41 protein-coding genes, 1 tRNA gene and 2 pseudogenes (1 of these 44 only partly in view) are annotated in these 57,671 nt (G+C 45.1%); 18 read left to right on the top strand and 26 right to left on the bottom strand.

Features of this window, described 5'->3' with window-relative positions; genetic code table 11:
- Nucleotides 1-1,556, top strand: partial view of an ATP-dependent Clp protease ATP-binding subunit gene (locus tag QUB24_RS04740; protein WP_333151153.1) — the 3' portion only. The gene continues 913 nt to the left of window position 1, outside the view; 1,556 of the gene's 2,469 nt are visible here — the last part of the coding sequence; its start codon lies off the left edge, out of view; its stop codon occupies nucleotides 1,554-1,556.
- Nucleotides 1,557-1,856: 300 nt separating this feature from the next.
- Here the strand turns inward: QUB24_RS04740 and QUB24_RS04735 are convergent, their stop codons facing one another.
- The 9 genes from QUB24_RS04735 to QUB24_RS04695 form a co-directional block, all read right to left on the bottom strand.
- The gene (locus QUB24_RS04735; protein WP_333151151.1) at nucleotides 1,857-2,417 is read right to left on the bottom strand and encodes a Uma2 family endonuclease; all 561 of its coding nucleotides are present in this window, start codon (nucleotides 2,415-2,417) and stop codon (nucleotides 1,857-1,859) included.
- Nucleotides 2,418-2,752: 335 nt separating this feature from the next.
- Nucleotides 2,753-6,802, bottom strand: coding sequence for a hypothetical protein (locus QUB24_RS04730; RefSeq protein WP_333151149.1), 4,050 nt, complete (start codon nucleotides 6,800-6,802; stop codon nucleotides 2,753-2,755).
- A 359-nt stretch (nucleotides 6,803-7,161) separates the two neighbouring features.
- Entirely contained in the window at nucleotides 7,162-7,704 is a 543-nt protein-coding gene (locus QUB24_RS04725) for a redoxin domain-containing protein (RefSeq protein WP_333151147.1), read from the bottom strand.
- 303 nt (nucleotides 7,705-8,007) lie between these two features.
- Nucleotides 8,008-8,607 (bottom strand): peroxiredoxin, encoded by a 600-nt coding sequence (locus tag QUB24_RS04720; protein WP_015178160.1) that lies wholly within the window; start codon nucleotides 8,605-8,607, stop codon nucleotides 8,008-8,010.
- Between the two features lie 126 nt (nucleotides 8,608-8,733).
- Nucleotides 8,734-8,806, bottom strand: a tRNA-Met gene (locus QUB24_RS04715).
- A gap of 138 nt (nucleotides 8,807-8,944) precedes the next feature.
- The gene (locus QUB24_RS04710; RefSeq protein WP_333151145.1) at nucleotides 8,945-11,419 is read right to left on the bottom strand and encodes a peptidoglycan DD-metalloendopeptidase family protein; all 2,475 of its coding nucleotides are present in this window, start codon (nucleotides 11,417-11,419) and stop codon (nucleotides 8,945-8,947) included.
- A gap of 582 nt (nucleotides 11,420-12,001) precedes the next feature.
- Nucleotides 12,002-12,463 (bottom strand): tRNA (cytidine(34)-2'-O)-methyltransferase, encoded by a 462-nt coding sequence (locus QUB24_RS04705; RefSeq protein ID WP_332983637.1) that lies wholly within the window; start codon nucleotides 12,461-12,463, stop codon nucleotides 12,002-12,004.
- A 397-nt stretch (nucleotides 12,464-12,860) separates the two neighbouring features.
- Nucleotides 12,861-14,012, bottom strand: coding sequence for a glutamate--cysteine ligase (gene gshA, locus QUB24_RS04700; protein WP_333151143.1), 1,152 nt, complete (start codon nucleotides 14,010-14,012; stop codon nucleotides 12,861-12,863).
- A gap of 9 nt (nucleotides 14,013-14,021) precedes the next feature.
- Nucleotides 14,022-14,303, bottom strand: coding sequence for a hypothetical protein (locus tag QUB24_RS04695; protein ID WP_333151141.1), 282 nt, complete (start codon nucleotides 14,301-14,303; stop codon nucleotides 14,022-14,024).
- 123 nt (nucleotides 14,304-14,426) lie between these two features.
- Between QUB24_RS04695 and QUB24_RS04690 the strand changes: the two genes are divergently transcribed.
- A complete protein-coding gene (locus QUB24_RS04690) occupies nucleotides 14,427-15,470 on the top strand; it encodes an AI-2E family transporter (protein ID WP_333151139.1) in 1,044 nt (347 codons plus the stop codon).
- A 156-nt stretch (nucleotides 15,471-15,626) separates the two neighbouring features.
- On the opposite strand, the gene QUB24_RS04685 is transcribed toward QUB24_RS04690, so the two are convergent.
- Nucleotides 15,627-16,442, bottom strand: coding sequence for a cobyrinic acid a,c-diamide synthase (locus QUB24_RS04685; RefSeq protein ID WP_333151137.1), 816 nt, complete (start codon nucleotides 16,440-16,442; stop codon nucleotides 15,627-15,629).
- A 452-nt stretch (nucleotides 16,443-16,894) separates the two neighbouring features.
- Here QUB24_RS04685 and QUB24_RS04680 point away from each other — a divergent pair, with 452 nt between their 5' ends.
- A complete protein-coding gene (locus QUB24_RS04680) occupies nucleotides 16,895-17,104 on the top strand; it encodes a Mo-dependent nitrogenase C-terminal domain-containing protein (protein WP_333151135.1) in 210 nt (69 codons plus the stop codon).
- Nucleotides 17,105-17,434: 330 nt separating this feature from the next.
- Entirely contained in the window at nucleotides 17,435-18,298 is an 864-nt protein-coding gene (locus tag QUB24_RS04675) for an Npun_R2479 family HD domain-containing metalloprotein (protein ID WP_333151133.1), read from the top strand.
- Between the two features lie 136 nt (nucleotides 18,299-18,434).
- On the opposite strand, the gene QUB24_RS04670 is transcribed toward QUB24_RS04675, so the two are convergent.
- Nucleotides 18,435-19,439, bottom strand: a complete 1,005-nt coding sequence (locus QUB24_RS04670) for an MvdC/MvdD family ATP grasp protein (protein ID WP_333151131.1) — start codon at nucleotides 19,437-19,439, stop codon at nucleotides 18,435-18,437.
- A gap of 112 nt (nucleotides 19,440-19,551) precedes the next feature.
- A complete protein-coding gene (locus QUB24_RS04665) occupies nucleotides 19,552-19,773 on the bottom strand; it encodes a hypothetical protein (RefSeq protein ID WP_333054024.1) in 222 nt (73 codons plus the stop codon).
- A 199-nt stretch (nucleotides 19,774-19,972) separates the two neighbouring features.
- Between QUB24_RS04665 and QUB24_RS04660 the strand changes: the two genes are divergently transcribed.
- The 3 genes from QUB24_RS04660 to QUB24_RS04650 all read left to right on the top strand — a co-directional run bounded on the left by QUB24_RS04660 (nucleotide 19,973) and on the right by QUB24_RS04650 (nucleotide 23,736).
- Nucleotides 19,973-20,467 carry a hypothetical protein gene (locus QUB24_RS04660; protein ID WP_333151129.1) on the top strand — a complete coding sequence of 165 codons (495 nt, stop codon included), beginning with the start codon at nucleotides 19,973-19,975 and terminating at the stop codon, nucleotides 20,465-20,467.
- Nucleotides 20,468-20,617: 150 nt separating this feature from the next.
- Nucleotides 20,618-21,523, top strand: a complete 906-nt coding sequence (locus tag QUB24_RS04655) for an Rpn family recombination-promoting nuclease/putative transposase (protein ID WP_333151126.1) — start codon at nucleotides 20,618-20,620, stop codon at nucleotides 21,521-21,523.
- A 287-nt stretch (nucleotides 21,524-21,810) separates the two neighbouring features.
- The gene (locus QUB24_RS04650; RefSeq protein WP_333151124.1) at nucleotides 21,811-23,736 is read left to right on the top strand and encodes an alpha-amylase family glycosyl hydrolase; all 1,926 of its coding nucleotides are present in this window, start codon (nucleotides 21,811-21,813) and stop codon (nucleotides 23,734-23,736) included.
- Between the two features lie 301 nt (nucleotides 23,737-24,037).
- Here the strand turns inward: QUB24_RS04650 and QUB24_RS04645 are convergent, their stop codons facing one another.
- From QUB24_RS04645 to QUB24_RS04625, 6 genes and pseudogenes are all read right to left on the bottom strand, one after another.
- A complete protein-coding gene (locus tag QUB24_RS04645) occupies nucleotides 24,038-24,370 on the bottom strand; it encodes a transposase (RefSeq protein ID WP_333151122.1) in 333 nt (110 codons plus the stop codon).
- 94 nt (nucleotides 24,371-24,464) lie between these two features.
- Nucleotides 24,465-24,620: pseudogene (locus QUB24_RS33545) on the bottom strand (helix-turn-helix domain-containing protein); the annotation flags it as partial.
- A 115-nt stretch (nucleotides 24,621-24,735) separates the two neighbouring features.
- Complete coding sequence (locus tag QUB24_RS04640) at nucleotides 24,736-24,966, bottom strand: helix-turn-helix domain-containing protein (RefSeq protein ID WP_333151120.1); 231 nt, start codon at nucleotides 24,964-24,966, stop codon at nucleotides 24,736-24,738.
- Between the two features lie 275 nt (nucleotides 24,967-25,241).
- A complete protein-coding gene (gene aspS, locus QUB24_RS04635; protein WP_333151118.1) occupies nucleotides 25,242-27,035 on the bottom strand; it encodes an aspartate--tRNA ligase in 1,794 nt (597 codons plus the stop codon).
- A gap of 154 nt (nucleotides 27,036-27,189) precedes the next feature.
- Nucleotides 27,190-27,777 carry a hypothetical protein gene (locus QUB24_RS04630; RefSeq protein WP_333151116.1) on the bottom strand — a complete coding sequence of 196 codons (588 nt, stop codon included), beginning with the start codon at nucleotides 27,775-27,777 and terminating at the stop codon, nucleotides 27,190-27,192.
- 381 nt (nucleotides 27,778-28,158) lie between these two features.
- Complete coding sequence (locus QUB24_RS04625; protein WP_333151114.1) at nucleotides 28,159-28,788, bottom strand: macro domain-containing protein; 630 nt, start codon at nucleotides 28,786-28,788, stop codon at nucleotides 28,159-28,161.
- Between the two features lie 273 nt (nucleotides 28,789-29,061).
- Between QUB24_RS04625 and crcB the strand changes: the two genes are divergently transcribed.
- Nucleotides 29,062-29,460 (top strand): fluoride efflux transporter CrcB, encoded by a 399-nt coding sequence (gene crcB, locus QUB24_RS04620; RefSeq protein WP_333151111.1) that lies wholly within the window; start codon nucleotides 29,062-29,064, stop codon nucleotides 29,458-29,460.
- A 335-nt stretch (nucleotides 29,461-29,795) separates the two neighbouring features.
- On the opposite strand, the gene QUB24_RS04615 is transcribed toward crcB, so the two are convergent.
- From QUB24_RS04615 to QUB24_RS04605, 3 genes are all read right to left on the bottom strand, one after another.
- On the bottom strand, nucleotides 29,796-30,770 hold the full coding sequence (locus QUB24_RS04615; RefSeq protein ID WP_333151109.1) for a diguanylate cyclase: 975 nt from the start codon (nucleotides 30,768-30,770) through the stop codon (nucleotides 29,796-29,798).
- Between the two features lie 10 nt (nucleotides 30,771-30,780).
- Complete coding sequence (locus QUB24_RS04610; RefSeq protein ID WP_333151107.1) at nucleotides 30,781-33,876, bottom strand: response regulator; 3,096 nt, start codon at nucleotides 33,874-33,876, stop codon at nucleotides 30,781-30,783.
- 229 nt (nucleotides 33,877-34,105) lie between these two features.
- Entirely contained in the window at nucleotides 34,106-39,595 is a 5,490-nt protein-coding gene (locus tag QUB24_RS04605) for a PAS domain S-box protein (protein ID WP_333151105.1), read from the bottom strand.
- Between the two features lie 672 nt (nucleotides 39,596-40,267).
- Here QUB24_RS04605 and QUB24_RS04600 point away from each other — a divergent pair.
- The 5 genes and pseudogenes from QUB24_RS04600 (at nucleotide 40,268) to QUB24_RS04580 (ending at nucleotide 44,830) form a co-directional block, all read left to right on the top strand.
- The gene (locus QUB24_RS04600) at nucleotides 40,268-40,495 is read left to right on the top strand and encodes a hypothetical protein (protein ID WP_333151103.1); all 228 of its coding nucleotides are present in this window, start codon (nucleotides 40,268-40,270) and stop codon (nucleotides 40,493-40,495) included.
- A gap of 98 nt (nucleotides 40,496-40,593) precedes the next feature.
- Complete coding sequence (locus QUB24_RS04595) at nucleotides 40,594-40,731, top strand: hypothetical protein (protein ID WP_333151101.1); 138 nt, start codon at nucleotides 40,594-40,596, stop codon at nucleotides 40,729-40,731.
- 153 nt (nucleotides 40,732-40,884) lie between these two features.
- Nucleotides 40,885-42,282, top strand: a complete 1,398-nt coding sequence (gene mgtE, locus QUB24_RS04590) for a magnesium transporter (RefSeq protein WP_333151099.1) — start codon at nucleotides 40,885-40,887, stop codon at nucleotides 42,280-42,282.
- A gap of 239 nt (nucleotides 42,283-42,521) precedes the next feature.
- Entirely contained in the window at nucleotides 42,522-43,445 is a 924-nt protein-coding gene (locus QUB24_RS04585) for a hypothetical protein (protein WP_333151097.1), read from the top strand.
- 115 nt (nucleotides 43,446-43,560) lie between these two features.
- A pseudogene (locus tag QUB24_RS04580) lies at nucleotides 43,561-44,830 on the top strand (RNA-guided endonuclease InsQ/TnpB family protein).
- A gap of 188 nt (nucleotides 44,831-45,018) precedes the next feature.
- Here QUB24_RS04580 and QUB24_RS04575 read toward each other — a convergent pair.
- Together QUB24_RS04575 and QUB24_RS04570 are read right to left on the bottom strand one after the other, a co-directional pair.
- A complete protein-coding gene (locus QUB24_RS04575; RefSeq protein WP_333151095.1) occupies nucleotides 45,019-45,537 on the bottom strand; it encodes a hypothetical protein in 519 nt (172 codons plus the stop codon).
- A gap of 20 nt (nucleotides 45,538-45,557) precedes the next feature.
- On the bottom strand, nucleotides 45,558-46,643 hold the full coding sequence (locus QUB24_RS04570) for a ParM/StbA family protein (protein WP_333151093.1): 1,086 nt from the start codon (nucleotides 46,641-46,643) through the stop codon (nucleotides 45,558-45,560).
- Nucleotides 46,644-46,965: 322 nt separating this feature from the next.
- Here QUB24_RS04570 and ftsH2 point away from each other — a divergent pair, with 322 nt between their 5' ends.
- The 5 genes from ftsH2 (at nucleotide 46,966) to QUB24_RS04545 (ending at nucleotide 54,994) form a co-directional block, all read left to right on the top strand.
- Nucleotides 46,966-48,852 (top strand): ATP-dependent zinc metalloprotease FtsH2, encoded by a 1,887-nt coding sequence (gene ftsH2 / locus QUB24_RS04565; protein WP_333149854.1) that lies wholly within the window; start codon nucleotides 46,966-46,968, stop codon nucleotides 48,850-48,852.
- Nucleotides 48,853-49,112: 260 nt separating this feature from the next.
- The gene (locus QUB24_RS04560) at nucleotides 49,113-49,523 is read left to right on the top strand and encodes a hypothetical protein (protein WP_333151091.1); all 411 of its coding nucleotides are present in this window, start codon (nucleotides 49,113-49,115) and stop codon (nucleotides 49,521-49,523) included.
- A 142-nt stretch (nucleotides 49,524-49,665) separates the two neighbouring features.
- Nucleotides 49,666-50,955: an aminopeptidase P N-terminal domain-containing protein gene (locus QUB24_RS04555; protein WP_333151088.1), complete on the top strand. Its 1,290-nt coding sequence runs from the start codon at nucleotides 49,666-49,668 to the stop codon at nucleotides 50,953-50,955.
- A gap of 256 nt (nucleotides 50,956-51,211) precedes the next feature.
- Complete coding sequence (locus QUB24_RS04550; protein WP_333151086.1) at nucleotides 51,212-53,758, top strand: PAS domain S-box protein; 2,547 nt, start codon at nucleotides 51,212-51,214, stop codon at nucleotides 53,756-53,758.
- Between the two features lie 6 nt (nucleotides 53,759-53,764).
- Nucleotides 53,765-54,994: an ATP-binding protein gene (locus QUB24_RS04545; RefSeq protein ID WP_333151084.1), complete on the top strand. Its 1,230-nt coding sequence runs from the start codon at nucleotides 53,765-53,767 to the stop codon at nucleotides 54,992-54,994.
- Between the two features lie 15 nt (nucleotides 54,995-55,009).
- Here QUB24_RS04545 and QUB24_RS04540 read toward each other — a convergent pair whose 3' ends face one another.
- The 3 genes from QUB24_RS04540 to QUB24_RS04530 all read right to left on the bottom strand — a co-directional run.
- On the bottom strand, nucleotides 55,010-55,591 hold the full coding sequence (locus QUB24_RS04540; protein WP_333151082.1) for an HAD family hydrolase: 582 nt from the start codon (nucleotides 55,589-55,591) through the stop codon (nucleotides 55,010-55,012).
- Nucleotides 55,592-55,947: 356 nt separating this feature from the next.
- Nucleotides 55,948-57,075, bottom strand: coding sequence for an ATP-binding protein (locus QUB24_RS04535; protein ID WP_333151080.1), 1,128 nt, complete (start codon nucleotides 57,073-57,075; stop codon nucleotides 55,948-55,950).
- On the bottom strand, nucleotides 57,072-57,671 hold a 600-nt coding region (locus tag QUB24_RS04530), incomplete at its 5' end, for a WD40 repeat domain-containing protein (RefSeq protein ID WP_333151078.1). The genes QUB24_RS04530 and QUB24_RS04535, both read right to left, overlap by 4 nt.

Below are 57,671 nucleotides of genomic sequence, written 5' to 3'. Positions count from 1 at the left end.
CTAGAGGCGAATTGCAGTGTGTCGGCGCCACTACCTTGGACGAATATCGCAAGCACATCGAGCGCGACGCTGCCTTAGAACGCCGCTTCCAACCGATCAAAGTCGGTGAACCGAGCGTGGCTGAAACAATAGAAATATTGTACGGGTTGCGATCGGCCTACGAACAGCACCACAGACTGACGATTTCCGATGCAGCTATAGAAGCAGCGGCTACACTGTCAGACAGGTACATTAACGATCGATTTTTGCCAGACAAGGCGATCGACTTAATTGACGAAGCAGGTTCCCGCGTCCACGTCTTGAACTCGCAAACCCCGCCCGAAGTTAAAGAACTCAAAAAACAACTTCCGGCTGTTAGCAAAGAAAAAGATGCTGCGGTACGGGAGCAAGACTTTGACAAAGCTGGCAAATTGCGCGATCGCGAATTAGAAATCGAAGCCGAAATCGCCGCAGCTACTATCAACAAAAGCCAGATCAGAATCTCTCCCATCGTCACCGAAGAAGACATCGCCCACATCGTGGCTAATTGGACGGGAGTACCAGTCAGCAAGCTGACAGAATCCGAATCGGAATTGCTGCTGCACATGGAAGATACTTTGCACCAGCGCTTGATCGGTCAAGAAGAAGCTGTCAGCGCAGTTTCTAGGGCTATCCGTCGCGCACGGGTAGGCTTGAAAAATCCCAATCGCCCGATCGCCAGTTTCATCTTTTCCGGCCCCACAGGCGTCGGCAAAACCGAACTTACAAAAGCCCTGGCCACTTATTTCTTCGGTTCCGAAGAAGCCATGATTCGGTTAGATATGTCCGAATTCATGGAACGCCACACGGTTTCCAAACTCATCGGTTCGCCTCCCGGTTACGTTGGCTACGACGAAGGTGGCCAACTAACAGAAGCAGTCCGGCGCCGTCCTTACACGGTCATCTTGTTCGACGAAATCGAAAAAGCTCACCCGGATGTCTTCAACATGATGCTGCAAATCTTGGAAGACGGCCGCTTAACTGATGCTAAAGGTCGGACAGTAGACTTTAAGAATACACTGCTGATCATGACCTCAAACATCGGTTCGCGAGTGATTGAAAAAGGCGGCGGCGGTCTCGGTTTCGAGTTTGCTGAAAGTGCCGCAGACGGTCAGTACAACCGCGTTCGCAGCTTGGTAAACGAAGAACTGAAACAGTTTTTCCGTCCCGAATTTATCAACCGCTTGGATGAGATTATCGTCTTCCGCCAGTTGAACAGGGAAGAAGTCAAGCAGATTGCGGACATCATGTTGCAGCAAGTCTTCAGCCGTTTAACCGAACAGGGTATTACTTTGTCGGTGACGGACCGATTCAAGGACTTGTTAGTTACAGAAGGCTACAATCCCAGCTACGGTGCCCGACCTTTACGCCGCGCAATCATGCGGTTGTTGGAAGATGTACTGGCTGAGGAAATGCTGTCTGGGAAGCTGAAAGACGGCCAAAAGGCGATCGTTGATGTGGATGAAAACGGTCAGGTTAAGGTAGTGCCCGATGGTTCATCTGAGCCGAAATTGCCCGAATTCGCATTAAGCCATTAATGCGCTCTAAAAACGAATAAATACTGTTGATTAAAAACCCGGTTTCTCGGAGAAACCGGGTTTTTAATTAAATAATACCCGTTAAAAAAAAGCAAGTTTAGGCACGCTCCAAATCCTTATATAATCAGTCATATCAAATTCGGTAGCATCGGAATTATTCCTCTCTGTATTCTCTCCCTCTGCGTTCTCTGCGCCCTCTGCGGTTAAATCATTCCGATACAACCGGAAACGATATCATTCCCAATTCTAAAATCTAAAATCTAAAATCTAAAATCTAAAATGGTATGAGTTATGACTCTATTATCCCAACACATTATCTACAGCAATTTCTACATCTGGAAAAGCAAGAATTGATAAAACCTGACCCCGCTGAAATCTTTGAATATTTTGGTATCCCGAAGGAGAAGGTTCGCGATAAACTACTACACATTGCTCGTTAATATCTACCTGCCAAACTTCTACAATATTGTCTTCGGCATAAAGAGGAATTTTGATATTTCTGTCAGTTTCAGCGGTTGCATCCGCCACTTCCACAATTAGTAAAATATCCTCAGACTGAGGATGTCCCGATTCGTAAAAATCATCGCGCCGTCGCAGTAAGGAAATATCCGGTTCAGGTTCCGAGCGATCGTCCAATTCTACCGGATCTTGAACTCCAATGGTTACTCTCGATAATAAGCGGATATAGAATAACTCTGTCAGACGCTTGACATGAGATGTATGCCTTCTACCGACGGCGGCCATTTGAACGATTTCTCCTCGAATCAATTCAACTTTATCATCTTTTGTCAAGATGCCAGATTCAATCATCTGATGATATTCTTTTACTGTGAACAGGCGCTTCATAAACTGAGTTGTCATAATTTATTTATTTGGCGCTCCTTTTAGTTGCCCTTTTTCTGTTTCATCGCCTTTGCTGCTTTCACAATCTCAAATCGCGGCGCAAAAAAAGGAATTTTTACCTATTGATCTTAGTTTGCTTTTAAGGTATATTTTAGATAATGGGAGTAGTAACTTAATTTTTAAAATTGCCACTATTCCCATTATTAAATAATACATTGTCAAGCTAACAGTGTCAAGCTTTTTACCCAAAAAAAAAAGGGCGATTTTTCAAAACTTCATCAACAAATAATCATAGGGTTAGGGTTTTGGTAAACCCACCCTAACCACCCAACAAAAGTTGATTAAGGGAAAATTTAATCCCACGATTGCAATTGTACAACCCAATGCTGCACGACAGCAGAAATGCGATCGCGCCGCGTTTCAAAAGTAGCAGCAATCCAGATAAACGCAATGCCAAAAGCCAAACCAATTGCCCATTTAATCAGCGGATAATCGAAGATTAGAACCACCAACTGATAGAAAACATTGATAAAAAAAATTCCCGTTCCCACAAACAAAAACGCCCGAACTCGCAGCGCCAAACCCGCTGCAATCGCCACCAAACTAAAAGCTGCCGCAACTAAACCGTGGCTTTGCTGAGTCAAAAGAGGCATCCCGCAAATCAGCGCCGTTGCGAGCATTCGTAGAGTGTGGCGTAGCGGTTTTTGTGCGGGTAATTTGAGAGTGCGATCGAACTGAGTAATATAAAGGAAAGAAAGCCCCAAAGGAGTAAAAAACCACTCCGGCTGAGTCAATCCTATTTCCCCAAACCACCGCAGCAATATCCAGTCAATTATCGCCACACTCACATAGGTACAACGGACTTCCTGCCTTTCCCAAGCTAGGAAAACATAGAAGGCGGCAGCTATCAGCAAGCTAATCGGATAAAACTTAGCCGGACTTTCCAAAATAGTAACTATTGGAATCAGCGAAGCAATTACCTGCCAAGGTTTTTTTGACCAACCCCAGTTGTCCCAAGGCAAAATGTAAATGAAATAGGCAAATAGAGAAGCGAGGGCAACTTTCCAAGGCCCCAGCGGCCCGGAAATATACTTAACTAAAGGCGTATTGATCCAATAAAGCCGGATGCCAAAGGCTTCTAGCCAGCCCAAGTAAATCCAAATTTCTGCCCATTGGCGATCGAGATTATTTCGCCCTTGCAAGAAAGCATATTGAACTAATAAAGCACCAGTGACTAATCCTAAACTTATACCGGATTTAATATCATTGGCAGAAGCCCAAATCAGCAGCAAACTGCTCAAAGCCCAGTGCAGGTGAGCAAATATTTTTAACTCTGCATTAGTTAAATGTAAATAATTGCTGAGCCAAGGAGATAAAATGCGATAGATATATGTTAATGTTGTGCCGAGAGTAGCCAGGACAATTAAGCCATCTCCAAAATCTCCTCCTGGTGTTTGAAAAAGTTGATAGAGTAGCGATTCGTAAGCAGCAGCGGACACGCCAATTAATCCTAAATAAACCAAAGGTTTGAATTCTGGCTCCCGCCTACCAATACCGATCGCAATTAAAGACGCACCCAACACAGTTAAACCAGTCCAATTCGTCAAAGTGTGCGATCGGAAAGTTAAACCCAATACCCCGTAAACCAAAGGTATAAAATGAATGCTAGGTAAAATTGTTGGATCGCGGTGGCGGCGCCGCCACACATCGCCCAATAATTGCGTAGACAACCCGAGAGCGATATTAGCAACTGCTAAATTAATCGTAGTGCGATCGACAAAACTCAAACCGACTGCTGTCAACAACTCCAAACTCCAAGCCAAGGCATAAATTGCCAGAGGGGAAAGTTGGCGTAAACTTCGGAAAATAATCGCAGCCATTATCACCAAAATAGCAGCCAAAACTTTAGCCGAGGGCGGGAAACTCAAGCTACTGCCTGCGTAGAGTTCATAGGAATAAAAAGTAATAGTTGTTAACAGTAAGCCGGCGAGTAAGATTGCCCACCCATCTAAAGCTCGATCGTAAATTTCAGCTAATTGAGAAGACTCAGGTAAACGGCTGGAAAAACGAACAATCATGCTGCGAAGCAACCACAGACACAAAAGAGCGATCGCCCCGGCAATTCCCCAATCCCAACCCGACACAAAACCTAATTGATCAATCACCGCAGCTACGAAACTCAAGCCCAACCCCACTCCAATCGCAGCCGCTGGTATCTCGACTAAATAGTAAGTATTGACCAACATTAATCCGGTGGCAACCCCCAAACCAATTAACCGATATCCCGGAAAAATAAAAATTAGAACTTGGGCAACTATTAAAGCGATCGTACTAAAGGTACTGGCAACTTGTTTGTGAGGAACCTCAGTATATTTAGCAACAGCAGTCAAAGCCAAAGGAGTCGCCAGCCAGAGCAACCTCCACTGAGGGCGATAAGTGGCAGTACCCGCAATCACATAATTTTGCAACAAGACAAAGCTAAATCCTGCTAATACTAAGCCCAGATACCAGGAACTTTGGAACCATGCAGGATGCCAGCGTAAAAAGGCAGAGTTTTCTTGGGAATTTGCCGCTTTCATCCAGACAAAAAATACCCATTCACTCGCCATAAAAATTAATAAGATTGCCGACCAAATATTGGGTGTCTGGTTTGGGAAAAATAAGTCAATTGCCGAAGCGATCGCGCCTAAACCCATAATGTGAGTTATGGGAACCAAAATTGCCGGATTTCCCTGTTGTTCAGTCGCAGAAGCCGGGCTCGAAACTCGCCGGGAATTGTCGGGAATTATGTATTTCCAAGTGATCCAACCTAAAATTAAAGTAGAGACTAATAAATTGAGAGATCGCCAAAACGGATTGACAAAACTAATAACAGTTAAAACACTCCCCAAACCGAGAGCAAGGTTTTCGCCAAAACTGGCAAGTTGAAACTTTCGCTTGCGGTAGAGCAACTGCGCCGCACTTACCATTAACATTAAATAAGGCAACAGCAGAACACCCCAAAAAGCCCAAGGAGTTTCCTGGGAGTTTGTAAGCTGAGTTAAAAATGCCACAAATTGTGTTTTAATCCCTAAAGGAAGCAGTCGCCAAAACAGCCAAATACTCTGAAGTGCCACCGCCTCCAGCATTACCAAATCAAACTCTTGCCAAAACCGCACTAAACGGTTATAAAAAAACCAAACAGCCAATCCGCTAACTGCGATCGCCTGTAGCGGAATGTCCCGAAAACAAACCAGCCACCCCAAACCCAACAAACCCATTCCCGCTAATTGCCATTTAAAAAAATTGCTGGGATTTGGCCGGTCGGATATATTGTTTTCAATAGTCCCAGATGTGAGGGGGTGCTGCCAATCTAGCCATCCTAAAAGCACGCCACAAATCGCCAAAGCTAAACCCATTTCAGCGATATTTACATCCTTGACAAATATCGCTCTACCCAGTAAAATTCCTAACGAATAAGCTACTAAAGCTGCTTTTTTGTAAGTCAGAAAATCTCTGCTCAAACTGAAAGCAGCGGGGAATGTTTCAGTATTTCCCCCACGTTGGATAGATTGCAATCGTTGTTGCTGAATTTGATAAACTGTAGTAGCAGCAGTTCCCACTGTACCCACATAAACCGCAGTAAGGGCAAAGCCTGCCAAGGCCCACCAAGAGTGCAAATAACTCAATCCCAAGTGATTTAGGGCGATTGATCGAGTGATGTTTTTTCCTGAACAGCTTTGATATTGATATTTGATAATCCGGGCAGTTATCCAAGTCAAAATAAGTGCCGCTGCGATTGCTACCGCCCAATCCCAAGGATACCGCCACAATCCAAAAGTATCCATTGCCCAAAAATTGATCGGCACTAGCAACAGCGTCACTTCTTGCAAAGTTTGAGCAGTCAAGTGCAAATTCTGCTGTCTGTTTGCCCAACTGCTAATCGCCCAAAAAGTTAAAGTATAAGCTAACAAAACTCCATATTGTCCGGCGGCAGGAAATCTTTCCCACTGACTGGCAGCTAAGACTCCAGAGGAGACAACTACCATGAACACTCCTAAAAACAACAGCCACACCACGCTAATTTCTGCCATTAGCGAGTGCAAAATTTGAGCGATAAAATTAGGGGTTTGAGTAGTTTCTGTGGGCCTAGCAACGCTTTCTCGGCTGCTAGGTACTGCTTTTTGCGTTGATAAGGCAGGTACTTTTGGCTCGGCAATAGGATCTCGCGGGTTTTCAATTTCAGAAAAATCTACAGCGGGCTCTCTGATTGGGCAGACTAAATACTGTCGGCACAATTCCTCAACCTCAGCGGGCGAAAGTAAACCTAGCCGCAGCCACGCATCTAAACCTGTCAACAACTCAGGATGCGAGGCTAAGACGCTCAATTCAATTTTGCTTGATCGATCTTTGGGAGACGACATTGGCTTAAACTTGTACTAAGTACCTTCAAGCTATAGCCTAGATTAATGTCGAGCGAACATGGCAACATTCCGCCATCGAAATTGGCACAATAAGTATTTATGACTAAATAGCTGTCGCAGCCAGTGTCAATCGGTGAAAAAATTCCGCTGATGGGCCTAAACCAGCGTACATCAGCGGTGAAAAACTCCCAATTAGGAATGAGAATTAAATAACTTGCATTTTTTGTAGGTTGTGCCCGTGGCACGAAACCCAACCCCACGCTTGATTGTTGGGCAGAGTGAAACGGAGGGTTCGTGCCACGGGCACAACCTACGGAAGTTATTTAATCCACGATCATTAGGACACAGCAGCGGTTTTTTTACCGATGATCGACATATTTCAACAAAGTGTCCACACTAGCATTGTGATCTATGAAAGAAAACAAATGTTTGAAGAGGAGTTTTCCATCTGCATCCAAAACAAACTGAGCAGGCAAAGGAGCACCCAAAGCCTGACCGACTTGATAAGCCCGAAAAACTTGACAGCCTGGATCAGAAAGCAGAGGCATTTTCAAGCCTAAATCTCTAACCACTATTTGGCTTTGGCGATCGTCGGTACTGGCAACCATCAATAATTCTATATTGCGATCGGCAAATTTTTCCCAGTTTTCATTCAAAGCTTTAATGTGAGGAAAACAGAAAGGGCAATATTGCTTTTCTGTAAAAATCCGCGTAAAAGCCAGAATTACCGGTTTATCGCCCCGATAATTCGACAGCCGCACCAATTTGCCATTATTAATATCCGGCAATTCAAAATCTGGCGTCCTCTGTCCCAGGTTCAGAACATTAGTCGCCGGAACAGGCAATAAATTTTGGAAAAACCGCTGATTTAACAAGCCGCTAAAATTAGTAGAAGTCAGCATATTTCCTACTTGGGTAATTGCTAATTGCTAATTAAAAATCCGGTTAAACGAATGCCCCAGCAGGTAGGGACACTCCAAGATCCCAAGGCGTGTCAACAAACACGTTAAACCCATAGTCCGGCAGGGGTTTCAACAAGAGCCTCAAAGCTCAAGTCCTCGCTATGAGGACTAAAGAAATGGGTAACACCTCATCAGTCCTCTTGAGAGGACTTTAGCTATTAGACAGGGACTTCAGTCCCTGGCGGGCTTTCGGCTTAAGTTGACACTAATGGGCATTGGCGTGTCCCTACACATATAATCTGCTTAAACCGCAGCAAAGAATACCTTAGACTTGACCGGATCGGGAGTCATGGTCTTGTCACCGGGCTGCCAGCCGGCGGGACAAACTTCATCGGGATGAGACTGGACGTGTTGGATAGCTTGCAGAGTACGGAGAGTTTCGTCCACGTTGCGGCCGAAGGCAAGATTGTTGATAGTAGAGTGTTGGATGATGCCTTCTTTGTCGATGATGAACAGACCTCTGAGGGCAATGCCTGCTTCTGGGTCGAGGACGTTGTAGGCCGAACTAATTGTTTTTTTGAGGTCAGCAACTAAGGGATAGTTGAGGTCGCCAACACCGCCAGATTTGCGGTCTGTTTGTATCCAAGCGAGGTGAGAGAATTCACTGTCCACGGATACGCCGAGGATTTCGGTATCGATTTTCTTGAAGTCCTCGAAGCGATCGCTAAATGCTGTAATCTCAGTCGGGCACACAAAGGTGAAGTCCAAGGGGTAGAAGAACAGGACTACATACTTTTTGCCTTTATAGTCGGACAGTTTAACTGTCTTGAATTCCTGATCCACTACGGCTGTTGCTGCGAAATCGGGTGCAGCTTGACCAACCCGGAGGCATTCACTGGTCATAGATTTTGTTTCCTTTTTTACGAACTGTTACAAATATATCATACTCATAACGACTACAAGTATGTTCTAGAGAAATCAAAAAAAAACGCTCTCAAATTTGAGAGCGCAATTTTTTGGATTAAATAATGGCTCAGGCGGGATTTGAACCTGCGACCTTGGGCTTATGAGTCCCCTGCGCTAACCACTGCGCCACTGAGCCAAATCTACTTCACGATTTACTATCGTAGCACGGTAGGGCTAGCTATGTCTTCTTTTCAAGCAACACTATTTCTAATGACTTCCAGTAAAAGTTATGAGTTTTGGTAATCATTCAAAACCCATAACTTTCGACCATTCGTTACCGAGAAGCGCTGGACGCATCGTCGGGCAGTAAAGCCATTGGGTTGATAGCACCCTGTCCGGCGGGATGAATTTCAAAGTGCAAGTGCGGCCCGGTACTAAAGCCGGTGCTGCCCATTTCTGAAATCTGTTCCCCTTGAGCGACTCTCTGACCCTTTTGCACCAAAATCCGGCTGTTGTGGGCATAGACAGTCTCAGTGCCGTCAGGATGGGTAATTTCCACCAGATACCCGTAGCCGCCGTCGTTCCACTGAGCATAGGTAACCACCCCGTCTGATGCTGCCACAATTGGCGTGCCGATCGGCCCTGCAATATCAATTCCTTTGTGCATCCGTCCCCACCGCCAGCCGTAGCCGGAAGTAAGAACGCCCTTAGACGGCCAAATAAACCCGTTAGCCGACTGTTGTTTGCCGTTAGGCAGATAGGTATCAGGGCTCGAAAGAGGAGGCAGTTCTGGAGAAACCATGCGTCCCAAAGACGGGTTGCTTAGGGGATCGTAACCGTCGGCTCCCAAAGGAGCAGTTGCTACCACAGGCCCCTGCCCAGCAGAGGTCGGCGTCAGGTTGATCGGTTGCAGTTCCGCTGCGCGAGCCGGGTCTAAACGCTCTTGCTGCTGCTTCTGAACCTGCTCAGACCAGGCTCTCGATGGCGGTCTGCTGATTTCATTCTGCACCGCCTCAGTATAGTCGGGGGTGTAGAGATATGGATTGACACTTGGCATATCCTCAGACGGGTTGACCGAGGGCCCGTCATTGGGAGCCAGGGACACCGCATTGGCGCCGATCGAATTGCGCGAGGCACGATATTCCTCTCGCAGCCTGACAACTTCTGCCCTCAAGCGTTCGGAATAAGGGTTGAGAGCTTGTGCGGTGGGGAGAGCCTCCGAATTCGACTCTGGTACAGCGCTAGTTGGATCGGCATTTGAACCCTGGGCGCTAGTATTTCCCACGAAGCTGATCGGCTGCGGGTATTCTCCCGTAGCGATGGCGGTAGCAGTTGCACTGGCTGGCGAGGGCAGGGCACTGGTGTCAACTGCACCTGTAAATGTTGGTTCGCCTTGAAGATCCAGCTTCCGTGGATCGCTAATGGTTTGGGAAACTTGAGTCAGCGGAATGCTGTTAATTTGGGGAACCATCGGCGCTGAAATATTGTTCAGACCTTCCAGGTTCTCCAGGGGAGAGACAACAGGCACTTTGGGCACGGGTGCTGCAACGCCAGCACCGGCTATTTCCGAGGTAGACGAGCTGGGGTTCAAAGATGCGGGAACCGAACTCGCCGCCCAGACAGATGTAGAGTTGGAGGCAGAATAAGATGCTGCAGCCTCCACCCCTGGATTTTTAAACCCAACTTGGGGAATTTTGAGCCGTTGATTGACATTCAGCAAGTTGGGGTTGCCGAGCTTGTTGACGGAGATCAGATCTTTGGGCGATACGCCGTGACCTTTGGCGATCGCATCTACCGTATCTCCCGGACGCACGCTGTAGAGAACCTCAGCCGGCGCGGCGGTACTTCCCGCAGGGGGGACTAGCACAGCCGAGGGCAAACTGGGTGTTGCCAAAGACTGTTCAATTGACTCGAATGCTTGATCGGGCGATGCTGCTTGACCTCCCCCGGAATTGGGAATTACAGGTGTGGCATCGAGGTCAGGAATAGTTGTCCCACTTGCATATCCGGGGGAGGTCAGCGTCGGTGCTGACTCCGGCAAAAATGCCGCCGATGTAGATGAATTTGCTCCCCCCTCCGACCCGAACATAGTTCGACCCGATTCTGTGGTGCGGTTTTCCTGTTTTTTCAAACTGTCGATCGCCCCGTCTGCATTCGGGATGTCGATCGAACTTTGTTCCGGTACCGTCGTGACCAGCGGGGTCGCTGCGGTTGATGGCAGCGCTGTCATTGCTGCACTATCCAATGGCTCGGAGCCAGTCAGATTTAACTCTTGTTCGGGATTGACCGTCGCTGCGCGATCTAGCGAAGCCGATGTGCTATAGCCGGCGTTCTGTTGTGGTGTGGCTTCCGTCGCAGTCGGAATTCTAAGCTGTTGGCCAACTTGGAGTATGGTATCGGGTTGGATGTCGTTGGCAGTTGCTAGTACCAACGGTTCTACTTCATAATCCCGAGAAAGCTCCCAAAGGCTTTGCCCCTCCTGCACCTTAACCGTCGCCGGCTCAGAAGGTGCTCCTGGCTGTTGGGCCCTGGAACCGTCAACTTGTGCGGACGTAGCGGGCCCGTTGGCCGATACTGGCTGTACTTCAGCGGTGGATTCTGATGTCGGTGCGAGTTCAGACGCGCGAGCGCTGTCTCCATTTCTCGGTAGCAGGATGCCAGAAGCACCTACCGATATTGCCAGCCCGATCGTGGCGAGAGAGCGAACTCTGCCTGTGCTGAGCGTTGTCTGTTTTGATGGTTCCGCAGAACCGTCTCTGTCGATTTCACTAGCCTGAACAGGCTTAATTTGGGGATATGTTCGTTTCAAAAAAACGACCTCCTACTGAGAAGCGCTAACTGTCCTTGGAAACACTCAAGGGGATCGCATGACGCTGAATTTAAATCAACAAGCAAAAATATTCTGATTGTTGACAGCTATCATGCTTAGGCCAGATTACCTTGCTTTTTAAATTTAGACAAGCTCAAACCGTCATAAATTTTAAAATTCTCGGTCAAACCTGCTGCAATTAACCCCACAAGCCTTACACCGCAATAGCTGGAACGAATACATAAAATCTTCATTCCCGTAAGGCTCTGAACTCTCACCTATTATCAGACTTTAGGCTAATTTCCGGACAACCTACAACCGTATATTTACTAGATATAGTGTTCAGACCCAAGCTGGTACTCGCTGACGCCCTAAATCGCTAAAATCCTCTGTTTTTGTTGCTGAATCCTCTTGGGAGTAATTTGGTGTTGCTGATAACAATCTGTTTTTGAATGAATAAAATATATTAATGTCGGCTATCTAGATTTTCACCCCTTTGATACAAATTTCTTATATTAAAATGGAGACTTGGCAGCCTCCACCAGCTATTAAATATCTATATATTTATGTGTTGATAATGATTTATCCCAGCTCCCCCAACTGTCGTTTAGCCTCAAATAAACCTACAGCGGCGCTGACGGAGAGGTTCAAACTCCTGACTCCAGGCTGGCTCATCGGAATAAAAACTGTGGCATCGCAGGCATCCAAGACGAATTGGGGAATGCCTACAGTTTCCGAGCCAAACATCAGCCAGTCGCTGGGCTGAAATTGGAATTGCGCGTAATTGCATCGCCCGCCAGTGCTGAATCCGATCGATCGTCCCCCCCGCTGCTCCCGATAGGCCAGAAAAGCCGCTAAGTCTTCGTGGCAGTGGAGATTGACGTAGGGCCAGTAATCTAAGCCGGCCCGTTTCAGGTAGCGATCGCTAATTTCAAACCCCAGCGGGCCGACTAAATGCAGTTCCGTGCCTGTGGCAGCGCAAGTGCGGGCGATATTGCCAGTATTCGGGGGGATTTGCGGGTGAATCAAGACAAGTTGGGGCATGAAGCTAATTAAAAGCGTAAAATACAGCTATTGGGAAATTTATCAAACTACCCACAGGTAGATATACCTTATAGCTTTTATTTATAACCTTTGTCGAGATCCATTGATTAAATATTCTGATTGGTTTTTGGGAGGTGCTCTGCAACTTTTGACAATCAAGCATCCAGGATACAAGCCCCCAGATTCATTCCGAAAGCAGACTCAGGATCCAGAAATAAAAAACCTGTATCCGATGAAACTTGCCGAACGTATTTATCCGTGGGGTCGCCTCTAAAATCTAAAATCTAAAATCTAAAATCTAAAATCGATTGACCGGGAGGTTCGGGCTATTTGTATTGGCTGAGTACGCATAGCCACGGGGCTAGTGAAAGCCCCCCTTATCATAACGGCGGATACTTCAGGCAACTAACTGGGCGCACAAGTTGTCTTCTAGCTCCCATTCCTGATGAGCCATGCCATCAATTCCTTGGAGAATAATACTGCGGGTGTCCAAACCGCCCTCGTGTAGCTTCAACCACTGCTGGGCGGTGTTGCCTTCCCGGAGAATTTTTTTCAGAGGTGAGAGAAAGCAGCTAAAGCCACGTTTTTTGGCGAAAGGCCAGACTTCTCGGTAAATTTCCTCAATCCAATCTCGTGCCAGAATAGTTCGGCCGTCTTGCCAGTGGGTGAGTTCGGCATCCAAACTTTGGCCAGATGCAGCAATTTCGTTGGCGTCTGTGAGGGCAACTAAGTCTTGGTTGCGGGTGGCCGCCGGCAAGGTGCTGAGTTCTAAGGGGTCTAAGCTGGGGTCTTCCATCATCTGCCAAATGCGAGCTTCTAGCAAGGCAGTGATCGCTAACAAAGCTAGAGGATTGACTTCGAGGTCGCAAATTCTCAGTTCGAGGCGGTTGAGACAGTAGGGGCGACGATCGCCATTTGGGCGCACTGCAGACCACAAATGGCGGACGTTTTGCATAGTACCGAGTTCTAGCTGTTCTTCAGTCCACTGAATGTAATGCTTGTGACTTTCAAACAGGGGAACGATGGCGGGAGTTTTGGGAAACAAACCCCACCGAGTCGAATGATAGCCCGTGACTTCGCCGTCGAGGAAGGGGGAAGAGGCGCTCAAGGCAAGGTATAGCGGTGCTTCGACGCGGGCGAGGCGGATGGCGCGCATCAGCATTTCTGGTTGGGAGATGCCGATGTTGATGTGAATGCTGGCGGTGACGACTTTGGTGCCGTAGGTTTGCTCGATGTAGGTGTGGTAGGGGTTGTTGGGATCGGATCGGTAAAATCGATCGCTCCCTCCGAGAGACAAGGTACTTCCCGGCAGCAAGGTATAGTCGCCCAATTGTTTGAGATACTCGCGCAGCCGGACTCGCGGCTTGACTAAGGCGCACAACAGGCGATCGTAGCTGCACAGCGGGGCGGTCGTGTACTCCACATTGCGGCTATCAGGCTCCCGCACAAATCCCTCTAGATCGGCGACTATGCGATCGGAGAGACCGACAACCTCACCTTCGGGAGTGCCGGTATACATTTCTACTTCAAAGCCTTTTGATAGCAGCACGTTTGTTCCTCAGCTAAGTTGAGTGCTAGTTTCTAGTATCCCAAAAATTGACCTGTTCATACTATATTCCACTAGGTAGAGTTGAAATTTTTCGCGACTGGCACTGAAACGGGGTTTTTCGGCCCCAGCAAGTTTGAGCGTTTGTGTGTTAGTTGCGGGCCCGCCACGACAAATACTCCCCTCGCAAAGAGTTTCCGAGGCGGTTTTAGAGTCAGAAAGGCTGTTTGTTCGATCGCGCTTGTGTTTGATTCGGTATTGGGGGCGATCGAACTTGTGGTGAATAGAACCCACTCCTGCCTCAGTTCCACATCTATTTTCTGCCTTGAGGGGGATAGCCGCAGATATATCTTGGGTGCGATTCTAAAAGAGGGATCTGCAATATTTTTGAGCTATTATTAACCCCTAAAAATCCCTGTGAAAGAGCAAGAAAGAACCCCTCCCAATTTTTGGAATATGCTAAGCAATTTAGCCTTAGTCCGGTTTTTGCTTTTATTTGCTTCTGGTTGGGCTGGACTGCAACTTTTAGCTTACTTTGAAACAGCAGTCGCGGTTTTCACCATTGCTGCACTCGTGGCTTTTTTGCTCAACTATCCGGTGCGAACTCTCCAGAGATTTTTACCGCGAAGTTTAGCTGTCGCCTTCGTTGTCCTGCTCACCATTTTAGTTTTTGGCGGTCTCACCGTCACTGTAGGCGTCACTCTTTTATCTCAAGGACAGCAATTAATTGACAGCATGACTGAATTTGTGAATGCTTTAGCGCCTCTGTCCGAGCGCATCGAAGCATTTTTGCGAGCAAGAAACCTGCAAGTTAACCTGCGAGTTATTGAGGAACAACTGCGAAACCAAGCTTTGGCCGGAGTTGTATCGAGTATTGCTTTTTTACAAGTATTTTTAACCAATTTATTGAATTTAATATTAATTATGGTAGTGGCTTCTTTCATGTTACTTGATGGAGAGAGGCTGTGGCTGTTAGTTCTCAAATTTATACCTCGACACCTGCACAGGCGTTTAAGTATAACAATAGAGAAAAACTTTTTAGGATTTTTTCAGGCACAAATCCTATTAATGTTATTTTTGACAACAGCAAGTTTTTTAATTTTTCTGCTGTTAGATGTGAAATTTCCCTTGATTTTAGCCTTTATTATCGGATTGTTTGATTTAGTTCCAGGGATCGGAGCGACGCTGGGAATTAGCTTAGTTTGTTTTATTGTATTGTCTCAAAATGTGTGGCTAGCTTTAAAAGTATTGGCAGCTTGCATTGTTTTACAGCAAATTCAAGACAACTTTATTCATCCGAGACTCATGCAAAATTCCCTTAACCTGAATCCGGTAGTGGTATTTTTTGCACTGTTAGTCGGAGCAAGATCAGCAGGACTTTTAGGTATATTTCTGGCGATTCCGCTAGCGGGAGTTATAGTTAGCTGGTTTGACATTGAAGAAATGCAAGCGGAAGGTTAATTGATGCAGCCCTCCTATTTTATATCCAATCCCGCTGGAAAATTCGGTTTTAACTTACAGACTAGAAGTCCCATGCTTCAAAAACTCTCCTGTGCCCAAAGCGCAACTACAAGTAAAGAGAAAAAAGCACTGTATGGTACACCTTACTGCGTACAGTTAATGAATAAATTGCAAGTCAGTAGGAAATCTTTCTTCTTCTGGTTCTGGATCATAAATGTAATCGCAGTCAAAACGCAGAGCTTGAGAGTGGCGACTGATAGAAAATCCGCAATTACTCACCATTTCTGTAGTAAAAGTTGCCATGACTAACTCAATAAGCTTTCTGTAGGAAATGTTAGGCAGTTGAACGTAATAGGTGCGTCTGGCAAAAAAGATTCTCTCATCTTTCGGTATAATTATGCCATTAATTCTGTGTGCGTGTTGAATCGGCTTGATATAGGTTTCAATAAACTGTGACTGATTTTTTTGTAGTCTCGCTAATCTTTCGTGTTGCAACCAGCTCATTTGAAACACAATTTTAATAAATTCAAAACCCAAAATGTAGTTAAAAACATTATTGCGTTCTTCTGTACTCAAGACGAAGCGGAGTGCAGATTCTAAATATTGGTCAGTTTCTCGGCGTGCTTGTTGAGCTGAGTGGATATAAAATTGTTTGATGTAGCTTCTTAAATCTGATTCGTTTAATTGTTTTTTGACTCGGAATCTGATTAAATACTCTTGGACTCGGTGTAGAGTATCTACATCTTCAAACATTTTTGAGACTAAACCGTCGGCTGTATAATCATCTAAAAATTCTGCTTGTAAGTCGGGAGTAGATGCACACAATATGTAGCAGAGGGACAAGACATAGCGCCGCTGGTTCCAAGGCAAGCTTTGGGCCCAATCTTTAACTTCTACAGGGAGTTTTTGCAGCACGGTATCTGTGTGGGGGTGTTGAGCAAGGTCGGCATCTTTATGTTTTTGTTTAATCATTGCCTGAAACCTTATATCAGTAAGTATACAGAGTAGTAGATCGCAGATGATGGGAGAGGGGAGCTGCGAGGGAGGGCTGCTAGTTATTCTGTCTTATTTTCTTGCCATCTATCTAAATATACATTCAGGAGGGAACAGAGGCCGTGATCTGTCTCACACTTTAGCGAGTTTTAAATCACAAATGCTAGCTCTTCGCATCACTTTTTGCGACTGTGAGTGTCACCCATAAAACTTATTCAAGTCACCGGCGCAACAGTGGGTTTCGTTGAGGATTAAATTGGGTGATTCATAAGTTTTTGTTAGTAATGATTACTGAGATCAATCAGGAACTTGACTACAAGTATTTTCCCGGAAAATCAGTGCAAAGACTTAACTTTTTGCAATGCTATCGTGCAACCAGTGCGACAGTGGCTCGATAGCATTGCAGTGGGGGAGCCATCAGTAACTCAGTGATGTGCCAACTTATACTCGCCCGATGTTCTTGGGAGAGAGATATTCAGTTATGGGGACACCATCTTTTCTACATACCGCCTATGTACAAGCTTAATCCTGTGTATGAGGAATTCAGGGGGTTACGCTTTCGCTCGCTCTCGTTTTTGGGCGGGGTCAGTCAGAACAGATACAAGTTTCCGACAAGAGTAGTGAGCAACCCAAAATTTTAGATCCTAGTTCCAACTCCCAGATGTATCTGTGGAGTAAATCTAAAATCGAAAATCGACTGAGGTATGCGCCGAAGATGTAACCCTGTACTACTGATTGAGGGGTGTCATACCTCGATCGCCCATTGAGCTCAATTATTTATGGGGTCTATCGCTCTGGTAGTTGCGAGAGCCATAATTTAAGCCATAATTGTTGATAATATCAATGGATGCCTCTCGATAGGAGTGGGTATCCATCGTGGCGCTTAAGGTAAAAATAACATCAAACGGTAGCAGCAAAAACAATAACTATAAAAATAGTTTAATAATCTACGTGGGATGAGGGAAGTGAATATGTTTAACGCAACTGAACTGCTTATTAAGGCTTTTGTCAATCGCCTCATTGAAGGCTACCGCCACAGTTATGGCGGGTTTAAATCTGACTATGGCGAGATTATTGCTTGGGTGGCGAGTATGGCTTTAGAAAATATTGCTAATAGCGATGCTCTTTACCATAATGTCGAACACACTATTTTAGTGACCTTGGTGGGACAGGAGATTCTGCGCGGCAAGCACATCCGCGAAGGGGGTGTTTCCTGCGAAGATTGGCTGCACTTCCACATTGCTTTGCTATGTCACGATATCGGGTATGTTAAAGGTGTTTGCCGGCAAGATAGAACAGATTTGGGACTGTATGCGACGGGAATAGGCGACCTGAAATTAACGCTGCCTCCGGGGGCGACGGATGCTAGTTTGATGCATTATCATGTCGATCGCGGAAAAATGTTTATTGACGAGCGTTTTGGCGGTCACAAACTGATTGATGCTGAGCTGGTTAAACGTAATATTGAGCTGACTCGTTTCCCGGTTCCTACAGATGAAGATTATCAAGATACGGTAAATTATCCGGGTTTAGTTCGGGCTGCTGATTTAATTGGTCAGTTGAGCGATCCGCGATATTTGCAAAAGATTGCGGCGCTGTTTTACGAGTTTGAGGAGACTGGGCAGAATCTGGTTTTGGGCTATCAGAATCCGGGGGAGTTGCGGGATGGTTATCCGAAGTTTTATTGGAATGTGGTTTATCGGTATGTGAAGGATGCGATCGGCTATTTGGAACTGACGCAGCAGGGGAAACAAGTTGTTGCTAATCTGAGCGCCAATGTGTTCCGGGTGGAGCATTCTCAGGTGCCAGAGTCTGCGGTGGCTTTAGTTAGGTAGGGTTTGTTTGGGTGGATGTCGGGCGATCGTTCTTTTTTGGGATAAGTAAGCCCACCTAAAAAAACAGAATACCCAAATCCTCGACTTCTTGTAGAAGTCGGGGATCTAACAGAAGAATCCTTATGCAAGACAGAATTCAGCAATCCTGTTGATATTGAAGCGCTAAATCTTCGATGAGTTCCACCATTGCGCGAACCATAGGCATTTTAGTAAGAATTTCGATCCAATACCACTGTCCGTTAGGATTGAGTTCGATAAAATAGAGGGTGTCGTCCTCATCGCGAATGATATCGAATGCACCAAAATTTAAACCAAACTCGTCAAGCATTTGATGAAGTTTGTTGAGGTAATCCATTGGCAATTTGTCGGGAACGTGAACGAGTTTATCCGGTTCGGTGACGCGCCAATCCAAAGTCACGTCTGCATCGTTGGTATGCTGGGCATCAATGCGACAAACAAAATTATGCTTACCAATTAATGTAACGCGATATTCTGCCTTCTTTTGAATGCGTTTTTGAATGAAAACGGGTGCCAATCGAATGCTCTCTCGAAATGCTTCAAGTGTTTCTACATCAATGGGGCGAGTATAGCAAGCATACTGCTTTTCATCATGTACAAATCCAGAATAGCGCATCGGTTTGACAATGCACTTTCCCTGTTCTCTCACAAAGTTGCAAGCCGCTTCGTATGAATTGGTGACGAGTGTTGGAGGGATGGTAATTCCTAGCTTGTGAGCAATTGGAATCTGATTTATTCGATGAGATGGCAATCTAATTTTGTAGTAGTTATTGACCCATCTAGCTTTTGGATATAGTCCAGAAAGAGAATACATCAAAGATTCTGTTTCTTCTAGACAATACTTAATTGCCCAAGCATCATCAACTTCGGGATAAACTTGATAATCCTGTGGTTTGCGCCACCAAATTACGCCGACATCTTGAACTTCTCTCAAGGAGTATTCAAAAGACAAAAAACTTTGACTGGGATTGCCCGAAGCTTGCCACTCATAAAAGTATTGACTTTTTTGAATAAAACTTTCTGAGTTCAATCGAATTGCTCGAATATTTGATCGTTGCAATTCCTTGATAACAACATCCGCATGAATATCAGCTTCCGAAGTCACAATTAAAAGGTCGGTCATAAATGAATCAATTGAAATAATGTTGACAATGAAAGACCTGTAATGCAAAAATTATACAGGTCTTTCAAAAAATGAGAGGGCGATAAAAATAATCGGTTAACCAGACAAAAATCTAGTCGTCCTCTTGCTGGTCATCATCATTCTCGTCAAACTGCCTAACAGTGGAGCCACTGCGATTACACCAGGAGCCACTCATGGAGGTGATGTTGGAGGTCTGCGTGGTGGGATCGTAGCTAAAAGTCTCCTCGGCGGTGATGCCGTACTTGGGCAAGATGCTCAGGTGCATCATCAAAGGATTTGCTTTTTTGTCTAGAGCGAGTTGGGTAGTCGTCATAAGTTAGTCTTTTTGAGCGATTGTTTTACTTTCACAATGCTACAGCTTGCCAATTAATTTGTATAGTCGAAAAAGGTCGGATAAAGTCGTATAATATAAAAAGTTTTGATAAAGCTTTAATCGTTTTTGTATTCAAGGCGAAAATAGTCGGATCTAGACGGTTTTAGTTCGATCGCTCGGATATTGTGAGGAGGCGCGGGTGAACGTTAAGGAAGCACTGGCTTTTGCAGATGAAGTGGTCTTTGCGAAAACAGGCAAGCATTTAGATGATATGCAAGTGGGCGTGATTGAGGGCGTTTTGAAGCGGCAAAAGTACGGCGATATTGCTCAAACGCTTAACTGTACTGAGGGTTACGCTAAAGATGTGGGCTACGAGCTATGGGAATTGTTCTCTGATGTTTTCGGAGAAGATGTTAATAAATTAAACTTGCGATCGGCACTGATTCGCAAGTCCAGGATTAGCAACGTTACTGGCAGCGTCATTAGTGGAAATCATGTTGCTCGCGGTCATGTAATCGGAGCGCTGAATGTCTGCACATCGCAGGATGAGTCGCCTGAGTTTTTGCGGGGAAAGCAGCGGGCGAAAATGGAGGCGATCCAACGCTTGCAAGCAGTAGGCTTGACCGATGAGCAAATCGCGCAATGCTTGGATCTGACGCTAGAAGAGATCCGACAAGTAGATTTGACAGAATAGAATATAGAGCAAGCGCTAATGGCTGATGGATTTCATTATCGATCGGCTCAAGCTTGGATAGAGCATCCGATATCTAGTTTTTGTAACTGGCCCAATCCATTTTCCTAATGGATTAAAATAATACTTAATTCACTTTAAAATAGATTGACCGTGAGATTCATTAACCCCAAAATCGAGTTTGCTTTCAAAAGAATCTTCGGCTCCAGCGAAAGCAAACCAATTTTAATCAGCTTTCTCAACGCCATGATTTATGATGGCAATCCCACCATCGCCGACTTAGAAATTATCGACCCGTATTTACCATCCAAAGTCTCTTATCTCAAAGACTCTTACCTGGATGTCAAAGCCAGACTTGCAGGAGGCGCAACTGTAATTATCGAGATGCAAGTTTTAAATATAGAATCTTTTGCGAAACGGGTGGTTTACAATACTGCGAAAACTTACTCAACTCAACTAATTCGCGGTGAAGGTTACTTTAAGTTAAAACCTGTAATTGCTTTGACAATTACTGATTTTGAAATGTTTGACAATGACCGAGAAGTAATTTCTCACTTTGTCTTCAAGGAGAAAAAGCGTTTATTTGATTATGTCGATCCAGAGATAGAACTGATCTTTATCGAGTTGCCAAAGTTCAATAAACAATTGGATGAATTAGAAACTTTGACTGACAAGTGGGTTTATTTTATGAAAAATGCTCCCAGTTTGGAAGTGGTACCGCAAACAATGGAAACAGTCTCGGAAATACAGCAAGCCTTTGCGATTGCTAATGAAACTAACTTGAATCCAGAAGAGTTGGCAGATTTAGAAGCACGCGAAAGGTATATTCTGGATCAGCAGGGAATCTTGCGAAAGGGAATTGAAGAAGGACTCGCACAAGGGCGAGAAGAAGGCAGAGAAGAAGGCAGAGAAGAAGGCAGAGAAGAAGGACTCGCTCTAGGAATGAGAGAAAAGGCTCTAGAAATTGCTAGGCAACTTCTCAATGTCCTTGACAATCAAACAATTAGTCAAACAACTGGTTTGAGTGTTGAAGATATCGAAAACTTGCGGGAGGAATGAAAGGAAGGGACAAAGTGCGATCGCACAATTAGTGTACCTTTTCTCGTTACCAGGCTTAGCCTGGTAGCGCAGGTTTTTGACGCTCTGGCTCTTTGATTGAGAATTACGCTAAATATTAACTCTCATCCACCTAATGCTTAAGGATGAGTCTGCCCTCTCTCTAAAGGAAGATTCCATTAAACGAGTAAATTCCGTATGATGCTGTAAAAGTCAGTCAGAGGGGAAAGCTATCTCCGACTCTAGCTCCGAATAACTGACCAATCTTACAATATAAAAAAATACATCTCATGACACCCGTCACTCCCAATCAAACTTCCTCTCAATACGAAGTTAGCGAACCCGAAGAAAAAATTGAGTCTCTGGTAGAAGAAGTTAAGCCAGAAAGTGAACTCGATTTAGAATTTCTCTACACCAGAGACATTGAATTCCGACAAGAAACAATTTATTTCATTGTAGTCGATCGCTTTTACGACGGCGACCCCACAAATAACGAAGGCCCCAACCCAGAACTTTACGATCCTGAAGGGAAAGATTGGGGCAAATATTGGGGCGGCGACTTGCAGGGAGTTATCGACAAACTCGATTACTTAAAAGATATGGGAGTTAGCGCAGTTTGGCTGACTCCACTGTTCGAGCAAGTTGAAGCATTATTTGTCGAACAAGCTGCAATTCACGGCTACTGGACTAAAGATTTCAAGCGACTAAATCCCCGCTTCATTGCCACAGGCGACAATCCTTCTATCAACCAAACACAAGAAACTAAAGATACCGTATTTGACAAATTAGTACACGAGTTGCACCAGCGAAACATGAAACTCGTACTTGATATTGTCTGCAATCACAGCAACCCAGATTTTAGTGGCAAAAAAGGGGAACTCTACGATGACGGCGTAAAAATAGCTGACTTTAACGACGATGAAGATGACTGGTATCACCACTATGGCGAAGTCACAAACTGGGAAGATGAATGGCAAGTTCAAAACTGCGAACTGTCGGGTTTAGCAACTTTCAACGAAAACAATATTGCCTACCGGAATTACATTAAGTCAGCAATTAAACAATGGCTGGACAGAGGTGTTGATGCTTTGCGGGTTGATACAGTCAAGCATATGCCTATTTGGTTTTGGCAGGAATTTAATGCTGACATTTTAACACACAGACCTGATGTTTTCATTTTTGGCGAATGGATTTACAGCGACCCTAGAAACGATCGTTCTGTGGAATTTGCCAACGAGTCGGGGATGACTATTTTAGATTTTGGTCTGTGCGTGGCAATTCGAGAAGTATTGGGGAAGGGTGCGGAGGCGGGATTTAAGTTAGTCCAAGATGTCCTGAATTTGGATCACCGCTACTACGGGGCGACGGAGTTGATTACTTTTATTGACAACCACGATATGCCGAGGTTTCAGTCGTTGAATCCCGATCCAGAAATGCTCCTGTTGGCGATAGGTTTAATTATGACGACTCGCGGCATTCCCTGCATTTATTACGGCACCGAACAGTACCTGCACGATGATACAGATGGGGGAAATGACCCGTACAACCGCCCGATGATGGAAAAGTGGGATACTGATTCGCCGATTTACCGAGCTGTGCGATTACTGTCGGGATTGCGGCGGCTGAATCCAGCTATTTCTATGGGGAGTCAGTGGCAAAAATATCTAACTCCTGACGTTTATTGTTACGTGCGCCGCTATCGCGATTCCGTGGTGTTTGTAGCGATGAATCGTGGAAATTCTGTTACAATTAAAGAGGTGGATACTGAGCTGCCTGATGGAGAGCATACGGAGGTTTTATCACGCCGTAAGTTTGAAGTTAAAGATGGGATGCTGTACAATTTAGAGTTGGGTTCGCGGGAAGTAATGATTTTTAGCCGCGTCGGAGAGCGAGTTAAGGCGAAAACTATTGTGCGGGCGCAGCTTAACAGCGTTAGAACTCAGCCTGGGGAAAGAATTGTGGTGATTGGAGATTGTCCTGAACTGGGGAATTGGGATATTAGTAAGGGTTTCCCGTTGGAGTATATCAATACTAATACTTGGTTTGGGGAAATTCCTTTTAATGAAAGTGCCGGGAAGTTGATTTCTTATAAGTATGCGCTGCTACGGGAAGGACTGTCGCCGCTGCGAGAAAATCTGGTTTGTCGCCGCTGGGTTTTAGTTTCGGAAGGGACGGTGAAATGGCGGGACAAGTGGGCGAGTGGACGGGAGTCTTAATAGTTTTGATTTGTGAGTTTTGAGTGAGATAGTTTTAGGCAATGAAACCGGGTTTGATGAACGAAAATGCTTCCTTAAGGCTTTCGATTATCTTTTTAAAACCCGGTTTATTTAGTAGGTACGTAACTGCTGTGAGATTTAATTGGTAACTGCAACTCATCCCAATTTACTATGAAGTTGGACTTAATATAGCTTCAAGGATATAGTCCCAACCACAGAGAGATAAAACTTCTTCATTCGTGAGAGATTTGATAATTGTATTTACCTGTTCTTTGAGTTTATCTAAACTCGAATAATTTTCTCACTTGAGGTCTTTTTTTGTATGTTCCCACAATCTTTCAATCGGATTCAATTCAGGACTATATGCCGGTAAATATATTGGCATTACATGGTCATGCCAGTCTAATAATAGAGCTTTATGGAAGCTACCATTATCCATGATAATTAGATTGAAACTCTCTAAGTATTTTTGACCGAATTCATTTAAAAACTCTTGAAAAGAGTTGTAATTAAGCTGAGAAAATTCTTGATAATATTGTTCACCTGTTGCTGGCTCTACGACTCCATAAATATAAAAATTTCCTCGTTTCCATTGCTTTTTGCCAATGGGTTTTACCCCCTTTAATGTAATCATTCTGCCCGGCGCATAGTAATCAATCCAAATCTACTCTCGTCCTGACACCATATCCTTACAGGCTTGGAGTTTCCGAAATATTTAATCATTACTTTTATGAGATCACATAGTTTTTTTTGAAGCTTCCCTGCACCTCTTCGTTCGCCTTGTTACTTTGGGGTCTTGGGACTTTCAGGTCAGCTTTCAATTTATAATGAACTAGGTCATGTACCACTTTATAGCTCACTTTAATTCCGCATTCTTTTTCTAGCCAGAGCTGTAATTTGCCCTAACTTGTTTCTCCCTGTGGTTCTTGCAGTTTTTTGATTAATTTTTCTCTAACTTTTGGTGGTATATGTGGAGTCTTTCCGGGAGCTTTTTTTATGCTAAGTAATGAGCGTAATTCCAGCTTGTTTGTAAGCTTTTAACCAACGATATATTGTTGATTCGTCTCGTTTCAACATCGTGGCTAATTCGGCTCTTTTTTGGATTTTTTTGGTGGCCAGCCAGTATAATACCAGTAATTTTTCTTTATTTACGGCGGTCGCATGACCTTCGAGTCGATGCTCTAGTTCCTCAACCGTTTGCTGGATTTCTACCTGAAGTTTGTTCGCCATATTGGATGTACTCTACTTTTACCCTATATTTTAGTGTACCTTCATAGTGAATTGGTATTACCTATTTTCGATCATGATAATTATAGCCTTTTTAGTCTAAAGACCTGGAATGTAACTATAGCATACAGTATCAGCCAAAGTTTTGACTCAATGACAGTCCAGGACGCAGACTCCTGTCTGTCATGGTGAACAAAACGCAGTCTAGTGAAGCATCGATCGAGATGCTTCGCTTCTATCAGCATGACACATAGGCTTTGCCTAAGTCCCGATCGCCCTTATGACTTGGGCGTATAAGTTGATCGCACTTGCAACTCCTTCAACTGCTTCTCATCCACACCAGACGGCGCATTTGTCAACAAACACCCCGCTTGCTGCGTCTTCGGAAAAGCCATTACGTCCCGAATAGATTCCTCACCAGCTAACAGCATTACCAACCGATCCACACCGTAAGCAATGCCTCCGTGGGGCGGAGTTCCATACTCAAACGCATCCAACAAAAAGCCAAACTTATTGTAAGCTTCCTCAGTCGATAAGCCGATCGCCTCAAACACCTTTTCCTGAACTTCCCGCTGATAAATCCGCAGAGAACCGCCGCCGATTTCTGTACCGTTTAACACCAAATCGTAAGCTTGAGCTCTCGCAGTTTTCAAATCATTAATATCGTCAGGATGCGGCGCAGTAAACGGGTGATGCGATGCTTCCAAACGCTTCTCGTCAGCGTTCCATTCAAACATCGGGAAATCTGTCACCCACAGCAGATTCATCTTGTCTTTGTCAATCAATCCCAATTCGTTACCGACAAACAAACGCAATCTATCCAAAGTCTTATTGACAGTTGTCGCGTCAGCCGCTGCGAATAACAACAAATGACCTGGTTGCGCGCCCGTGCGATCGAGCAATTCCTGTTTTTGTGCTTCCGTCAAATTATCCTTAATTGCGCCGATCGTATCAATTTCGCCATTATCCCGCACCCGGATGTAAGCCAATCCCTTCGCACCCGCGTCGCTGGCTTCCTTAAACAAATCGCCTTTCGGGCCCGGTTTAATCCGCACGTTAGAAATCGCATCATTCCCGCCGGGAATCGGCAAAACTTTCACAATTCCGCCCGCAGCAACCGCCCCGGAAAAGACTTTAAATCCAGAATCTTTCATCAAATCGGAAACATCGACTAATTCCATACCGAAGCGAGTATCCGGTTTGTCGCTACCGTAGCGATCCATTGCTTCAGCGTAAGTCAAGCGCGGAAAAGGACGAGGCAATTCTACGCCTTTGACACTTTGGAAAATATGGCAGACTAAACCTTCATTTAAAGCAATTACTTCTTCCACAGACATGAAACTCATTTCCATGTCCAATTGGGTAAATTCCGGCTGTCTGTCGGCGCGCAAATCTTCATCGCGGAAACAGCGGGCAATTTGATAATATCTGTCAAAACCAGACACCATCAACAATTGTTTGAACAACTGCGGCGACTGCGGCAAAGCATACCATTCACCGGGATTGACGCGGCTGGGAACTAAATAATCTCTCGCACCTTCGGGAGTAGCGCGAGTTAAAATCGGCGTTTCAATTTCCATGAAACCTTCGACATCTTCCAGGTGGCGGCGCATGGCTTTGACAACTTGGTGGCGAAGCTGCAAATTGCGACTCATACGATCGCGCCGCAAGTCCAAATAGCGATATTTCAGGCGCAAATCTTCCCGGACGCTTTCATTTTCCGCCGTCGCCACCTGAAACGGTAACTGTTTGCGAACCGCATTTAACAACTCAATTTCGTCAGCATAAATTTCCACCTCACCTGTAGGCAATTTCGGGTTGAGGGACTCTTCGGGGCGGTTGGTGACTCGCCCAGTAATTTTAACCACGTATTCGCTGCGTAAAGCCTCAGCCCCGTGATAGGAATCGGGGGTGCGTTCAGGATCGCTGACAATTTGCACAATACCCGATCGATCGCGCACATCCAGAAAAATCACCCCGCCATGATCGCGGCGGCGATCCACCCAGCCGTAAAGGGTGACAGTCTCTCCGATGTGTTCGCTTCGCAGTTCGCCGCAGTAGTAACTTCTCATGGTTGGGGGTTATGGACTAAAAATAATGCTTTTTGATTATAGCGCTTAGTGTCAAAACCTTTTATGAACAGGCAAGATGCCTGTTCCACAAGAAAATTCACTCTTTGTGGAACAGGCATCTTGCCTGTGCTTTAAAATGGTCTCATATCTGAGTTTAATCCTTCTTGTCAAAAAACGCCGTCAGTGCGTTCCATGCAGACTTAGCCGTCTCTGTCAAGCGAGTGCCGATCGACTCAATTTGCTTCACAATAAGGTGCCAATTCTTTTCAGCTTCCGTGTGAATGTGGTCAACAGCTTGTTCGATGCGATCGCGTTCGATCAATTTATTTTGTTCCACCGCTTCTCGCGCTTGTCGCACTGCTTTCAAATAAGCTTCGCGACTGACTTCGCCTGCATCTTGCACCTGCGCTTGCGCCCGCGTTTTAATCGCATCTACCACCAGCCAATTTTTCTCAGTTTCTTGTTTAATCAGCCTGACTGCTTCTGTGAATCTCTCGTGGGCGAGATCCTTATTTTCTTCGATCGCCGCCGAGGCCTTATTCACAGCTTTTAAATAAGCTTCGCGGGTGAGTTCGCCCGCTGCTTGCACTTCGGCGGTGGCGCGTTTTTTAATTGCTTCAAACAGCGCCGCAGTTTCTGCGATCGCCTCATCAGTTGCGTCGGGCATCTCTTTTTTGACGATCGCCGTCGTTTCGAGAGTTGCCTCTAAAATTGGTTCCTCGGTTACTTTTGGATCTGTCATCTCAATCTTCTCCTGTGGTAGTAAACATTTTCAAAAAATCTCACAGTCCCTGGGTGCAGACTTTGTAGGTGTAGCGCCAGAAGGAATTGTGGTCTTTTATACCGACTTTGTACCTGTAGCGCCAGAAGGAATTCTGGCATTTAATAAGAACTAGGCAATTATTGTTCCAGCTTTATCAACTTTTGTATCCGCGCTTACCTAGTTGGAATGACCTCATTTCTATTACATTATATCTACCAAAGTTGCTCTCGTGTGTAGGATACCGCCAGCTTGCAGGTACGGTTTAGCGCACTTAAATTTGTGATAAGTCTCTATAGCTAAAAAAACACACACTAATAAACTTGGTTTCTCAACACAATAAAACTGGCAAATTTAAGAGTTTCAATTTTCCAACTGCAAATCTTTGCTCTCGTCCGTATATAACAAGTGGTGACGCCTTTGAGCGTGCAGTAAAGATTGAGGAAATTCGTACTGAGATAAGAGGATATCTTCGAGCGCAACTTTCATTTGATTGGCGCAGATATCTGGCGGCACTTTGCCCATTCCCGTACCCATGCCGGGAATAGCGATAGTTCCAATGATATGTTTGACTGGCGTTCCATCCGGGACTGAGCCAAATTTTACGAGAGTCAAAATAGCGCGGGTTGCTAGATAAACATTTACTGTTTCTCTTAAAACTGTGGGAACGCGCATAATTGGTGCAGCTATTAAATAGGGAATTTCAGCATGATCGGTGTCTACAATTTCTGCCCTTCCTACTAAGAGTTCGCCGTGATGTCGAGCCTGAATTAGTTTTTGCAAGCGTTCAAGAACCTGCCCCCCAAAATATTCCGAAATTTCTAACTCTAAGCCGTCGTCCATGAAACCAAAACTATTCCCCGGACTAACAATAGCATCGCATTTCACATCAAATATTGAACCGTGATGTATCTTGACATTTTCCATACTGCCGCAAGTGCTTTCCCAGGCTCTAACTAAGCCATCGTCTAAGGTAGCCAGCACAATTTGCATAAATACTCTCTCTTAATTTTAATTGCGAACACCTAGAGCGCTCCTAAATGATTCCGATAAATTTGTAGGGGTAGTGCTACCCCTACTCCCCGTGCCTACCCCCTATCTATCGGGCAACCACGGGGAGTAGGGGTCGGATTGCCCCTACAATAATTATGAGAATGATTTAGGATTGCTATAGAGCGATCGCCAATTTAATCCTACAATACTTTACATAAGTCGGCTGAATCTAAAATTCATCTCAATTTCAACTAGCAAATCTCCAAGGGCTGTATGCTGCAAGACCCCAATCTGCGCCACCCGATCGCAATTAGTTTAGGTGCGGTTGCCGGCGCTTTGAGCCGGTATTATATCACCTTGTGGTTTGCCAATCGTTTCGGGACGGCTTTTCCCTACGGAACTTTTTTTATTAACATCACGGGTTGCTTGGCTATGGGATTTTTTATCACCCTCGCTTTTGAACGAGTGCCGACTATTCCGTCGGAAGTACGTTTAATGGTAGCAACGGGCTTTTTGGGAGCTTATACTACTTTTTCAACTTACGGTTTAGAGACGAATGTCTTGTGGCGCGATCGAGCTTACAGCATCGCCGCTTTTTACTGGGCAGGCAGTGCCATACTAGGAGTAATTGCAGTTCAGTTAGGTATGATTTTAGCACGAATTGGCAAATAGATAAAATCGGTTGGTGCAAATAATACCAGTTTAAGAAATAAATGCAACTGTAGGCAAACTATCCACCCATACAGCCTCAGTCAGTCGATTTGATCTCAGGATTGTGGACAATACCTACGACATCCTCTTATCACACCCTTAACCTAATACAGGGAAAGCTTTTAACGGGGTTGCCACCCTGTCAGGTTTAGGTGTGATGATGTGTACTGAATCGTGTTTTCCGGCTGAGGGGCTAAAGTCTTCAAGCTGTTTCCCTATATTGTTTTCAATTTACTCTTTCTCGGTTGAACTCACGTTTAATAAATAATGCTTATGGCCCTCCGATATCGCTGTTCTCAAAAGAACGGTTGAGGATTTAAACAGTGTTTGGTGCGTTTATCCTCGTACATGAGTTTGTCAGCCTTTGCCAGCAATTGTTCTAACAAAACTTCATTATTTAAATCCCCAAACTGCACACCCAGACTTATTGATATATAAGCTCGCTCGGACTGTTGATTAAAGCGATCTATATTTTCTTGCAGCCGAGCATGGAAATTAGTAGATAAATCACCCGAAAAGTTAGGAATAAATAAAGCAAATTCATCTCCTCCCAGTCGAGCTACAATATCCGCCTCACGAAAGGTTTGCTTCAATATTTGAGCGGCGTCAACGATTACTCTGTCTCCCATTTCGTGTCCTAAAGTGTCGTTAATCTTTTTCAAACCATCTAAGTCAGCGAACAAAATAAAATAGGGTGTTTGCGTGCGTCGAGCAATTTTTAGTTGTTGCTCTGCTAGTAAAAAGAAGCCTCGTCGGTTATATAATCCAGTTAATTGATCGGTCACGGATAGCTGCCTTACTTCTGCTTCTGCCCTCAGACGTTCTTGGATTTCGTGTTCTAAACGTTGATTTTGTTCGAGCAGTTGTTGGCGTTGCTGTTGGATGAGTAATTGATTTTTTACTCGCATCAGCACTTCCTGCTCTTGAAAGGGTTTGGTAATATAGTCTACACCACCCAGTTCAAAGGCTCGTACCTTGTTTTCCAGTCGTTCGAGCGCACTGATAAAAATAACCGGTATCTGAGCAGTCGCTTCCGATGCTTTTAACTTTTGGCAGACTTCGTACCCATTCATCTCCGGCATATTGATGTCAAGTAAAATTAGACTCGGTGGGTCGCGATGAACACCTTGGAGTGCCATTCTGCCGTTGAGCGCTTTACGAACCATATAGCCCTGTGACTCTAGAATTTTGGCTAACAAGCGCAAATTGTCTGGGGTATCATCCACGATGAGAATATTCGTTTGGGCGGCAAGTTTGAATAAAGCTGTCATGGTCTTTTTCCTAAATCTGGGTGAGAGTTGCGATCGCTTCAAGCTGAAAGTTATCGACCAGAGATGTCATCGCCTCGATGAAATCTTGTTTCTCCTTGGGAATTTGAGCGATAAGTTCATAAAGCTTATTATCACTAAGATCGAGTGCTGCTTCATGAACTTCTGCAATCCACTTGGTGGGCATGGTTTTCACGTCGGGAGTAAATATCTTTGGTGGCGAAGCTGATGAGTCTGGTGAATTTTTTTCGGCGTAGCAGTAGCGGACGCCCAAGTGATGAGCTATTTTGTCGAAAAGTGTGCCTTCAGTAAACGGCTTGGCAATGTAGTCATCGCAACCGACTTGCAGGCTGGCGATACGATCGTCCTCAAAAGCATAGGCAGTGAGGGCAATTATGCGTGTAATTTGTCTTTTGTCCTGTGAGATTTGCCCTGAGTTATCTGCTGATGACTCATGACTCATGACTAATGACTGTTGTGCTCGAATCTGTGTCGTCGCTTCATAACCATCCATGACAGGCATTTGAATGTCCATCAAAATCAGGTCAGGGTGCCATGTTTGCCAACGATCGATCGCCTCTGCCCCATTCTCCACCGCACACACATCAAACCCAACTGACTCCAGCAGCGTCACCAGCAGTTGCCGATTTTCTGGAACGTCTTCTACTACTAGAATTCGGTAGATAGGTTGCCCAGGTTCGATCGCGATAATCCGATCGCTAATTTCAGGTTCCTCTACATCAACGGACTCTGGTAGTTCCAAAACGACTTGGCAGGTAAAAGTCGAGCCTCGATCCAGGGTGCTTCGCACGGTGATATCGCCTCCCATCAGACGCGCAAACTCACGACTGATAGACAGTCCTAAACCTGTTCCTCGATCGTGACGATCGCGATTGGTTTGCATGAAAGCCTCAAAAATTGATTCTAAATCTGAGGGAGAAATGCCAGATCCGGTATCCTCAACTTCGAGACACAGGGTAATAGTTGGTTTAATATCGGATGGATTAGTGGGGCGATCGCGATTTGTACCGGATGGCATATCATCTGATGAAAAAGCTCGTCCGCGCAGGGCTATGCTTCCTGTTGTTGTAAATTTGATCGCGTTCCCCAGCAGATTAATCAAGATTTGGCGAAGTTTTGCTTGATCGCCACAGACATAACGCGGGACAGTAGCATCCCACTCGCTGCTCAAATATAACCCTTTCTCAGACGCTTTGAGGGTGAACATCTCGTTAATAGAACCCAGTAGTCGATGCAGATTAAAACAGCTTGTACTCAGTACCAATTGCCCTGCTTCAATCCTAGACATTTGCAAAACATCGTCGATCAATGTCAGCAGGTGTTCTCCACTACGGGTAATGATGCCTAAATGCTCTTGAAATTCTTCTGGGATATAGGGGCTGCGGTTCATAAGCTGGGTAAATCCCAGAATGGCGTTGAGTGGCGTTCTGAGCTCGTGGCTCATGTTGGCAAGGAACTGGCTTTTGGCCCGGTTGGCTATGGCGGCCCTTTCTGCAGCGTGTTCTAGGGCAGCTTGCGAAAATTCTAACACCGCCAGCATGAGGATATGTCTCATTTCGGCGGCCGCTTCTAACTCTGCAATCTGCCACGGATAAGACATCTCCCGCACTGTCTCTTGCCACAGTTCAAAGGATTTGCGGGGACACAGGTGCATTTTTCCAATTTCGTCGATCGAGACAGCATCCTGTGGATTACCTGCCCAGTTTACGGTTTGAATTTGCTCTGGTCGGAACCAAAGGATGTGGTATGACTTTTGTTTGGCGTAGCATAGCAAGATTGAGATTGCTAAAACACCGCTAGCTCGCTCTTTGAATTGCTTGGCTTGGGGATACAACTGAGACAAAGAAGCTGTTGCAAACACTCGTTCTTTGTTCTGTTGCAGCAACCACTGCACGAGTTCGTCAACCTCAGCTTCAGATGGTGTTTGACCCACCAATGTCAGACGACCATCGAGCAGAATTGCAGCTCCATGAGCATGAACTAAATCTAGCAATTGAGAAGCATTTTCGGTCAATACCTGTTCGATAAAATTAGAATCTCGCCGGAATGCCTGCTGAAGTTGATCCTGAATAGTTTTCGCCTGCGATCTGTAAACCTTCAATTCTCCCTCTTGCTGATGCACCAGTTCGATCGAGGCAAATTGTCCTAAAAATTCACAGGTTTTGCGAGTTTCGTAATCTACCAATCGCGGGCTGTAATGGTGACAGGCAATTAATCCCCACAGGCGCCGATCGTCAATTAACGAAATCGTCAGTGTCCCAGCAACTCCCATATTCTGCAAATATTCAATGTGGTAGGGAGATACTCCCCTTAACACACAAGCACTTAGATCCTGGGGCGTATTGGTTACGGGATGGTTGGTGGGAATTAGGCGAGCCGGGGTGTAATTGATATTGGGAATTTGGCGAACCCAATTTCTGTAAAACAATTTGCGGGCGGGTACGGGAATATCGATCGCCGGGTAATGCAACCCCAAGTAGCTTTCTAGATAGCTTTCTTTCTCTTCAGCAATCACCACCCCATGGTCATCGGCTTCAAAGCGATAAATCATCACGCGATCGAACCCGGTCAGGGCTTTCACTTCTCTAGCAATGGTTTGAGCTAAATCAGAAAGACCGAGCGCAGTGCGAAAGTTGAGGATAACTGTTTGCAGACGATGATAAAAATCGATTGAATGATTATTTTCAATCGTCAATTGGGGTTCGAGTTCCAGAATCAACTCATCTGGTAGCTGATGCAGTGTGCTTCTATATCTTTGAATCGTGCCGTCTTTGAGAGGGATTTTTAGATCGAAACCCTTATCAATGTTTAGTTGTTCTTGAGCTAGACACCTAACAATTTCTTGTACTCGATCGTGACCCAATAACCCTGGCAATGGCTGACCTAGCAATTCTTCTGCCGAGATCCCAAAAAACTGTTCTACATTTTCACTTACTTGTAAAATATTGAGGCTTTTTTCTTGCATCAATAAAACGATTCCGTGTGGCTGAATATGACCGGGAGCATACACGGATTCTTCACTGCATTCCTCTAAACTTGTTAAAGTTAAAGGAGGAATTTGGGAGAATTTGGTAATTTTATGAGGCATTTTAGAGCAGTAATTTTCAATAAAAATTAAGGAGGTTTTGTTCGAGAATTACAACTAACTACAGCGTATTCCAGGTTGATGAAGTGTAGGGACACGGCAATGCCGTGTCCCTACGGGGATACAACGATAGGCGGGGGTACTTCATAAACGTGGAATCTGCTGTATATTGTATTCTAGTTGGCTGTTCCTAATTGCCTAGTCCTAATCAAACGTTTAACTGCACAACAGCTTATAAATTCAATGGAGGAATTACACTTGGGAAATTACCTTGAATTAGATTAAGGATTTTCTCAAATTGATACTGGTTGGCGAGTTCCGTCAGATAAGTACCCAATTGAGCGAGGTCTGAGGAAAGTTCAGCTACCAGTTCAACGATCGCAACATCATCCCCACATAAAGCAGCATCTTCCAACTCAACCACCCATTCTTTGGGTAATGTCGCCAGAAGCGTTGGATCGAGGGCATCTGCAACCCCAGGGGCAACAGAAGAGAGGTAAGAAGGAAAACAATCTTTTCCCCGTTCCCCCTTTTCTGTTTCCTCTTCCTCATATACATACTCTAAACCTAGGTATTCCCCCATCTTAAGAAATAAGGTCTGTTCCCGGAAGGGCTTGCTGATGTAGTCGTTGCAGCCAGCAGCTAAGGCGAGGGCGCGATCGCTCTGAGAAGCTTGGGCCGTAAGTGCAATAATGATACTGTTCTGTCCGTCTTCCATAGCCCGAATTTGCTTGGTAGCTTCGTATCCATCTAACACGGGCATCCGAATGTCCATCCAGGTTAGGTCGGGTTGCCATTGTTGCCAAATCTGCACAGCTTGCTGTCCGTTGGTAGCTTCTTTTACCTCTAATCCTAATTGTGTCAGTAATCTGACCATTAGCAAGCGATTTTCTGCTTGATCGTCAACCACCAAAATGCGACGCTCCGGTTGACTGGGAGCCAGCCCAATCACGAGGCGATTATTCTCTTCGGGTGTAACATTTACTCCACTGATGGGGCTGACGGGAAGGGTAAAAGTGAAGGTACTCCCCTCTCCCAGAGTGCTGCTGACAGAAATTTTTCCGCCCATGAGTTCCAACAATTTGCGGCTAATGGTGAGACCTAACCCAGTACCGCCGGTCGATCGCTTCCCAGCTTGGGCTTGCACAAACGCATCGAAGATGGTATCGAGTTCGACCGATGCCATCCCTACACCTGTGTCAGCGATTACAAACTGGAGAATCGGCCGAGTTGTGGTTAATGCCCCTGTACCGTTCGCCTCAATGCTGACTTGCAAAGTAATGCTTCCCCGATCGGTAAATTTGATGGCATTACTCAGCAGATTGAGCAAAACCTGGCGCAGTTTTTGAGCATCGACAAGCATAAATTGGGGAACTTCTGGCGCAATCTCGAAACAAAGGTGAAGTCCTTTAGAACTTGCTCGTTCCGCCAACATATTTCGGAGGGAATGCAGCATCGCAATTAAGTCTAATCCGCTTTGTTCAACTGTGCAGTGTCCCGATTCAATTTTCGAGAGATCCAACACATCGTTAATCAAACTCAAGAGGTGATCGCCACTGCGACGAATTGTTTGCAGGTCTTCTTTTTGGTTCGGAGTTAGGCAGGAGTCATGGGCCATCACCTGAGCAAATCCTAGAATCACGTTGAGGGGAGTGCGTAATTCGTGGCTCATATTGGCTAGGAAGGTACTTTTTGCCAAGTTCGCTGCTTCTGCGGCTTCCATTGCGTGCTGCAGTGCCAATTCTTTTTGTTTGCGATCGCTGATGTCTTTGTGCGTTCCAATCATCCGTAAAGGCTTACCATCTTCATCGTAGGCAACGACTTTCCCGTAGTTAGCGATCCACTTCCACTCACCTGACTTGCAACGCACACGATAGTCAAAGGCATACTTAACTGAGCTATTTTGCAAGTGACTATTCAGAGACTCAAAAACCCATAATTTATCATCAGGGTGAATCATTTGCTCCCAGACGTTCACATTCATCATTAACTCACCAGGCTTGTAACCCAGCATCTCCTGGTAGTAGGAATTAATGTAAACTTCTCCAATTTTAATGTCCCAATCCCATAGTCCATCTCCAGAGGCTTCTAGTGCCAGCATTAAGCGTTCCTCACTCAGTTGTAAAGCGGTTTCAGCTTGATGCTGTCGCGTCACATCGATCGCCACACCACCTACTAGCATTTGCCCAGATAAGTCGGGGATGAGAAATTTGTAAACCAGAAACTCACCCAGGGTTCCATCTTGACGGGAGGCAATCTCAATCGTTTCCATTACCTCGTAGGTTTGAGCAACCGTTTGGATATTGTCTAGAAATTGTTGGGCGATGGCGGCGGGGTAAAGTTCAAAAATGGATTTTCCAATCACATCGTCAGTGGGTAACTCGAAGGTATTGAGATAAGTCTGGCTGGCATAGAGCATTACACCATTTTTATCGGTAATCCAGGCAGGGGCTGGGCTGTGATTCATGAAGGCTTGGAAGCGAGTTTCACTCTCTCGGAGTGCCTGTTCTGCTTGTTGGCGTTCCGCTTCGTTGCGTTTGCGATCGCTAATATCCCGGCAGATACAGAAGTTCATCATCTCACCTTCTAATTCCACCCGGTTCCAGCTAATTTCCACGTCATATACAGAACCATCCTTGCGGCGATGTCGCGTTTCAAACAGCGGAATAACCTCCTCTCTCTGGAGCATAAGTTGTAGTTCTTCCCTCGTCCATTCAGCATCCCAATTAAACAGACTCAGATTCAGGGTTTCTTCTAGGGTGTAGCCCAGCATTTGAGCAAAACTGGGACTAGCTTCGACAACTTTTCCGACGCAATCCATGACAACAACACCGTCCAGTGAAGTGTTGAAGAAGGTTTTACTCCGCAAGAGTTCCTTTTCTAGTGCAACTTCGGCTTTTTTGCGATCGCTAATATCTTTCATGAAGCAGTAATGCCCCATAAATTGGTGCTGTTCGTCGTAAGTTGAAATCATCACCAATTGCTTATAAAAAACCGAACCATCTTTACGAACGCCTCTGGTTTCAACTTCAACTCTGCCCTCTTGCACCATCAGCCAATAGGCTGCCACCAGTTTTTCCAACTCATCGGGATGTACGGTTTTTTCCCAGGACATCCCGATCATTTCTTCTGGCTGATAGCCTGTCACGTCAGAATAGGCTTTATTGGCATATAGGTAACGCCCTTGTACATCCAGTTTGGAAATGCCGGACACTGCATTTTGCATCACCTCACTCATTTCTCTAAGCTCTGCTTCTGCTTGTTTGCGATCGGTAATATCTTCAGACAAACAAAGTAGGTACTGGGGCTGATGGCGATCGTCGTAAATGGGAATCTTCACCGTATGGAGCCAACGTTTACCCAGACTATGACTATCGATGATTTCTTCAGGAATATCCTCAGCAATGCCCTTGAGAAAGACTTCTCTATCCTTTTGCTCGAAAAATTTTGCCTGTTCTATGGGGAAAAAATCATAGCCACTTTTGCCAATGATTTGTTCGGCTGAAATCCCAAATAAATTTTCGCTAGTTTTATTCCAAAACTGAATGAAACCAAAATTTTTAGGATGTACATCCTTGACAAAAACCGCAATCGGTAAATTATCCAACAGTGCTTGTAAGAAATTGCGAGTTTTTTGGATTTCCAGCTCTACTTTTTGGCGCTTGCTAATATCAATAAACGTAACTATAACTTGTTTAATTTGACCGTTTCGATCTAACTCCGGGTAGGCATTAACTAATACCCAAACAAAACTATTAATTCCTTTTTTAATTCCTAAAACATGATTTTTGAGGGAAGTTCCCGTGGATAAAACCTGATTCACGGGATATTCCTCTAGGGGCATCACGCTGCCATCTTCCCGCACCAAATGCAATGCCGGATCGCTCACGGGTTTTCCCAGCATTTGATCCATTGAAAACCCTAGTAATTCAGCGGCTGTTTCATTACATAATTGGAGGCAGGTATCTGTCCCATGAATCACAAAACCCGCATTTAAGTTATCGATCAATTGCCGATATCTGGCTTCGCTGACCTGTAAAGCAACTTCAGCTTGCTTGCGCTCCGTAATGTCGGTGTGAGACCCAGCCATCCGAATTACGTTACCTGCATCATCCCAAAGCGCCTGACCACGATCCAAAATCCATTTGTAGGAACCATCTTTGCAGCGAACGCGATGTTCTGTAATATAAAAAGGAGTTTTCTTGGCAAAATGATCTTGAACGGCTTGCATTACCCATCCCAAATCATCGGGATGTACCCGATTAACCCATTCGTCTACAATGTTTTGGATTTCATGGTCTTCATAGCCCAGCATTTCCTTCCAGCGACTAGAAAAGAAGACCTGGTTGGTTTGAACATTCCAATCCCAAATGCCGTCATTATTCCCGCGTACAGAAAGTTCCCAGCGTTCTTCACTTTCACGTAGTGCTGCTTCTGCTTGTTTGCGGTCAGCAATATTCCGGCCAATCTTTGAGGCTCCAATTATATTCCCTGCTTGGTCTTTAATGGGGGAGACACTCATCGAGACATCGATTAATGTTCCATCTTTCCTCAGCCTCTTTGTATCGTAGTGTTTGATGCGTTCTCCTCGCCGAATTTTGGTGATAATTTCGTTTTCCTCATCTCGATAGTCTGCGGGAATCACTTTTATCCCTGATTGCCCTACTATTTCGACCGCTGTATAGCCAAAAATTGTTTCGGCTCCTACATTCCAACTTGTAACTACACCCTCTAAATCTTTGCTGATAATGGCATCTTCCGAAGATTCAACGATCGCAGCTAGTCGAGCGATCGCAATTTCTGCCTGTTGTCGTTGGTGAATTTCCCATTGCAACTGACGATTTACTTTTTTGAATTGATGGACTTCGCCCGCACTAAGTTGTGCCAGATACACGACCAACATCAGCAGCCCAACTAAAATTAAGCCACCAATTAAAACAACTTTTGGTAAATAGAAATTTTTCCTTTTTCCTAAATCTAAAGTTGGAGAAACCTCTATTCGCCACTCGGCACTATAGGCTCTTATTACAACTATTTTAGGCTGTGAATATTGAGATTCCAGCTCTTGACCGTAGATCAAATTCGGGCCATCATATATAGCCACATTGTACCCATATGGCACTTTTAAAATACTCTCAAATAGACTTTTAAATTGAAAAACTCCGACAATAAACCCGTCAAACCGCTCCCCTACAAATAAAGGAAAACTTGCTATAAATCCTTGACCCCCTTGAACAAGTGAAACATTGCGAGTTAACATAGGTTGACGCAGATCACGAGCCACTTGCAAAGTGATTTTGCGACGCAGTTCCCGATTGAAATCTAGGTTTTGCGCTGCCTCATTCCCAGCCAGTGGCACAACCGATCGCACTTTAAATGATGGATCAACTAATTCGATCGCCTGATAACCGTAGAAATCCTTTACATAAGCATCAGCATCGGCTTCCCAAAGAGCCTTTGGTGTACCGCCATTGGCTTCCCACCGATTCGCCATTTGCCGAAGTGTCAGCATCCGAGTTGATAATTCTTCGCTCAGTTGTAACTGAATCGCATTGGCTTCCTGCTGAATTAACTGCTCGATGTGAATTTGTCCGTTGAGGGTTAGCTGTTGCCAAGTAAATAAAACAGCAAGAGAAGCCACCACACCAAGCAGAAGAGGTAGCAATCTTTTAAGTGGTCTTTGGCATAAGGTTATCATCAGGTTGAGTCGAGTGACAGCCATAAATTAAGCGCTCTCTGAATAGAGCTGCCTTCAATTTGGTGGGCGATAATTTCAATTTAATTATACAACACAGCAAAGTTTTGAGCGTGAAAACCCGTTAACGCTAGGACCATCTCTAAACTTGATCAGCCCTAAATAGAACTGTTAAATTTTCCCCCTAAAGAATCTTGTTCTTTAAGCCCTAGCTGTCTAACTAAATTTAGAGAGGGCGATAAGCTATATCTGTTCAGATTGTAAATAGGCATTGTTGGCCAACAGTGGCGGCAAAACCAGTAGATTTGATGCTGGCGGAGGTGACGGAGCATTTGATTCGAGCAGCAGGGGCAGTGTGTCATAAAGACCTATTTTTTAACTAAGGGGTATTTCACTCTTGTTGCAAAGTGCTGTAAGCTCGCTTGAAGCAACGATAACAAGACCCTATACAAAAAAAATAAAGATTTGGTAAAGAATATAAAAGGGTTAAGGAAAAGATACAAGTTTAAACATTCCGTAATAAAAATAAGAGCGAAGAGAATTTTTATCCTACAATACGCACCTTGTAATATCACATCTGTTGTGTGATAATTATACACTATTCAGATGCAGCTTTTGAGACTCATTCCTACATAAAATAATTTTCCTGTTCCCTGTTCCTTGATTTGATCTGAGAGTCTAAATCCTAGCCCTACACCTTTGTATGAAGGTATCGCGGGCAGACAGTCTGGTGTAAAAGATGCGGTATCAGGAACAATCGATGCCGTCGCTAGCGACGGAATGCTGTTAGTAGGAGAAGCGCTGAGACAGGGTTTAAGTCCAAGCCAATATTCTGTGATACCGGAGCAGCCTTTAACCTGCATTTCTTACGGCATGATATTGCCAGCAAGTGACACTGAATGGCAAGAAACAGTCATTCGATTTTAGATTTTAGATTTTAGATTTTGGAGGCGACCCCACGGATAAATTCGGGGGCTTGAGGATTTTAGATTTTAGATTTTGGATTGATTCCACGGATAAATCACGTGGCGGGTACCATCAAGAAATTCTTGGTCAATAATTTTATTCGCAATCAAAGTTCGACGAATTTGTTGGAAAAAGTGCTGGGGCGCAATTCTCCTTTCCTACCGATGAGTGTCGCCGATCGAGATAAATGTATTTGAACCCAAATCGGGCAAGGTTTTCGCCGCGCACCAGAAGAATAGCGGTAAGGTGTGGATCTTGTCAGGGCAAGTCCGATCGCTGCAACCAGTGGCGTCAATAGGCTCTAAACTGGATTCAGGAAGGCGCGCAGCACAGGTTTAGGAGGGTCATCAGTGACAGAAAAAAGTTATCAATCGTCTTCTCTACCAACCTACGCGCGAAAAGAACTGCGGGAATTAGTTCGATCGCAGTTAAGGGCCCTGTTGGAAGAAGGAGACTTTAAAGGAGCAAAAGCGATTTTGCACCCGGTGCAGGAAGCAGACATAGCTGAAGCTATCGAAGGCCTGCCAGAAACCATGCAAGTAATAGCTTTCCGCTTGCTTTCCAAAGACGAAGCAATCGCAGTCTACGAATATCTCGACTCCAGCGTTCAGCAGTCCCTCTGCGAAAAATTCAAACGCCAAGAAGTCATTGACATTGTAGACAAAATGTCCCCGGACGATCGAGCTAAACTGTTTGACGAACTGCCGGCAATATTAGTCCGTCGCCTGTTGGGTGAATTGAGCCCGACGGAACGGGAAGCTACGGCTCAACTTTTGGGTTACGAAGCCAGTACCGCCGGTCGGATCATGACCCCGGAATATATTTCTCTCAAAGAAAGCTTTACCGTCGCCCAAGCTTTAGACCGAATTCGCTCTTTGGCTAGAACTACCGAAACAATTTATTCTCTTTACGTCACCGACGCCGGACGCAGCTTGACCGGTATTTTATCCCTGCGGGATTTAGTCACTTCGCCCCTCGACAAAACTGTCGGCGAAATTATGACCCGCGAGGTAGTTTCTGTTCAAACAGGAACGGATCAAGAAGAAGTAGCTAGGCTGATCCAGCGTTACGATTTTTTAGCTGTGCCCGTTGTAGACCGCGAACAGCGTCTGGTCGGCATCATTACAGTTGACGATGCGATCGACATTTTAGAACAAGAAGCAGCCAAAGATATTTATACCTTGGGCGGCGTCCAGTCCGGCGGCGACAATTATTTTCAGACCGATTTAATCACTGTTGCCCGGAAAAGAGTCGTGTGGCTGTTTGTTCTGCTTTTAACTAATACTGTCACCGGCGCAATTATTAGAGCTCAAGAAGATATTTTGAACCAAGTAGTTGCCCTAGCAGCCTTTATTCCCCTGCTGACTGGCACTGGAGGCAATGTCGGAGCTCAGTCCTCAACGGTTGTAATTCGCGGTTTGAACACTGACGAAATTACAGCAATGGGCCCGTTTCAAGTAATTATTCGGGAGGGGATGGCGGGAGCGCTGCTAGGAGCTATATTGGGGACTGTAGCGACGGGCTGGGCTTACACTCTGCAAGGGAGTTTAGAAGTGGCACTCGCGGTGGGAGTGAGTTTGTTTGCGATCGCAATTTTAGCTTCTATTGCCGGTTCAGCTCTGCCGTTTCTATTTCGTTCTTTGGGTTTAGACCCCGCTTTAATGTCTGCTCCCTTTATTACTACCGCAGTTGATGTCCTCGGAGTGTTGATTTATTTCACTTTAGCTCGACAAATTTTGCAGCTTTAATATATTTAATTACATGGCTGTGAATAAAAAACTTAATCTGTTTTTCACCACTGCTAAATTCGGGGTTAATGTGCAATTCCCTACCGGATATCTGCACTCGCGCGTACTTTATTTTTATCCGCATACTTGCACCCCTTGAAAAAAAGAATGCAACTATAGGCCCGTGCTCGAAACTCCGAGCTTCCTGAGTCATTCCACATCTAAAATCTAAAATCTAAAATCTAAAATGGTATTAGCCTATGTCATCATCCAATTCACCAACTAAAATCCAAAATCCCACGTCCAGCAATTTGTTAGAAACTGCTGAATTGGTTTTTCTTGCTGCCTCTGCTGTGGGATTGGCTGCTAGTTTGGTTTGGGGGCAGAGCGTTTATGCTCAAGTGCCTGTAGTGATTTCGTTGGTGTTGAATTTTGTGAATCGGCAGAAGCTGCACAGGCAAGTTAAAGCAAGTACGGCGGCCACGTTCGATCGCGTAAATCAACAAGCCGCTACTACCGATCGCGCGATCGAGCAATTGCAACTTGCTGTAAATGCTTTAGACGAAGCTCTTTCTCAAACATCTCGCGAAAATCTCAATGTTGCGCCTGGAGAAAACGTACACTCTCTAATTTCAGCAATTGAGAACCTGCGCCAGCGACTAATAATTTTAGAAAAAACTATTAAAATGATTCAAAGCGAGATCGAACTCACCAGCCGCCAATTCAAACAGCGACCGGAGTTGCAACAAGTCGAAACTTTGACAACAATAATTCTGGACTTGCAGCAGTTTATCAACGAACTGCCGCAGTGGGGCAATTTGCAGCAGCGGCAGCTAACAGAACTTCAGCAAAAAGTAGACAATGCTTTGGCTGAGATCTCAGAAGAAATTGCTGTGATTCCCAACCGCGTGCAAGAGGCGCTAGCTAGTCGCGGTGGGGAAATTAACCCACAGTTTGGTTCTGGTTTGAATGGCGAGCAAAAGAATGGTTATCGACCTAAAACCCAGAATGAGAAAATTCGCCAGAAATATCCCAGAGCTTATGTCAAGTGGAGTCAGGATGAAGACGAAAATTTGAAGAAAGAATATGCTAGCGGTCAACAAATTGACGAATTAGCTCAGAGATTTCAGCGACAGCCTAGTGCCATTCGTTCGCGCTTACAAAAATTAGGATTGATGGAATAATGGGAATGGTATTGTAAAACTTCCTTGAGTTTATAAGCAATTATAAACAATAGTAGTATGATATTATCATGGTGGTCGAGTGAACTACACATAGGTTAAAAAATGGAAGCCTTAAATGCAACTAACCGAGAGGCACATCATTAAATCAAGGGAACACCGTTTCGCCCAAATTGACGAATTAGCTTTCAAATCCAAAAACCTCTACAATGCCGCCAATTACGTCATTCGTCAGAGCTTTATTTATGGATGGAAGTATGTCAGTTATAACGAAATGAACCGCTTGATGAAGTCTCATGAAGCCTACAAGGCTTTGCCGGCCAAAGTCAGCCAGCAAATCTTGATGGTGCTAGACAAGAATTGGAAATCTTTTTTTGAGGCGGTTAAAGCTTACAATGCTGATTCTTCCAAATTCACTGGTCGCCCAAAACTGCCAAAGTACAAAGATAAAATCAAAGGGCGAAACCTTCTAATCTACACAATTCAAGCGATTAGTAGCAAACAGTTGAAAAAGGGAATCATTAAGCTTTCGGGTACTGAGCTTTCAATTAAAACCAAAGTCAGCCCCGACCAGGTTTGCCAAGTTAGACTGGTTCCGAAATGTGATTCCTATGTAATTGAGGTAATTTACGATGAACCGGAGTCCACTCTCAGCGAGGCCAACTCTGTAGCTAGTATTGATTTGGGGCTGGATAATTTAGTAGCGCTAACTTCAAATCAACCGGGATTTGTCCCTTTGTTGATTAACGGGCGACCATTAAAATCGATCAACCAGTTCTACAACAAACGCAAAGCAAAATTACAATCCAAATTGAGAGGAAATCGCAAAACTTCACCACGGATTCAGCGCTTAACACGCTGTCGCAATCAGAAAGTCGATAATTACTTACATCATACCAGTCGTGTGATTGTTGATCGTTTGACAGCAGAACAAATTGGGACGTTAGTAATTGGCAAGAATGCCCAGTGGAAAACTGACATCGAGTTAGGGAAGAGAACTAATCAAAACTTTGTCAGCATTCCTCACTCTCGATTAATTGAAATGTTGGAGTACAAAGCTCGGTTGGCGGGAATCACGGTAATTGTGAAGGAAGAATCCTACACGTCCCGCTCCAACTTTCTGGGTTTAGATCCAATTCCTGTTTACGGTAAAACAGAAAAAGAGCCTGTGTTTACTGGTAAACGGATTAAGCGTGGTTTGTACAAAACATCGACGGGTCAATTAATTAATTCTGACGTGAATGCTTCGTACAACATTCTCAGAAAAGCAATCCCAAATGCGTTCAGCTTTCTTGATAGGGAGCTGCGTAGTTGGGCCAATGCGGGTTAATCCGCTCAAAGTAAAAGTGAAAGGGGAGGGGCTTGAAGCCTCCCATGTCTATAAATGACTATACTTTTGCCAGCTATAGACAAAAATGAGTAAATCTAAAATCTAAAATCTAAAATCGGCAATAACAAAACGATCGCCCTTTTTTTTCAAAAGAGCGATCGCTTTGTTTCTGTATTCAGTACCGGCTGCCAACAGCGCGCCACTAACATTACATCTCAAGGCTTTTTAGCCTTGGTCTACCTCATTTTAGAAATCTTGGGGTAACAAAGAACTTAAACGCTCCAACAAAGGATCGGAATTCCGAGGAGGAGCAACCTCAGCATCAGGCACTACATTATCATCCGCCACAGACTCAGACTCAATCGGGCCAGGCTCTACTACTTTTGAAACTTGGGCAAAAGAAACTTGAGCAAACTTACTGTTAACACTCCCCTGCAACTGATCCAACTGGGCGCTGAGTTGATTCAGGTGATGTTCCAGTCCCTCCAAACGGCTTAATTCCTCTGCCGAAACATTGTGCTCAAACTCAGCAAATTTGGCCACAAGTTCAGCAATACGCTGTTCCAACCGTTGAAAGCTCTGTGTAGAGCTAGCAGACTCAGATACAGACAAAAACTGCCACAAAGCTTGCTTGCAGAGATTGCTGAAAGTCTGATACTTCGTGAAAGCCAACTCTTTTTCAATAGCGGCCAGCAAAGTTTGATCCGCAGCATCTTCCGTAAACGCCACCGAGAAATTCGCCTTATTTTTTGCCCACAGTGCCATAGGGTTCAAGCCTTAATGCGTTACTTTATCGTGGCTAGCTGAGCCTCAGCATAAATAAACTGTCCCAAAGCATTAGCTTTCCGGGAAGGCTGAGCCAAGTGAGCCTTAAGATTGGCGTCTTTAAGCAAAGGTTGCAAAACCTCCCAGAAAAACTCGCCGCCACCGCCAGTCAGAACCACATCCGTCACACGTTCGGGCAGCCACTGCACCAAACGTTCGGACAGTTCGTTAGCGAAAGCCTCCCGCAAATCCTTAATAATCGGATCTAAATTAGTCGGCTTAGTCGCTCCTCTGGGACGGTAAAAACGCTGGCCTTCGGGTTTATTCACCGCTTCCAGTAAAGACAGAGATTGAGGGTCTGCCCCCGGAATCTTTGAGGCAACTTGTTCGTAGAACTTGTTCATTGCGAAGGAATCGCTCTTTGAAGCCGCCCGGGCAAACCGGAAACGATCGACCATTAACAAATCGGTAGTTTGGTGTCCGATATCCACAACAGCCACCGACAGTTCCGGCAACTCCGGCGTAAACTCCTTGTTATCTTGAGCCTCGCACCAAATCAGGCTGCCGAACCCTTCCGGCATTACCCAAACGTGACTGATGTTAATATCCACACGCTCGCCCCGGTACACCACAACGTGGGGAGAGCGCAGTTGGCTAATAATCTCTTCCTTTTCCTTCTCAAACTGATCCTGCGAATAAAACGGCAAACCCAGCACAACTGCTATTTCGCCTTTCATCTGGAAATATCCAGCACAGGAAAAGACTTTAACCAAAGCATCTACTACTTTCGACTGGTCAGCGCCACCGAGATTAGCGCCAAAATCTGCCGCCAATTGACCTATAGCGTAACCCCTGCCCTGGTACTCCAGCCACATATCCAACAGAGGGTCTGTTGCTTTGGACTCAAAGCTGCCACCCCGCACCTTTTCCACAGGCATAGTAGCCACGTTGGCAGGGATGAAAACAACGCTACTAGGGTTGCGACTCACGCAAGCTTTAGTTGCCGTCCGACCCAAATCAGCACTAATAATCGATTTGTTGTTAGAAGCGACTTTAGTCTGCTGGGTCAGCATAGCCGAATTAGGAACAAGCTGTCTAGTTGTCATTGAAATGTGTTACCTCACTGAGCCTCACCATTATCATGCCTTATCCCTTGACACTGCCACGCTTAAAGACAGTGGGTTTTGCGGCGATTCTTCTAACTCTACCTAGATCGGTATCGAAATCAGCACCAAACATTATATTCGGGACGATCGCCCTTACCGTAACTAACCTAACTTTTTCTGGAGCGATCATCCTCGAAGCTCTGTTGCCTGAGAGTGCATTGTTAAGTTAAATTTAGTTAAGATTCTGAGTGTAAACTTTTGTCGCACTTCTCCGACACCGCGATCTTACCCGATCTGTCCCCAATTCAAGGCATCCGCATTTATGAAAATTTCTTGGCGAACTATACTACTTTGGACTTTACCCGCCTTAGTCATCGGCTTTTTCTTGTGGCAGGGGGCCTTTGCGCCATCCCCGGCAGAAATGAGCAAGAACACCGCCAGCACCCGCCTGAGCTACGGTCGATTCTTAGATTACTTAAACGCCGGTCGAGTGACCAGCGTTGACCTTTACGACGGAGGTCGGACGGCTATTGTCCTAGCAGTCGATCCCGAACTGGACAATCACGAGCAGCGGTGGCGGGTAGACTTGCCCTCAAATGCCCCGGAACTGGTTTCTAGGCTCAGAGACTCCAAAATCAGCTTCGACACTCACCCACTACGCAACGACGGCGCTGTCTGGGGACTTTTAGGCAATCTAGTATTTCCCCTCTTGTTAGTAGGAGGGCTGTTTTTCCTCTTCCGCCGCGGTGGCAACGTTCCCGGCGGCCCGGGCCAAGCCATGAACTTTGGCAAATCCAAAGCTCGCTTTCAAATGGAAGCTAAAACAGGCGTACTGTTCGACGACGTAGCAGGCGTTGAGGAAGCCAAAGAAGAACTTCAAGAAGTGGTGACATTCCTCAAAAAACCCGAACGCTTCACCGCAGTCGGGGCGAAGATTCCCAAAGGCGTGCTGCTAGTGGGCCCTCCCGGAACCGGTAAAACCTTGCTGGCAAAAGCGATCGCAGGCGAAGCCGGCGTGCCCTTCTTCAGCATCTCCGGTTCGGAATTTGTCGAAATGTTCGTCGGTGTCGGCGCTTCCCGCGTTCGAGACTTGTTTAAGAAAGCTAAAGAAAATGCTCCTTGCATCATCTTTATCGATGAAATCGATGCAGTGGGCCGCCAGCGCGGCGCCGGTATCGGTGGCGGTAACGACGAACGGGAACAAACCTTGAACCAGTTGCTGACCGAAATGGACGGTTTTGAGGGCAATACTGGCATTATCATCATTGCTGCCACGAACCGCCCCGACGTGCTCGACTCAGCGCTGCTGCGTCCGGGACGTTTTGACCGCCAAGTTACCGTAGATACGCCGGATATCAAAGGCCGCTTGGAAATTTTGGAAGTTCACGCGCGCAACAAGAAGCTGTCTGCAGAAATTTCTTTGGACGCCATCGCCCGCCGTACTCCTGGTTTTACCGGCGCTGATTTGGCTAACTTGCTCAACGAAGCTGCGATTTTAACCGCCCGCCGCCGCAAAGAAGCGATTACGATGCTCGAAATTGACGATGCAGTTGATCGCGTGGTAGCAGGTATGGAAGGCACTCCCTTGGTGGACAGCAAGAGCAAGCGCTTGATTGCTTACCACGAAATCGGCCACGCGATCGTCGGTACAATCATTCAAGCCCACGATCCAGTTCAAAAAGTTACCTTAGTTCCTCGCGGACAGGCCCGCGGCTTGACTTGGTTCATGCCCAGCGAAGACCAAGGTTTGATTTCAAGATCGCAAATTTTAGCCCGCATTAGCGGTGCTTTGGGTGGCCGCGCAGCCGAAGAAGTAGTTTTCGGCGATGCCGAAGTAACTACCGGTGCCGGTAACGACTTGCAGCAAGTCAGCGGTATGGCGCGCCAAATGGTAACTCGCTACGGGATGTCTACCTTGGGCCCGATCGCCTTGGAAGCCCAGCAAAGCGAAATTTTCCTCGGCCGCGACTACACAGCGCGATCGGAATATTCCGAAGAAATAGCCTCTCGGATTGACGGACAAGTTCGATCAATTGTCGATCACTGCTACGACGACGCCCGCCGAATTATTCGCGAAAATCGCACCGTGATCGATCGCTTAGTCGATTTGTTGATCGAAAAAGAAACCATCGACGGCGAAGAGTTGCGCCTAATCGTCTCTGAATACACTTTTGTTCCTGAAAAAGAACAATACGTTCCTCAGCTTTAAGACTTGTTTAAACATTAGGGACACGGCATTGCCGTGTCTTTAAAAAGTAGGGACGCAACAGCATTTTCACGTCCCTACTTTTTTATTAAACTGTCAACAATAGACTTTTTGCAAAAGTCCTTTTAAGCAAATTTTCAGACGGGCTCTCCGGCCCATCCCACAAGAGAAAAAACTTTTTGTGGGATGGGCCGGAGAGCCCGTCCCAGCTATTTTTGCAAGAGGTCTAATATTAAACCGCCCCTAAACGCCAATTAACGCAGATGAATACTACATTAGCCCTACATACTAAGAATTCGCCATTTTTTTTTATAGCAGCTTTTATTTTTGTTGGTGTCAATACTTTGAGCGCCCGCGCCGAAAAATCAAGATGTTTTGTAGATATTTGCATCGACTCCAGCAGCGTTGAATTAAGCAAATCCGATATTCCTGGTGCTCCCTCTTATCCAGTCAGAACTATTTTAGTAACTCAACAGTTTAGTAACGATAAATTGTTGGCGCAAATGGAAGTTGACTGCCAGCAACGACAGTTGAGAACTGTCAGAGTTAGCCAAGATGGCGAAAATTGGTCGAATTTCTCTCCGAAATGGACTTTAGTCGATGGCCACTCATCTTTGTCTCGGCTTGTTGACTATACTTGTAAATTGGCGATCGCAGAACAAGAGAATAAATAAGTAGACCCAGAAAAAAACCGAGCACCTATATCTTCAGCCCTTGCCCCTTGCGGGTGCAAGTTTGACAGCGCTTGAAACCGCCGAGTGTTAATATTACACTCAATCTACAATCTAAAATCTAAAATCTAAAATCTAAAATCGGATGACCAACCCCACCGAATACCGGCAAAGACGCGAACAGTTAATGGCAAAAATTGGCAGCGGGACGGCGATATTTCGCAGCGCCCCTGCAGCCGTCATGCACAACGATGTAGAATACGCCTACCGACAAGATAGCGATTTTTTCTATTTAACCGGTTTCAACGAAGCTGCGGCGGTAGCAGTGATCGCGCCACACCATGAAGAACACAAATTTGTTTTGTTTGTGCAGCCAAAAGACTTGGAAAAAGAAACTTGGCACGGTTATCGTGCCGGAGTAGAAGGCGCTAAGGAATTGTACGGCGCGGATGAAGCTTTCCCGATTAATGAACTTGCGGAAAAATTGCCGAAATATTTAGAAAAAGCCGATCGCATATATTATCACTTCGGGCGCGATCGTAGTTTCGACCAAACAGTCCTCAATCACTGGCAGCGCTTGATGGCAACCTATCCAAAACGCGGCACAGGCCCGACAGCAATCGAAGATTCCAACATCATTTTACACCCGATGCGGCTGGTGAAAAGCGAAACAGAATTAGCATTAATGCGAAAAGCGGCTAATATTTCAGTTGCAGCGCACAACCGCGCCCAAGAATTCGCTAAACCGGGCAGATACGAATATGAAATTCAAGCTGAAATAGAACATACTTTTGGCTTAAATGGCTGCACTCCGGCTTACCCTTCAATTGTTGCATCCGGTTACAATTCCTGCGTCCTCCACTACATCGAAAACAACCGCCAAATGCAGGAAAACGATTTGTTGCTAATAGATGCTGGTTGTGCTTGCGGGTACTACAACGCCGATATTACTCGCACCTTTCCTGTTAGTGGCAAATTTACAGCCGAACAACAAATAATTTATGACTTAGTTTTGCAAGCACAATTGCAGGCAATTAGTCAAGTATATCCCGGAAATCCTTACAGTAAAATTCATGAAACGGCTGTGCGCGTTTTGGTGGAAGGTTTAATGGATTTAAAACTTTTGGTGGGGGATATTGAAGAGATAATTAAAGAAGAGAAATACAAGCCATTTTATATGCACCGCACTGGTCATTGGCTGGGATTGGATGTGCACGATGTCGGCGTTTATCAGTACGGCGAAAATCCGCAAGTTTTGCAGGCAGGACAAGTGCTGACGGTGGAACCGGGGATTTATATTTCTCCTTATATTAAACCCGTTGAAGGACAGCCGGAGGTTCCTGAAAAATGGCGCGGTATTGGTGTGAGAATTGAAGATGATGTTTTGGTGACACTTGAGGGCCATGAAGTGTTGACGGCGGGAGTTCCTAAATAATTGTTGACTGTTGACTGTTGACTGTTGACTGTTTGAACAATACCGATGCAACCGGAAACGATTTATGTAGGGTGCGGATCTGTTCTATGCTTCAATGGAATTTGCTCCTTGACGGGTGCCGACGCACCTTAGTTACAACTTGATTGTGTGTACCGCATATAAATTGAATCTGCTGTAAGTTGGCAGTGCAGGCTTGAGCTTTGTTAGTATTGGCTTGAAAAAGCTCAAGTCCGCAACTGCCAAACAAAGAGTTCTTATGTGTATTGATCCTACCAAGATCGATCGACCTCTGGAAACCTGCGAAGCATTAGTAGCAGAGCAAAAAGCAAAAATTCTACAACTAGAAGAGGATTTGCAGCAGCAGAGAGAATTGTGCCAGAATTTAGAAGCACAACTCAAAGCAGTCGAGAATGCTGGCTTTTCGGGTTCGGCAACTGAATCGGATATCACCGACGACGATCGCATTGAGTTAATCACATCTCTGGAAAAAAGCCAGGAAATGTACCGAACTCTCATCAAACATTATCCCAATGGCTCGGTGTTTTTGTTCGATCGCGATTTGCGCTATACTCTGGTGGACGGTCAAGGTTTGGCTGCAGTTGGTTTGTCCAAAGAACAGTTGGAAGGCAAAACATTGTGGGAAGTATCCCCACCTGAAGATTTGCCCCTTTTTGAGACTACATATCGCGCGGCTTTGGCAGGAAAAGAGAATACTTTTGAATATAAATACGGCGCTCGCGTTTATTCAACAACAATTGCTCCAGTCAAAAACGACCGGGAAGAAATTTTTGCCGGCATGGTAGTTACTCATGATATCACCGAAAAAAAACAGGCAGAAATAGCGCTGCAAGAAATCAAAAATCAGCTAAAAATTAAATATCAAAAGCGCACAGAAGACTTAAAAACAGCCAACACTCAATTGCGGGAAGAAATTATCTATCGCTGGCGGGCCGAAGAAGCTCTGCGAGAAAGCCAGGAACAGCTAGAATTGTTTTTCTCTCAATCTTTAGATGGCTTTTTCTTTATGATGCTGGACGAACCCGTGCACTGGGACAATACCGTTGACAAAGAAAAAGTTTTGGATTACGTATTTGCTAACGGGCGGGTAACGAAGGCAAACGATGCTTTGATAGCTCAATACGGAGGTACTAGGGAAGAGTTTATTGGCCGGACGCTTTACTCTTTCTTGTCGCACAACTTGACTGGTAGCAGAGAGATAATCAAGCAATTTTTTGATGCTGGCAGAATTCACATCGAAAATGAAAATCGCAAGTTTGACGGGGTTCCAGTTTTGGTGGAAGGCGACTATATTTGCATTTACGATTCCCACCGCAGAATCATCGGATATTTTGGCGTGCAGCGCGATATTAGCGATCGCAAAGAAACCGAAGCAGCACTAAAAGAAAGCGAAGAAAGGTTCCGACAGCTAGCAGAAAACATTGAAAGCGTGTTTTGGATGGTAAACGTTCAACCCCAGGAAATTATTTATATCAGTCCGGGTTACGAAAAGATTTGGGGCAGAAGCTGCGCTGATTTGTATGCTAACGGGCGCTTTTTTGCAGATTCTCTCCATCCAGAAGATCGCGAGCGCGTTATTGCTCATTTAACTAGACAAATTGAGTCGGAAGAGGAGATAGAATATCGAATTGTTAGGCCGGACGGCCAAACCTGCTGGATTCGCGATCGGGCTTTTCCGATTAGAAATCAATCTGGTAAAGTTTACCGCATCGTGGGAATTGCAGTAGATATTACCGCACGCAAACAGGCAGAAAAAACCATCCGCGAAAGTGAAGAACGCTTCCGCCAGTTAGCAGAAAATATCCAAGATTCCGTCTGGCTAATGTCTGCGGAATTCACCGATTTATTGTATCTGAGTCCAGCTTACGAACAAATCTGGGGGCGCTGTCGGGAAGAATTGTATGCTGAGCCATTAAAAATGATGGAGTGGGTGCATCCAGAAGATAAACTCCTGTTGGCAGAGGCAATGGGGCGAGTGTTGCAGGGCGAGTCCACCAATACCGAATATCGGATTTTTCTGCCAGACGGCACAATTCGCTGGGTGTGCGATCGAGCTTTTCCCATTTACGACGAATCGGGCAACATTTACCGCATCGCGGGTATTGGCGAAGATATCAGCGATCGCAAATTTACCGATGCCCGCATCCAAGCAGCACTCCGCGAAAAAGAAGTATTGCTCAAAGAAATTCACCACCGAGTCAAAAATAATATGCAGATAATTTCCAGCCTGCTGCAACTTCAATCTCAATACATTGAAGACGAACCGACGCTAGCTTTATTTGAAGAAAGCCAGACCCGCATCCATTCAATGGCTCTGATTCACGAGCAACTTTATCAATCCGAAAATCTCGATCACATCGCCCTGTCTCCCTACGTCGAAAACTTGGTTGCTAATTTGTATCAATCTTTTGGTTGCGGCAACACTTCAATCAAATTTAATCTCAAAATTGACCCCATTTATTTAAACATAGAAACAGCAATTCCGTGCGGCTTAATTATTAACGAACTGGTTTCTAACTCTTTAAAATATGCCTTTGGCTCTAATTTAGATGGTGAAATAACTATTGAATTTCATGAAATAAATTACCACCAATTTCATTTAACTATTCAAGATAACGGTCGCGGATTTCCGGCGAATTTTGACTTGGAAAATACTGAAACATTAGGATTGCGATTAGTGAAAATGTTGGTTTACCAATTAGAGGCGAGTATTGCCATTGACAGTCAGCGTGGAACCTGCTACAGTCTGATTTTCCAAGAGTTAAATTATCGGCAGCGTATTTAACGAAAAATGAACCCTATACAAATTTTGGTTGTAGAAGACGAAGTTATTGTAGCCCAAGACATAGCAGGTCGATTAAAAAAACTGGGATATGTAGTAACAGCTACAGTTTCTTCAGGAGAAGAAGCAATTCAAAAAGCGAGAGAAAACCCGCCCGATTTAGTGTTGATGGATATCGTGCTTAAAGGTGACATGGACGGGGTAACAGCGGCCGAAAAAATCCGAACTAATATGAATGTGCCGACAGTATTTTTAACAGCTTATGCCGACGATAAAACGCTGCAAAGAGCGAAAATTACAGATCCATTCGGTTATATTATCAAACCATTTCAACAAAATGATTTGCGGGTGGCGATCGAGATTGCCATGCACAGACACGAAATCGAAACCAAGATGCGAGAATCTCTCAAAGCCGCCGAAGCAGTCAGAGAGTCGGTGGAAGAAAAATCGCACCGCCAAAACCAGTATATTTCAATGGCAGCTCACGAATTGCGGAATCCCCTCAACGCGATTTTAATCTCTGCGGAACTCCTAGAGCTCGATCGAACTCGCAGCAGGGACGAATCGCAAGTTAGAACCCTGCGATTGGTGCACTCAGCTACCCAAAAGATGAACCAGCTAATCGATGATATGCTGTTCATGGGCAGGGCAGAATCAGGCCAACTCAAATGCAATCCATTACCGATAAATTTAATCGAATTTTGTCAAAACTTGCTCGATCAATTGCAGTTAGGAAATGAAGCCAAGCACAAACTAACATTAATCCCGTCAGATGTTACCAGCGCGATGTTAGATCAACAATTGCTGCACGGCATTATTTCTAACTTAATCGTCAATGCCATCAAATATTCTCCCAACGGCGGGCAAGTCACCTTGGAATTGGAATGCCGTCAAGCAGGTGAGGGAGACAAAGAACCTATTTTCTGCTTGTCTCCTCAGTGTTTGTTTCCCAATTCCCAAGTGACAAATATTAACTCCACCTTACTAATTATGCGTATCCGAGACGAAGGTATCGGCATCCCAGAAGCAGAAGTAGGGAAAATATTTGAAATGTTCTACCGCTGCAAGAATACGGGAAAGATTAAAGGTAACGGTTTGGGATTAACAATTGTTAAAAAAGCTGTGGAATTGCAAGGAGGGGCGATCGCCTGCGAAAGCAAAATGGGCGTGGGTACAACCTTCACAGTCACCCTTCCTTACATTGCCCTTTCCTGTAAGACTCAACGAGAAACAAATTAAATGCCACTACAAACACTAATCAAAGTGTTGCAAAATCCACTCCACCGCCACCGCTAAATTTGCTGCAATAAAATCAGGTTTAGTATGGTGCTGATACTCCCCGCTCAACACGCTTTCCCCGTAACCAGTCTGCACCAAAATGCCAGTACAGCCGGCATTGTGAGCCATATCAACATCAGTCGCTTTATCCCCCACCATAAAACTATTTCGCAAATCCAAATCGTATTCCCAAGCCGCCGCTACTAACATCCCTGTATTTGGTTTTCGCCAAGTCGAATACCGCGTAAATTCGGGGTTTGTTCCGCCTTCTGCTGCGCTTAAATAAGGACAGTAATAAAGAGCATCTAACCTCGCTCCGGCTTCATTTTCTAATAACTGACACAGGCGTTTGTGCAAAGCTTCTATGTGGCTAATCGGATTATAATCCCTCGCTGGGCCCGATTGATTGGAAACCAAACAGCAAAATATTTCTTTGTCATTTAAGCGGCGTACAGCTTGGGCTATTCCGGGGATTAAATGCAAATCTTCTACTTTGTGGATGTAGCCCACTTCGATATTGAGAACGCCATCTCTGTCAAGAAATACTGCTCGTTTCATTGTTGTATTGTTTTTGATATAATATAAAACTCGGTGGCATCGGAATTGATATTACTTAAGCTTTTCGTCCGCTAGTCCTCCCGCCTACCCGGTAGTCCGCCAGGGAATGAATTCCCTGTCTAATAGCGAAAGTCCTCTAAAAGAGGACTGAATAATTTAAGTAGTTGTTCCGAATTAATTACACAATATTTCTACTGAAACCTTTGCCTAGCAAGGAGTCTTTATGTAATTAATTTTGTGTGGTTACTTATTAGTCCTCTTTTAGAGGACTTCAGCTTTGAGGCAGGGGTTTCAACCCCTGTCGGACTATCGGTTTAACGTGTTTGTTGACCCCAATGGACACTGCCGTGTTCTCATCATGATTCTAAAATAGATTGTTTGCCTAGCCATTCGCGGAAACTATCATGATACAAACTATAACAAATTTCTCCTCCGATTTCCTGCTTATTTAAGAACTCGATCCAATTGTCTAACACTTTTTCAACATCGTATTCATCCCGATCAATTATATTGGATATGGCAGTTACAGATAAACTTGATGTTGATTGTACCAAAACATTCAGCACAGACAACTCGATCGCCGATAAGCCATCACCTCTCATCCGCAGCCAGTGGTTTTGATAATACGCTGCTAAACCGGGAGGAAGTTCAGGGAAAAGTGAGGACTCTCCCAGATTAGCATCGGGGTGTGAATTATCCGCGATCGCCCTTAGCATCTGACTCAGATACATGAAATTGTTTTCGCTGACAGTGGCGAGTTGTTGGCAGAATTCGGGTTGAGTTAAATCCGGTGCGGTTGATAGGTATTGCTGAATGTAGTTCAGGGCATCCTCCCGATTTTGGGCGGGATAATCTCTTAAATCGAGAGTTTGAGAGGGGGTTTCAATTAACAAACCGGATTTCTCTCTCAAAAACGGGCGGCGGGCGAGGATAAAATAAGTACGATCGCCCAAATATCTCGGCAGATAAAACAGATTTGTGCTCGGAGGCTGACTGGTGCGCGCGATCGCGTCTAGAGTATCGATGACTATTATCAATTTTTGGCGATCGTTTAATGTATCGCTAATTTGCTGAAGCAACAAAGACAGAAACCAACTCCCATCATCGGATTCGAGATTTTGAAGTTGAGATCTTAGCCTGACAATTTCCGATGTTTCCCCATTGGCGGCAAGGTATTTGTCAATCAGTTGAGTGCAGACTGAAGCGAGAAAATCTTCAGCTCGATTTTTGCCCTCAACTGCAGCGTTGTAATAGATACTGCGAGGATGGGCGGTGACATATTGAGCGAGGATGGAACTTTTGCCGCAGCCGGGAGTGCCGACAATTGTGAAATAACCGCGGCTGTGGGAGTCCAGAAAGTCTGAAATGGCAGAAAAAACAAATTTGCGCCCTACAAAATTCTCGGTTTTTTCTCGCAGGAGTTGCTGAAATTCTATTGGGTAAGCAGCGGTATAGATGGGAGTTGACAGAGGTGAGGAATTCATGTTAGTGCCTCCACCCCTTCTAGCCGCAGGAAATATACGCGGCCGGATGCGTCGCCTGCGACAATTGTTACTCCATCGGGTGCAATGGCGCAACAGGCGATCACACTTTCACCCGTGAAACTGGCAATGACATTTCCCGTGGCTAAATCCCAGACTTTGAGGTTTTTTTCCCAGGAACCAGAAATCGCCCGTTTGCCATCAGCAGTCATGGCTACTGATTTTACCAAATCGCTGTGACCAGTGAGAGTAAACTCTTCCTTTCGAGCTGTTAAATCCCAAACTTTGATAGTGTTGTCATGTGAACAAGAAATTGCCCGTTTCCCATCAGCAGTGACAGCTACCGCATTTACGGAGTAGCTATGGCCAGTGAGAGTAAACTCTTCCTTTCCAGTGATTAAATCCCAGACTTTGATGGTGTTGTCATCTGAACCAGAAATCGCCCGCTTCCCATCAGCAGTGACGGCAACTGCATATACTGAGTAGCTGTGACCAGTGAGAGTAAACTCTTCCTTTCCAGTAATTAAATCCCAGACTTTGATGGTGTTGTCATCTGAACCAGAAATCGCCCGCTTCCCATCAGCAGTGACGGCAACTGC

It is taken from the genome of Microcoleus sp. B9-D4 (genome assembly GCF_036705105.1).
Taxonomy (GTDB): Bacteria; Cyanobacteriota; Cyanobacteriia; order Cyanobacteriales; family Microcoleaceae; genus Microcoleus.
Note: the sequence above shows the minus strand (reverse complement) of the source record. Positions and strands in the feature narration are given on the sequence as shown.

Bases quoted from the DNA above. Each gene is read 5' to 3' on its own strand.
- QUB24_RS04735 (WP_333151151.1), bottom strand. From the start codon at position 2,417: ATGACAACTCAGTTTATGAAGCGCCTGTTCACAGTAAAAGAATATCAT.
- QUB24_RS04730 (WP_333151149.1), bottom strand. From the start codon at position 6,802: ATGTCGTCTCCCAAAGATCGATCAAGCAAAATTGAATTGAGCGTCTTA.
- QUB24_RS04725 (WP_333151147.1), bottom strand. From the start codon at position 7,704: ATGCTGACTTCTACTAATTTTAGCGGCTTGTTAAATCAGCGGTTTTTC.
- QUB24_RS04720 (WP_015178160.1), bottom strand. From the start codon at position 8,607: ATGACCAGTGAATGCCTCCGGGTTGGTCAAGCTGCACCCGATTTCGCA.
- QUB24_RS04705 (WP_332983637.1), bottom strand. From the start codon at position 12,463: ATGCCCCAACTTGTCTTGATTCACCCGCAAATCCCCCCGAATACTGGC.
- QUB24_RS04685 (WP_333151137.1), bottom strand. From the start codon at position 16,442: ATGATTAAACAAAAACATAAAGATGCCGACCTTGCTCAACACCCCCAC.
- QUB24_RS04680 (WP_333151135.1), top strand. From the start codon at position 16,895: ATGTGCCAACTTATACTCGCCCGATGTTCTTGGGAGAGAGATATTCAG.
- QUB24_RS04675 (WP_333151133.1), top strand. From the start codon at position 17,435: ATGTTTAACGCAACTGAACTGCTTATTAAGGCTTTTGTCAATCGCCTC.
- QUB24_RS04670 (WP_333151131.1), bottom strand. From the start codon at position 19,439: ATGACCGACCTTTTAATTGTGACTTCGGAAGCTGATATTCATGCGGAT.
- QUB24_RS04665 (WP_333054024.1), bottom strand. From the start codon at position 19,773: ATGACGACTACCCAACTCGCTCTAGACAAAAAAGCAAATCCTTTGATG.
- QUB24_RS04650 (WP_333151124.1), top strand. From the start codon at position 21,811: ATGACACCCGTCACTCCCAATCAAACTTCCTCTCAATACGAAGTTAGC.
- QUB24_RS04645 (WP_333151122.1), bottom strand. From the start codon at position 24,370: ATGATTACATTAAAGGGGGTAAAACCCATTGGCAAAAAGCAATGGAAA.
- QUB24_RS04640 (WP_333151120.1), bottom strand. From the start codon at position 24,966: ATGGCGAACAAACTTCAGGTAGAAATCCAGCAAACGGTTGAGGAACTA.
- aspS (WP_333151118.1), bottom strand. From the start codon at position 27,035: ATGAGAAGTTACTACTGCGGCGAACTGCGAAGCGAACACATCGGAGAG.
- QUB24_RS04630 (WP_333151116.1), bottom strand. From the start codon at position 27,777: ATGACAGATCCAAAAGTAACCGAGGAACCAATTTTAGAGGCAACTCTC.
- QUB24_RS04625 (WP_333151114.1), bottom strand. From the start codon at position 28,788: ATGCAAATTGTGCTGGCTACCTTAGACGATGGCTTAGTTAGAGCCTGG.
- crcB (WP_333151111.1), top strand. From the start codon at position 29,062: ATGCTGCAAGACCCCAATCTGCGCCACCCGATCGCAATTAGTTTAGGT.
- QUB24_RS04615 (WP_333151109.1), bottom strand. From the start codon at position 30,770: ATGACAGCTTTATTCAAACTTGCCGCCCAAACGAATATTCTCATCGTG.
- QUB24_RS04610 (WP_333151107.1), bottom strand. From the start codon at position 33,876: ATGCCTCATAAAATTACCAAATTCTCCCAAATTCCTCCTTTAACTTTA.
- QUB24_RS04605 (WP_333151105.1), bottom strand. From the start codon at position 39,595: ATGGCTGTCACTCGACTCAACCTGATGATAACCTTATGCCAAAGACCA.
- QUB24_RS04585 (WP_333151097.1), top strand. From the start codon at position 42,522: ATGTCATCATCCAATTCACCAACTAAAATCCAAAATCCCACGTCCAGC.
- QUB24_RS04575 (WP_333151095.1), bottom strand. From the start codon at position 45,537: ATGGCACTGTGGGCAAAAAATAAGGCGAATTTCTCGGTGGCGTTTACG.
- QUB24_RS04570 (WP_333151093.1), bottom strand. From the start codon at position 46,643: ATGACAACTAGACAGCTTGTTCCTAATTCGGCTATGCTGACCCAGCAG.
- ftsH2 (WP_333149854.1), top strand. From the start codon at position 46,966: ATGAAAATTTCTTGGCGAACTATACTACTTTGGACTTTACCCGCCTTA.
- QUB24_RS04560 (WP_333151091.1), top strand. From the start codon at position 49,113: ATGAATACTACATTAGCCCTACATACTAAGAATTCGCCATTTTTTTTT.
- QUB24_RS04555 (WP_333151088.1), top strand. From the start codon at position 49,666: ATGACCAACCCCACCGAATACCGGCAAAGACGCGAACAGTTAATGGCA.
- QUB24_RS04550 (WP_333151086.1), top strand. From the start codon at position 51,212: ATGTGTATTGATCCTACCAAGATCGATCGACCTCTGGAAACCTGCGAA.
- QUB24_RS04545 (WP_333151084.1), top strand. From the start codon at position 53,765: ATGAACCCTATACAAATTTTGGTTGTAGAAGACGAAGTTATTGTAGCC.
- QUB24_RS04540 (WP_333151082.1), bottom strand. From the start codon at position 55,591: ATGAAACGAGCAGTATTTCTTGACAGAGATGGCGTTCTCAATATCGAA.
- QUB24_RS04535 (WP_333151080.1), bottom strand. From the start codon at position 57,075: ATGAATTCCTCACCTCTGTCAACTCCCATCTATACCGCTGCTTACCCA.